The organism is Streptomyces sp. GbtcB7 (assembly GCF_019091445.1).
Taxonomy (GTDB): domain Bacteria; phylum Actinomycetota; class Actinomycetes; order Streptomycetales; family Streptomycetaceae; genus Streptomyces; species Streptomyces mirabilis.
Genome location: NZ_JAGXJM010000023.1, coordinates 57,672 through 113,585 on the forward strand (window position 1 = coordinate 57,672; position 55,914 = coordinate 113,585).

51 protein-coding genes and 3 pseudogenes (1 of these 54 cut by a window edge) are annotated in these 55,914 nt (G+C 70.1%); 31 read left to right on the top strand and 23 right to left on the bottom strand.

Translation table 11 applies throughout. The annotated features are described in order from the left end of the window. Nucleotides 1-72 precede the first annotated feature (72 nt). Entirely contained in the window at nucleotides 73-684 is a 612-nt protein-coding gene (locus KVT44_RS32865; RefSeq protein ID WP_099925310.1) for a hypothetical protein, read from the bottom strand. A gap of 1,352 nt (nucleotides 685-2,036) precedes the next feature. On the opposite strand from KVT44_RS32865, the gene KVT44_RS32870 reads away from it, so the two are divergent. From KVT44_RS32870 to KVT44_RS32920, 11 genes are all read left to right on the top strand, one after another. Next, nucleotides 2,037-2,924 (top strand): helix-turn-helix transcriptional regulator, encoded by an 888-nt coding sequence (locus KVT44_RS32870; RefSeq protein WP_217570863.1) that lies wholly within the window; start codon nucleotides 2,037-2,039, stop codon nucleotides 2,922-2,924. 270 nt (nucleotides 2,925-3,194) lie between these two features. Beyond that, nucleotides 3,195-3,524, top strand: a complete 330-nt coding sequence (locus tag KVT44_RS32875; RefSeq protein WP_217570865.1) for a carboxymuconolactone decarboxylase family protein — start codon at nucleotides 3,195-3,197, stop codon at nucleotides 3,522-3,524. A 31-nt stretch (nucleotides 3,525-3,555) separates the two neighbouring features. Beyond that, complete coding sequence (locus tag KVT44_RS32880) at nucleotides 3,556-4,398, top strand: SDR family oxidoreductase (RefSeq protein WP_217570867.1); 843 nt, start codon at nucleotides 3,556-3,558, stop codon at nucleotides 4,396-4,398. A gap of 86 nt (nucleotides 4,399-4,484) precedes the next feature. Then, a complete protein-coding gene (locus tag KVT44_RS32885) occupies nucleotides 4,485-5,465 on the top strand; it encodes an aldo/keto reductase (RefSeq protein WP_217570869.1) in 981 nt (326 codons plus the stop codon). Between the two features lie 86 nt (nucleotides 5,466-5,551). After that, a complete protein-coding gene (locus KVT44_RS32890) occupies nucleotides 5,552-6,325 on the top strand; it encodes an SDR family NAD(P)-dependent oxidoreductase (protein ID WP_217570871.1) in 774 nt (257 codons plus the stop codon). 13 nt (nucleotides 6,326-6,338) lie between these two features. Further along, on the top strand, nucleotides 6,339-6,656 hold the full coding sequence (locus KVT44_RS32895; RefSeq protein WP_217570873.1) for a putative quinol monooxygenase: 318 nt from the start codon (nucleotides 6,339-6,341) through the stop codon (nucleotides 6,654-6,656). A gap of 36 nt (nucleotides 6,657-6,692) precedes the next feature. Further along, entirely contained in the window at nucleotides 6,693-7,481 is a 789-nt protein-coding gene (locus KVT44_RS32900; protein ID WP_217570875.1) for an SDR family NAD(P)-dependent oxidoreductase, read from the top strand. 60 nt (nucleotides 7,482-7,541) lie between these two features. After that, nucleotides 7,542-8,426, top strand: a complete 885-nt coding sequence (locus tag KVT44_RS32905; protein WP_217570877.1) for an aldo/keto reductase — start codon at nucleotides 7,542-7,544, stop codon at nucleotides 8,424-8,426. Between the two features lie 54 nt (nucleotides 8,427-8,480). Then, complete coding sequence (locus tag KVT44_RS32910) at nucleotides 8,481-9,482, top strand: SMP-30/gluconolactonase/LRE family protein (RefSeq protein ID WP_217570879.1); 1,002 nt, start codon at nucleotides 8,481-8,483, stop codon at nucleotides 9,480-9,482. Nucleotides 9,483-9,681: 199 nt separating this feature from the next. Beyond that, entirely contained in the window at nucleotides 9,682-9,879 is a 198-nt protein-coding gene (locus tag KVT44_RS32915; RefSeq protein WP_217570880.1) for an FAD-dependent monooxygenase, read from the top strand. 68 nt (nucleotides 9,880-9,947) lie between these two features. Then, nucleotides 9,948-10,508: a hypothetical protein gene (locus KVT44_RS32920; RefSeq protein ID WP_217570882.1), complete on the top strand. Its 561-nt coding sequence runs from the start codon at nucleotides 9,948-9,950 to the stop codon at nucleotides 10,506-10,508. Between the two features lie 764 nt (nucleotides 10,509-11,272). Here the strand turns inward: KVT44_RS32920 and KVT44_RS32925 are convergent. Then, a complete protein-coding gene (locus tag KVT44_RS32925; protein ID WP_217570884.1) occupies nucleotides 11,273-11,650 on the bottom strand; it encodes a hypothetical protein in 378 nt (125 codons plus the stop codon). Between the two features lie 364 nt (nucleotides 11,651-12,014). Between KVT44_RS32925 and KVT44_RS32930 the strand changes: the two genes are divergently transcribed. Then, complete coding sequence (locus tag KVT44_RS32930) at nucleotides 12,015-12,290, top strand: hypothetical protein (protein ID WP_217570886.1); 276 nt, start codon at nucleotides 12,015-12,017, stop codon at nucleotides 12,288-12,290. A 16-nt stretch (nucleotides 12,291-12,306) separates the two neighbouring features. Here the strand turns inward: KVT44_RS32930 and KVT44_RS32935 are convergent, their stop codons facing one another. Continuing rightward, nucleotides 12,307-13,407: a WD40 repeat domain-containing protein gene (locus KVT44_RS32935; RefSeq protein WP_217570888.1), complete on the bottom strand. Its 1,101-nt coding sequence runs from the start codon at nucleotides 13,405-13,407 to the stop codon at nucleotides 12,307-12,309. A 99-nt stretch (nucleotides 13,408-13,506) separates the two neighbouring features. After that, a complete protein-coding gene (locus tag KVT44_RS32940; protein WP_217570890.1) occupies nucleotides 13,507-14,487 on the bottom strand; it encodes an FAD-dependent oxidoreductase in 981 nt (326 codons plus the stop codon). A 108-nt stretch (nucleotides 14,488-14,595) separates the two neighbouring features. Between KVT44_RS32940 and KVT44_RS32945 the strand changes: the two genes are divergently transcribed. Then, nucleotides 14,596-15,531 carry a LysR family transcriptional regulator gene (locus tag KVT44_RS32945; protein ID WP_254650228.1) on the top strand — a complete coding sequence of 312 codons (936 nt, stop codon included), beginning with the start codon at nucleotides 14,596-14,598 and terminating at the stop codon, nucleotides 15,529-15,531. 436 nt (nucleotides 15,532-15,967) lie between these two features. On the opposite strand, the gene KVT44_RS32950 is transcribed toward KVT44_RS32945, so the two are convergent. The 3 genes from KVT44_RS32950 to KVT44_RS32960 are packed head-to-tail and all read right to left on the bottom strand — an operon-like array spanning nucleotide 15,968 to nucleotide 18,597. Continuing rightward, nucleotides 15,968-16,981: an FAD-dependent monooxygenase gene (locus tag KVT44_RS32950; RefSeq protein ID WP_217570892.1), complete on the bottom strand. Its 1,014-nt coding sequence runs from the start codon at nucleotides 16,979-16,981 to the stop codon at nucleotides 15,968-15,970. Then, nucleotides 16,978-17,511: an isoprenylcysteine carboxyl methyltransferase family protein gene (locus tag KVT44_RS32955; protein ID WP_217571042.1), complete on the bottom strand. Its 534-nt coding sequence runs from the start codon at nucleotides 17,509-17,511 to the stop codon at nucleotides 16,978-16,980. The genes KVT44_RS32950 and KVT44_RS32955 overlap by 4 nt, the downstream gene beginning before the upstream one ends. A 27-nt stretch (nucleotides 17,512-17,538) precedes the next feature. Continuing rightward, a complete protein-coding gene (locus tag KVT44_RS32960; RefSeq protein ID WP_217570893.1) occupies nucleotides 17,539-18,597 on the bottom strand; it encodes a type III polyketide synthase in 1,059 nt (352 codons plus the stop codon). A gap of 148 nt (nucleotides 18,598-18,745) precedes the next feature. Between KVT44_RS32960 and KVT44_RS32965 the strand changes: the two genes are divergently transcribed. From KVT44_RS32965 to KVT44_RS32975, 3 genes are all read left to right on the top strand, one after another. Beyond that, entirely contained in the window at nucleotides 18,746-19,615 is an 870-nt protein-coding gene (locus KVT44_RS32965) for a UbiA family prenyltransferase (protein ID WP_217570895.1), read from the top strand. Between the two features lie 1,172 nt (nucleotides 19,616-20,787). Beyond that, entirely contained in the window at nucleotides 20,788-21,612 is an 825-nt protein-coding gene (locus tag KVT44_RS32970; protein ID WP_217570897.1) for a hypothetical protein, read from the top strand. Between the two features lie 1,125 nt (nucleotides 21,613-22,737). Beyond that, nucleotides 22,738-23,829: an acyl-CoA desaturase gene (locus tag KVT44_RS32975; RefSeq protein WP_217570899.1), complete on the top strand. Its 1,092-nt coding sequence runs from the start codon at nucleotides 22,738-22,740 to the stop codon at nucleotides 23,827-23,829. Between the two features lie 220 nt (nucleotides 23,830-24,049). Here the strand turns inward: KVT44_RS32975 and KVT44_RS32980 are convergent, their stop codons facing one another. Continuing rightward, nucleotides 24,050-25,249 carry a ferredoxin reductase gene (locus KVT44_RS32980; protein ID WP_254650207.1) on the bottom strand — a complete coding sequence of 400 codons (1,200 nt, stop codon included), beginning with the start codon at nucleotides 25,247-25,249 and terminating at the stop codon, nucleotides 24,050-24,052. Nucleotides 25,250-25,795: 546 nt separating this feature from the next. Here KVT44_RS32980 and KVT44_RS32985 point away from each other — a divergent pair. Next, complete coding sequence (locus KVT44_RS32985) at nucleotides 25,796-26,143, top strand: ANTAR domain-containing protein (RefSeq protein ID WP_217570901.1); 348 nt, start codon at nucleotides 25,796-25,798, stop codon at nucleotides 26,141-26,143. A gap of 265 nt (nucleotides 26,144-26,408) precedes the next feature. On the opposite strand, the gene KVT44_RS32990 is transcribed toward KVT44_RS32985, so the two are convergent. Both KVT44_RS32990 and KVT44_RS32995 read right to left on the bottom strand, forming a co-directional pair. Beyond that, nucleotides 26,409-26,600 carry a hypothetical protein gene (locus KVT44_RS32990; protein WP_217570903.1) on the bottom strand — a complete coding sequence of 64 codons (192 nt, stop codon included), beginning with the start codon at nucleotides 26,598-26,600 and terminating at the stop codon, nucleotides 26,409-26,411. 56 nt (nucleotides 26,601-26,656) lie between these two features. Continuing rightward, nucleotides 26,657-27,147, bottom strand: a pseudogene (locus tag KVT44_RS32995) (Asp23/Gls24 family envelope stress response protein). An 817-nt stretch (nucleotides 27,148-27,964) separates the two neighbouring features. Here KVT44_RS32995 and KVT44_RS33000 point away from each other — a divergent pair. Together KVT44_RS33000 and KVT44_RS33005 are read left to right on the top strand one after the other, a co-directional pair. Continuing rightward, a complete protein-coding gene (locus tag KVT44_RS33000; protein WP_099919995.1) occupies nucleotides 27,965-28,171 on the top strand; it encodes a DUF6381 family protein in 207 nt (68 codons plus the stop codon). 257 nt (nucleotides 28,172-28,428) lie between these two features. Next, the gene (locus KVT44_RS33005) at nucleotides 28,429-28,776 is read left to right on the top strand and encodes a PRC-barrel domain-containing protein (protein ID WP_217570905.1); all 348 of its coding nucleotides are present in this window, start codon (nucleotides 28,429-28,431) and stop codon (nucleotides 28,774-28,776) included. 340 nt (nucleotides 28,777-29,116) lie between these two features. On the opposite strand, the gene KVT44_RS33010 is transcribed toward KVT44_RS33005, so the two are convergent. Further along, nucleotides 29,117-29,272: a DUF6131 family protein gene (locus KVT44_RS33010; protein ID WP_099919993.1), complete on the bottom strand. Its 156-nt coding sequence runs from the start codon at nucleotides 29,270-29,272 to the stop codon at nucleotides 29,117-29,119. Nucleotides 29,273-29,510: 238 nt separating this feature from the next. On the opposite strand from KVT44_RS33010, the gene KVT44_RS33015 reads away from it, so the two are divergent. The 3 genes and pseudogenes from KVT44_RS33015 to KVT44_RS33025 all read left to right on the top strand — a co-directional run. Beyond that, nucleotides 29,511-29,957 carry a hypothetical protein gene (locus tag KVT44_RS33015; protein ID WP_217570907.1) on the top strand — a complete coding sequence of 149 codons (447 nt, stop codon included), beginning with the start codon at nucleotides 29,511-29,513 and terminating at the stop codon, nucleotides 29,955-29,957. A 344-nt stretch (nucleotides 29,958-30,301) separates the two neighbouring features. Next, on the top strand, nucleotides 30,302-30,517 hold the full coding sequence (locus KVT44_RS33020) for a hypothetical protein (RefSeq protein ID WP_229889170.1): 216 nt from the start codon (nucleotides 30,302-30,304) through the stop codon (nucleotides 30,515-30,517). 6 nt (nucleotides 30,518-30,523) lie between these two features. Then, nucleotides 30,524-30,646: pseudogene (locus KVT44_RS33025) on the top strand (substrate-binding domain-containing protein); the annotation flags it as partial. A gap of 21 nt (nucleotides 30,647-30,667) precedes the next feature. On the opposite strand, the gene eno reads toward KVT44_RS33025, so the two are convergent. After that, on the bottom strand, nucleotides 30,668-31,951 hold the full coding sequence (eno, locus tag KVT44_RS33030) for a phosphopyruvate hydratase (RefSeq protein WP_217570909.1): 1,284 nt from the start codon (nucleotides 31,949-31,951) through the stop codon (nucleotides 30,668-30,670). A 93-nt stretch (nucleotides 31,952-32,044) separates the two neighbouring features. Here eno and KVT44_RS33035 point away from each other — a divergent pair, with 93 nt between their 5' ends. Beyond that, nucleotides 32,045-32,914 carry a winged helix-turn-helix transcriptional regulator gene (locus KVT44_RS33035; RefSeq protein WP_217570911.1) on the top strand — a complete coding sequence of 290 codons (870 nt, stop codon included), beginning with the start codon at nucleotides 32,045-32,047 and terminating at the stop codon, nucleotides 32,912-32,914. A 73-nt stretch (nucleotides 32,915-32,987) separates the two neighbouring features. Beyond that, nucleotides 32,988-34,088: a pyridoxal 5'-phosphate synthase gene (locus KVT44_RS60650; RefSeq protein WP_308314181.1), complete on the top strand. Its 1,101-nt coding sequence runs from the start codon at nucleotides 32,988-32,990 to the stop codon at nucleotides 34,086-34,088. Nucleotides 34,089-34,239: 151 nt separating this feature from the next. On the opposite strand, the pseudogene KVT44_RS61125 reads toward KVT44_RS60650, so the two are convergent. After that, nucleotides 34,240-34,299: pseudogene (locus KVT44_RS61125) on the bottom strand (hypothetical protein); the annotation flags it as partial. Between KVT44_RS61125 and KVT44_RS33055 the strand changes: the two are divergent. Continuing rightward, the gene (locus KVT44_RS33055; protein ID WP_308314182.1) at nucleotides 34,276-34,920 is read left to right on the top strand and encodes a hypothetical protein; all 645 of its coding nucleotides are present in this window, start codon (nucleotides 34,276-34,278) and stop codon (nucleotides 34,918-34,920) included. The pseudogene KVT44_RS61125 and the gene KVT44_RS33055 overlap by 24 nt on opposite strands. Before the next feature lie 95 nt (nucleotides 34,921-35,015). Here the strand turns inward: KVT44_RS33055 and KVT44_RS33060 are convergent, their stop codons facing one another. Beyond that, complete coding sequence (locus KVT44_RS33060) at nucleotides 35,016-36,176, bottom strand: magnesium and cobalt transport protein CorA (protein WP_217570912.1); 1,161 nt, start codon at nucleotides 36,174-36,176, stop codon at nucleotides 35,016-35,018. A gap of 167 nt (nucleotides 36,177-36,343) precedes the next feature. Between KVT44_RS33060 and KVT44_RS33065 the strand changes: the two genes are divergently transcribed. Continuing rightward, the gene (locus tag KVT44_RS33065; RefSeq protein ID WP_217570914.1) at nucleotides 36,344-37,534 is read left to right on the top strand and encodes a winged helix DNA-binding domain-containing protein; all 1,191 of its coding nucleotides are present in this window, start codon (nucleotides 36,344-36,346) and stop codon (nucleotides 37,532-37,534) included. A gap of 18 nt (nucleotides 37,535-37,552) precedes the next feature. On the opposite strand, the gene KVT44_RS33070 is transcribed toward KVT44_RS33065, so the two are convergent. Continuing rightward, a complete protein-coding gene (locus KVT44_RS33070; protein ID WP_054237120.1) occupies nucleotides 37,553-38,200 on the bottom strand; it encodes a LysE family translocator in 648 nt (215 codons plus the stop codon). 52 nt (nucleotides 38,201-38,252) lie between these two features. Here KVT44_RS33070 and KVT44_RS33075 point away from each other — a divergent pair, with 52 nt between their 5' ends. Then, nucleotides 38,253-39,119 (top strand): LysR family transcriptional regulator, encoded by an 867-nt coding sequence (locus KVT44_RS33075; RefSeq protein WP_217570916.1) that lies wholly within the window; start codon nucleotides 38,253-38,255, stop codon nucleotides 39,117-39,119. A gap of 104 nt (nucleotides 39,120-39,223) precedes the next feature. Continuing rightward, nucleotides 39,224-39,406 (top strand): 4-oxalocrotonate tautomerase DmpI, encoded by a 183-nt coding sequence (gene dmpI, locus KVT44_RS33080; protein WP_099919984.1) that lies wholly within the window; start codon nucleotides 39,224-39,226, stop codon nucleotides 39,404-39,406. 161 nt (nucleotides 39,407-39,567) lie between these two features. Here dmpI and KVT44_RS33085 read toward each other — a convergent pair whose 3' ends face one another. The 3 genes from KVT44_RS33085 to KVT44_RS33095 all read right to left on the bottom strand — a co-directional run bounded on the left by KVT44_RS33085 (nucleotide 39,568) and on the right by KVT44_RS33095 (nucleotide 44,729). Further along, nucleotides 39,568-40,359 carry a trypsin-like serine protease gene (locus tag KVT44_RS33085; RefSeq protein ID WP_099919983.1) on the bottom strand — a complete coding sequence of 264 codons (792 nt, stop codon included), beginning with the start codon at nucleotides 40,357-40,359 and terminating at the stop codon, nucleotides 39,568-39,570. A 442-nt stretch (nucleotides 40,360-40,801) separates the two neighbouring features. After that, on the bottom strand, nucleotides 40,802-43,624 hold the full coding sequence (locus KVT44_RS33090; protein WP_217570918.1) for an AAA family ATPase: 2,823 nt from the start codon (nucleotides 43,622-43,624) through the stop codon (nucleotides 40,802-40,804). 265 nt (nucleotides 43,625-43,889) lie between these two features. Continuing rightward, a complete protein-coding gene (locus KVT44_RS33095) occupies nucleotides 43,890-44,729 on the bottom strand; it encodes a response regulator transcription factor (RefSeq protein ID WP_217570920.1) in 840 nt (279 codons plus the stop codon). A gap of 115 nt (nucleotides 44,730-44,844) precedes the next feature. On the opposite strand from KVT44_RS33095, the gene KVT44_RS33100 reads away from it, so the two are divergent. Next, entirely contained in the window at nucleotides 44,845-46,524 is a 1,680-nt protein-coding gene (locus tag KVT44_RS33100; RefSeq protein ID WP_217570922.1) for an AMP-binding protein, read from the top strand. Then, a complete protein-coding gene (locus KVT44_RS33105) occupies nucleotides 46,521-48,128 on the top strand; it encodes an AMP-binding protein (RefSeq protein WP_217570924.1) in 1,608 nt (535 codons plus the stop codon). Before KVT44_RS33100 ends, KVT44_RS33105 begins: the two co-directional genes overlap by 4 nt. A gap of 21 nt (nucleotides 48,129-48,149) precedes the next feature. Here KVT44_RS33105 and KVT44_RS33110 read toward each other — a convergent pair whose 3' ends face one another. Continuing rightward, nucleotides 48,150-48,974, bottom strand: coding sequence for a hypothetical protein (locus tag KVT44_RS33110; RefSeq protein WP_217571048.1), 825 nt, complete (start codon nucleotides 48,972-48,974; stop codon nucleotides 48,150-48,152). A 280-nt stretch (nucleotides 48,975-49,254) separates the two neighbouring features. Between KVT44_RS33110 and gcl the strand changes: the two genes are divergently transcribed. Then, entirely contained in the window at nucleotides 49,255-51,039 is a 1,785-nt protein-coding gene (gcl, locus tag KVT44_RS33115) for a glyoxylate carboligase (RefSeq protein ID WP_217570926.1), read from the top strand. A gap of 258 nt (nucleotides 51,040-51,297) precedes the next feature. On the opposite strand, the gene KVT44_RS33120 is transcribed toward gcl, so the two are convergent. The 4 genes from KVT44_RS33120 to KVT44_RS33135 all read right to left on the bottom strand — a co-directional run. Further along, nucleotides 51,298-51,534 carry a hypothetical protein gene (locus KVT44_RS33120; protein ID WP_060894364.1) on the bottom strand — a complete coding sequence of 79 codons (237 nt, stop codon included), beginning with the start codon at nucleotides 51,532-51,534 and terminating at the stop codon, nucleotides 51,298-51,300. Nucleotides 51,535-51,859: 325 nt separating this feature from the next. Beyond that, a complete protein-coding gene (locus KVT44_RS33125) occupies nucleotides 51,860-53,317 on the bottom strand; it encodes a catalase (protein ID WP_217570928.1) in 1,458 nt (485 codons plus the stop codon). Nucleotides 53,318-54,122: 805 nt separating this feature from the next. Next, entirely contained in the window at nucleotides 54,123-55,049 is a 927-nt protein-coding gene (locus KVT44_RS33130) for a 2-hydroxy-3-oxopropionate reductase (protein WP_099919977.1), read from the bottom strand. 44 nt (nucleotides 55,050-55,093) lie between these two features. Next, a protein-coding gene (locus tag KVT44_RS33135; RefSeq protein WP_217570930.1) for a TIM barrel protein crosses the window boundary here: on the bottom strand, nucleotides 55,094-55,914 show its 3' portion. It continues 37 nt past the right edge of the window; the window shows 821 of its 858 coding nt (coding positions 38-858); its start codon lies off the right edge, out of view — the gene reads right to left on this strand; the stop codon is at nucleotides 55,094-55,096.

A 55,914-nucleotide genomic window follows, 5' to 3' on the forward strand; every position in this document is an offset into this window, starting at 1 on the left:
GGTATCTGCACGGTCTGGGAAGCGATCGCACCGACGCCGTGATGGGTCGTGGTGTGCGTGATGAGCCCCAGGTCAGTGCAGGTCTACCTGGAAGGCGTGACGGTGGTCGGCGGGGCAGGTGAAGATGCGCAGGTCTCCCCATCGGCCGACGACAACCCCTGTCTCGTCGTCGCTGGCCACGGTGAACAAGAGCGTCATGGCCGTGCCGCAGTCACCGCAGGGAAAGACTGTGGGCTGCGTCAGGTGCCAGGTCGGCCAGCCGCCGAGTTTCCAGCCGGCGAGGCGGGTGATGACGTCACCGCCGTCGCCGGTCTCGCGGACCAGTTCCTCCAGCCGCGGACGGAGTTCCGCAGGCAGCTCCTCGCGGAAAGGGAAGTCGGTCACGTGCTCAGCGGTGATGGCGCAAGCCTGGGGCAGGTAGCCGTCCTCGTCATACCGCGAGGGTGACGGCGGGGTCGTCAATGGGCTGATCACGTCAGCGGCCCGACGCCATCGCACCTCAAGCACAGGGCTGATGTCGGCCTGCTGGGCCGGAGGATCCCAGTGTTCGTTGGGGCACCAAAGGATCTGCAGGAGGTCGATGCCAGCGGGCCACCAGGGTCCCGGCGTGTCGCGCCGGAAGATCTGTACGACCGGCACCATGGCCGTGGCGGGCACGCCGGCGGGGCTGTTCTCGTCGGGCAAGGAGCACTCGGGCCACGGTTCGTCACTCGGCCATAGCAGTGGTCCGCCGATCGAACTGTTCCGGCAGTCCGGCTCTGCCCGCTCGGGATGGAGTATGACCGCGTCGCGCGCGTGGGGAGCGAGTTCCGGAAGCACGGCGAGTATCGCTTCGGCCGTCGGTCTGGGGGTGCGCGTCATCATGCCTTCCGGTCAGCTGGTCGTAGATCGCTCGCAGCGTATAGGCCGGCTGTGACAGCGCCGTGCAAGACGTACGCCCGCTTCTCGTACCTGGTCGCTATGGCCCGGAAGCCCTTGAGCGCCAGGATGGTTCGCTCCGCAGTAGGGGGCGGAGCCTCTGCACGGTGGAAGGGAAATCCGCTGCGGGGAGTTCGAGACCCTTTTTGAAGCTGGCGAGATCGTGCCCCATGCCTTCGGTCGGGCCCCTTCGGGCCTCATTGAGGACGCGTTGGAGAGCGAGGACAGGAACAGACTGACAAGGGCCGAGAAGCACGGACACGGCTTACTGCGTCTGATCTGACGAAACGTCATGGATGAGCGTTGATCGGCAAGGGCCGGCAAGATCGTCAAAGGACTCATAATCCGTCGGCCGTGGGTTCGAGTCCCACCCGCCCCACCATGTCGTGCCTCTGAACTGCGGAAACGTCTCTCTTCAGGTGTTGGATCGTCAACTTCCGTCCAACGGACTGGATCCGCTGCTCGCGAGTTCGGGTCCGAGGCGGTCTGTAGTGCTTGGCGCTCCGCTGACCTGGGCGGATGCATCGACTAGCTGTTGGCGGGAGCCACCGAGGGCGGCGGTCTCATGGCCGGAACGGTGAATTCGGGACGCTGGCAGGACGCTGGGACAGCGAGGGCTCCGAGGACACCGACCTGCTGGGCCTCCCCCGCAGGGGACGAGATGAGTGCCTCGGCGCCCGCAGTGGCCGCCGAGGGTCTGCGTTCCGGTCTCGCGTCTGCATGAGGGTCAGAAGAGTTCGAGAGCGACTGACTGGGCTCGTGCTCGGTAAAGACGACGTCCGGGCGGCGGCCCGTGGGTGTCAAGGAAACGGTCCCAAGAGGAAACGGCCCCGCGACTGCGGGCCGCTCACAGAGGAACTGCGCTAGCTGCGGACCCGATGACCCGATGAGGTCGACATCGATGGGAACTCCGGGTCGGGGACTGTGCAAGACCGGGGAGCGCGCGTCGCTTCCGGCCGAGCGTGCCGCCGCCTCCCTGGGCTGTGGTCGGCGCCCAGCGGAGAGCCCCTCTGACCTGCGGCTTCGTGCAGCTGGAAGAGGGTTGCGTGGGGAGTTAATACTGTGAGGGGTAATGACAGGGTCTCTCAGCCGGTGTGCGGCGAACCTACCCTGGCTTCATGGACAACCGCGCCGAAATCAGTGCGTTTCTGAAGTCTCGCCGTGACAAGATCACGCCCGAGCAGGCCGGTCTGCCCGTGTACGGCCAACGCCGGGTGACCGGGCTCCGCAGGAACGAGGTCGCGACGCTCGCGGGCGTCAGCGTCGAGTACTACACGCGTCTGGAGCGCGGCAATCTCAGCGGTGTCTCCGACAGCGTCCTGGACGCGCTGGCCCAGGCCCTGCGGCTCGACGACACGGAGCGCACGCACCTGTACGACCTGGCCCGAGCGGCGAACACGACGCCCGCCCGTGTGCGGCGCCGGACTGCCCGGCCGGCTGTGCGGCCCAGCGTGCAGCGCATCGTTGACGGGATGCCGGGCATGCCGGCGTTCGTGAAGAACCACCGGTTCGACATTCTGGTCGCCAACCCGCTCGGTCGCGCACTGTTCTCGGAGATGTACGCCGATCCGGTCTGCGGGGCGAACACCGTGCGGTTCGTGTTCCTCAGCCCCGCGGCCAGGCGGTTCTACGTCGACTGGGAACGCATCGCCAAGGGTGCTGTGGGCGCGCTGCGGATCGAGGCGGGCAAGAACCCGTACGACCGGGAGCTGTCGAACCTGATCGGTGAGCTGTCGACCCGCAGCGACGCCTTCCGCGTGATGTGGGGCGCCCACGACGTGCATGTCTTCCATGAGGGGACGAAACGCCTCCGGCACCCGGTCGTCGGCGAGCTGGAGCTCGACTTCGAATCGATGAACCTGCCGGACGGCTCGGGGCTGGTTGTGGCGTTGTACAACGCGGCCCCCGGCTCCGCGGCCGAGGACGCCCTGAAACTGCTGGCGAGCTGGTCCGCCACGGCCGAGGCCGCGGATGTGCACGTCGCCGAGGCGGACTCCGGGACCTGAACCGACCTCCACAGCCCCGCCCTCTCCGGCTGCCGCCAGCAGCAAGGGCGGGGCTTTGACCTGCGCACATGCCGCTGGGGGTCCCTGCCATTACCCCTCACAGCGGAGACTCCCTCACCGTGTCCATTCCCGGTTGCATGGTCAGTACCCCGCTTTGGGGCCGACCGGTCCCCATACGGGACGCCGTCGCGAGCGGGTTCCCCACCGCGGTCCCCGCCCCTGCCGATTACGTTTCGTAACAGATCAAATACGTGTAAAGGATGAAACGCCATGGCTGAAGAACAGACCGCCGCGCAGAAGCTGCTCGGCGGCTTCGCCCCCGAACTGGTCCGGCTCACCGACGACGTCCTCTTCGGCGAGGTGTGGGCGGGTGAGGGCCTGTCCCAGCGGGACCGCAGCCTGATCACCGTCGCCACCCTGGTCGCCCTCTACCGCGCCGACCAGCTCGCCTTCCACCTCCCCAAGGCCCTGGAGAACGGGGTGACGAAGGACGAGCTGGTCGAGGCCATCACCCATATCGCGTTCTACGCCGGCTGGCCCAACGCGATGTCCGCGATCACCCAGCTGAAGAACATCGTCGAGAGCGCCGACGCGAGCTGACTCCGCGCCGACCCGTCTGGAGCAACACCCCATGAGCAAGGTCTTCTTCATCACCGGTGCCGGCCGCGGCCTGGGCGTGGACATCGCCCGGCGGGCCCTGGAATCCGGACACCAGGTGGTCGCCACCGGCCGCCGCCCCGAAGGCGTCGTCAAGGCCCTCGGCGGCGAGCAGAACAATCTCCTCGTCACCTCCGTGGACCTCACCGACCCCGACACCGTCGAGGCCGCCGTGCGCGCGGCCGTGGAGCGGTTCGGCCGGATCGACGTCCTGGTCAACAACGCCGCCAACTTCTTCGCCGGCTACTTCGAGGTGGTCTCCCCGCAGCAGATGCGGGAGCAGATCGAGACCAACGTCTTCGGCCCGATGAACGTCACCCGCGCCGTGCTGCCCGTCATGCGGGAGCGGCGCGCCGGGCACATCATGACGATCTCCTCGCTGGCCGGGTTGGTCGGCCAGGAGTTCTGCGCCGCCTACACCACCTCCAAGTTCGCCGTGGAGGGCTGGATGGAGGCCCTGCGCCTGGACGTGGCCCCCTTCGGGATCCGCACCACGACCGTGGAGCCCGGCTTCTTCCGCACCGAGCTGCTGGTGGACGCCTCCACCACCTGGCCGGAGCGGATCGTCGACGACTACGCCGAGAGCACCGCGGCGCAGATCGAGGGCTGGAAGTCCATGAACGGCCGCCAGGCCGGCGACCCGGCCAAGCTGGCCGCCGCCCTGGTGAAGGTCGCCGAACAGGACGAGCCGCCGGTGCGGTTCGTGGCCGGCGCCGACGCCATCACCGCCGTAGAGGCACAGGCCAAAGAGCTGCTGGCGCAGGTCGGGGCATCACGCGAGCTGGGTTGGGACCTGGCCCACGACGACGCGGCCTGACCGGGCGCCTGGCACACCTCACCCACCATCAGGAACCACACCGGCCAGGGCGTCCTCGCTCGTGGCCACTCGAAAGGAGAACCACCATGAAGAAGCGTGAACTGGGAAACAGCGGGCTCGAAGTGTCGTCGATCGGGCTCGGCTGCATGGGAATGACCTTCGGCTACGGCCCGGCCGCGGACACCGGTGAGGCCATCAAGCTGATCCGGGCCGCCGCCGAGCGCGGCGTGACGCTCTTCGACACCGCGGAGGGGTACGGGGAAGCGAACGAAAGGCTGGTGGGCGAGGCCCTCGCGCCGGTGCGCGACCAAGTCGCCATCGCCACGAAGTTCGGGTTCAAGGACGGCAATCCCGCGGCGGGACTGGACAGCCGGCCGGAACGGATCCGGATCGTCGCCGAGCAGTCCCTCAAGCGCCTGCAGACCGACCGGATCGACCTGTTCTACCAGCACCGGGTGGACCCCGACGTGCCGATCGAAGAGGTCGCGGGCACGGTCCGGGAACTCATCCAGGAAGGCAAGGTCAAGCACTTCGGCCTGTCCGAGGCGGGCCAGGAGATCATCCGCAGGGCCCACGCGGTGCAGCCGGTCACGGCCCTGCAGAGCGAGTACTCCCTGTGGTGGCGTGAGCCCGAGGAGATCATCCTGCCGACCCTGGAGGAACTGGGCATCGGCTTCGTGCCGTTCAGCCCGCTCGGCAAGGGCTTCCTGACCGGCGCGATCAGCCAGGACACGAAGTTCGAGGCCAACGACGTCCGCAACGTGCTGCCGCGCTTCGAGGAAGAGGCGCGTGAGGCCAACCTCGCGCTGATCGCGCTGCTGGGTGAGATCGCGGACGCCAAGCAGGCGACCCGGGCTCAGACCGCCATCGCGTGGCTGCTGGCGCAGAAGCCGTGGATCGTGCCGATCCCGGGCACGACGAAGCTGCACCGTCTCGAAGAGAACATCGGCGCCGACAGCGTGGAACTGACGTCCGAGGACCTCAAGCGCATCGAAGAGGCCGTTGCCCAGGTGCAGATCAAGGGCGAGCGGTACACCGCAGCGCAGCAGAAGACCATCAACCGGTAAGTCACCGGCCTCCATCGGCCCTTTCCTGACGAAGCGTCGTTCGAGGCGCTTCGTCAGGAAGGCCCTGCCCATCAGGAGAACTTCACATGGAATCGCAGGCACTCAAGGGGCGTATCGCCCTGGTCACCGGCGGCACGACCGGACTCGGCTTCGGCGCCGCCAAGCGCCTGATCGAAGAGGGAGCCACTGTCTACATCACGGGCCGGCGCAAGGACGTGCTCGACGCCGCCGCGGAGAAGCTCGGCACGTCCGCCACCGGGATCCGGGCCGACGTCACGAGCAAGAGCGACATGCTGCGCGTAGCCGAAACGATCAAGGCGGCGCACGGCCACCTCGACATACTCTTCGCCAACGCGGGTGGCGGACACGCCACGCCCCTCGACGAGTTGACCGAGGAGCAGATCGACAGCGAGCTCGGCATCAACATCAAGGGCGTCATCCTCACGGTGCAGAGCGTGCTGGACGTCCTGCGCGACGGCGCGTCCGTCGTCCTCAACGCGTCGATCACCGCCGACATGGGGCTGCCCGGGTTCGCCGTCTACGCGTCGGCGAAGGCGGCCGTACGCTCCCTCGCCCGCAGCTGGACGACGGACCTCAAGGACCGGGGGATCCGGGTCAACTCGATCAGCCCCGGGGTGGTGCCCACCGAGGGCTACAGCCACGAACAGAAGCTGAGCGACGAGGACATCGCCGCCTACGTCGAGCGCGTCGCGAAGGAGATTCCGGCGGGCCGCGTGGGGACGGCCGAGGACATCGGCGACGCCCTCGTCTTCCTGGCCTCGGACACCAGCCGCTACATCACGGGCGTCGACCTCGTGGTGGACGGCGGCATGACGCGCGTCTACGCCGGCCAGAACTGACGAAGGAATCCACATGACCACGGTCAAGTCGGCAGAGCGCCACATCATCTGCGAGGTACGCGGCAAGGCGGCCCACCGCGCCAGGGTCGAGGAGCTCCTGCTGGAGCTCGTGAGCCCCGCGCGGGCCGAGGCCGGATGCCTCTACTACGACCTCTACCAGCAGTCGGACGAGCCCGACACCTTCTACATCGTCGACGGCTGGACCTCGGCCGAAGCCGTCGCGGAACACGCCGAGCACCCGAACGTGACGAAGGTCGTCGAGCAGTTGCTCCCGTTGCTCGACGTACCCCTCAAGGTCACCACCAGCAATCGGGTCAGCGACCCGGACTAGCGACTGGTCGGGGTCCGAACCCGTCAGGAAAGACTCATGGCTCGCATCTTCATCACCGGTTCCACCGACGGCCTCGGCCTGATGGCCGCCCAACTGCTCTCCCAGCAGGGCCACACAGTGGCGCTCCACGCACGCAACGACACCCGGGCCCACGACACACGCGCCGCGCTCCCGGACAACGCGGGCGTCGCCGTCGGGGACCTCTCCAGCATCGCCCAGACCCGCGAAGTGGCCGCCCAGGTAAACGACTTGGGCACGTTCGACGCGGTCATCCACAACGCCGGCGTCGGCTACTACGGGCGAGGACGTGTGGAGACCGAGGACGGCCTCTCGGACGTCTTCGCGGTCAACGTGCTGGCGCCCTACCTCCTCACGGCGCTCATCACCCCGCCCCGACGGCTCGTCTACCTCAGCTCCGGCATGCACCACAGCGGCGACACCACCCTGCGGGACCCCCAGTGGGCCACGCGGCCGTGGCAGGGCTCCCAGGCGTACTCGGAGTCGAAGTTCCACCTCACCGCGCTCACGTTCGCCATCGCGAGGAAGTGGCCCGCGGTGCTCTCCAACGCCGTCGACCCGGGCTGGGTCCCCACGAAGATGGGCGGCAGCGGAGCCACTGACGACCTGCGGCTGGCTCCGGTGACCCAGGCATGGCTGGCTGTCAGCGACGACGCCGCGGCACTGGTCACCGGCCGCTACTTCCACCACCAGCAGCCCCGCCCTCCGCACCCGGCGACGCAGTCACCCGAGGTGCAGGACCAGCTGCTGGAGTACTGCGCCGACCTCACCAAGGTCGAACTGCCGACAGCGGTCTCTGCCGACTGACCCGCGACCCCCTCCACACGCGGCCACTGCTGCGTGCGCCCACCCCGATTGGAGCGAACCATGACCGCAACGAACCCACTCATCACCCTGAACAACGGCGTACAGATGCCCGCCCTGGGACTCGGCGTCTACCAGAGCGCCCCCGAGGAGACCACCGACGCGGTCCTGACCGCGCTGCACGACGGCTACCGGCTGATCGACACCGCCGCGGCCTACTTCAACGAGAAGGAGGTCGGCGAGGCGATCGCCCGCTCCGACGTAGACCGCTCCGAGATCTTCGTGACGACCAAGGTGTGGATCAGCGACTACGGCTACGACTCCGCGCTGCGGGCCTTCGACCTGAGTCTGCGCAAGCTGGGCATCGAGCAGCTAGACCTGTGGCTGCTGCACCAGCCGCTGCCGTCCGACTTCGAGAAGACGATCGCGGCGTACAAGGCGGCGGAGAAGCTCCTCGCCGACGGCCGCGTCCGCGCGATCGGCGTGTCGAACCAGACACCCAAGCAGCTCGACGAGCTCATCTCCCGCACCGACATCGTCCCGGCCGTCAACCAGATCCAGGTGCACCCCTACTACACGCAGGGCGAGTGGCGCGCGGCGAACGAAAGCCACGGCATCCTGACCCAGTCGTGGTCGCCCATCGGCGGCTCCTACGTCTACCGAGGTGCCGAGACGAACCCGCTCGAGGACCCCGTCATCACCGCCCTGGCCGACAAATACACGAAGACACCCGCGCAGATCGTGCTGCGCTGGCACCTCGACCACGGCTTCTGCGCGATCCCCAAGTCCGTCAAGGCGCACCGCATCGCCGAGAACCTCGACGTCTTCGACTTCGCCCTGACACCCGACGAGGTGACCGCGATCGATGCCCTCGACACCGGCGTACGCGGCGGGCCCGACCCCGACTCGCTCGACCTGCAGAACGCCGGCTTCCCGATCCCCGACTAGGGACCGTGAAGCACCTTTCCACCAAGCCCAAGAACGAAAGCACGAAAGTACCCAATGATCACGAAAGCCCTGCCCATCAAGAAGCGGTCCGGATTCGCGGCGATCTCAGCAGTAGCGGCCGTCATCGTCTCGGCCCCGTACGCGTCCGCCGCGACCGAGTGTGCGGATGCGCAGCCCGCCGTCAGCCACGTCAGGACCGTGGCCGCATTCGACTTCGCCACCGGCGACGTCCCTGAGAACGTCACCGTCGCCCCGGACAATTCACTGACCGTCTCGATGGTCGGCGCGCCCGCGGGCGAACGTCCGGCGCTGGTGCGGGTCTCGCCGTCCGGGCAGCGCACGGTGCTGGTCACCGGGCAGAAGGGCGACGGAATCACCGGTAACACCCGCGGCCACGACGGCACCATCTACTACAACGTGTGGTCCTCCGACGCCTCCCGCAGCGGAGTGTGGAAGCTGCCGCCCGGCGGCACCCCCCACCGCATCTCGGCGCTGCCCGTCGGAGGGGTCCCCAACGGTCTGGCCATCGATCCGGCCGGGCGCACCTTGTATGTCGCCGACAGCCAGAAGGGCACCGTCTGGGCAGTACCGGTCTCCGGCGGTCCCGCGACCGCCTGGCTGGTCGACCCCTCCCTCGTGATCAAGGCGTCCGCACCCGTGCCGTACGGTGCGAACGGGCTCCGCTTCCACAACGGCGCCGTATGGGTCTCCAACCTCAGCAAGGGCACCCTGCTGCGGATCCCCGTCACCGCCACCGGAGCTCCGGGCCGCATCCACACCGTCACCAGCAGCCTCACCGGCGTCGACGACTTCAACTTCCTCAGCGCCCACTCCAACGTCGTGTTCGCCGCGCTGAACACGCAGAACCAGATCGCGGTCGTCTACCCGAACGGCACCACCAGGACCGTGCTGACCGCCTCCGACGGCCTCGCCTCGCCCACCGCCACCGCAGTGCGCGGCGACCGGCTGTACATCACCGACGGCGGACTGAACGAGCCCCACGACGCGCAACTGCAGACCGGGAAGATCGACCTCGCCGCGCTGCTCTCGCACTGAGCATCCGGCAGTTCCCCGTGATCAGAGCCCTTGGCTTGCAGGGATGCCGACTCGGGGTCCCTGCCGGTACCCCTCACCACCGAGACTCCCACATCCTGTCCGGCCTCGGTTCCATGGTCGGTACCCCACTTCCGTGGGCCCGGCCGCCAAGGGGATGAGCCATGACCGGCAAGAGCCCGCTGATCAAGGAGAGAACAGCATGACCACAGCAACGCGCGACAAGACCCGCTCCGGGAATCCAGACGAATGCGAGGGAGGCACTGCCGTCGTCGTCGGTGCCTCCCTCGCGGGTCTGATGACCGGACTGGCCCTGTCGCACGCCGGAGTCGACGTGACGATGCTGGAGCGATCGGGGCGGTCCCCCGGGCCCGGAGAGGGGCCGCCCTCGGCGGGGTGAGCGAGGGCCTGCTCAGCAGAATCACCGGATCCAGCCACTCGAAGAACGGCTCGGCGCCACTGAGTTCGGTGGCCTCCGGCGTGCAGAGCTGGACGGCTGTCCACGCCCGGCTCCGCGCGGCCGTCGACGCCGACCCCCATATCGAGCTTCGCCCCCACGCGATCGTACGAAGCGTCGGCCAGGACGCGGATTCGGCGTGGGTGATCACCTCGAACCAGCAGACTTTCCGGGGGGATGTCGTGATTGGAGCGGACGGCCACGGAAGCGTCGTGCGTGGCGGCGTCGCACCCGACAAACCCGACGCGACGTTCGCCGGCTACCTGATCTGGCTCGGCCTCACCGATGAGTCCTCGCTCGCGTCCTCGCGCCGCCTGCCACGGGACGTGGACATCCTCAGCGGCGGAGAGGACTATCTCCTCGGCTATCCGCTGCCCGGCCCCGACGGTTCCGTCGCCCCGGGCTCCCGCCAGGCCGGCTGGGCCTGGTACGACGCAAGCCACAATGATCTCCTGCGCGCGACGGGCAGCGTCGTCGGCAACGTCGTACGCCGATCGCTCACCTCCACCGACAAAGACGTAGGGATGCCGACACGGCATACCTCTTCTGACCAGCAAAAACGTCATGGATGAGCATTGATCGGCAAGGGTCGCCAAGACCCGCAAAGGACTCATAATCCGTCGGCCGCAGGTTCGAGTCCCACCCGCCCCACCCTAAACGTGCTCTGACCTGTGGAAACGCTCTTCTCGAGGTGTTGGAGTGTCAACTCCCGCTCAATGGACCGCATCCGCTGCTCGCCAGTTCGGTTCCGGAGTGGTCGGTGGCGGTTGGCGCCGCGGTGACCTGTGTGAATGCGTGGACCCGCTGCTGGCGCGAGCCGCCGCAGGTGGCTGGCCTGACGGTCATGACCGTGAATTCGGGACGCTGGCAGGACGCAGGTACGCGTAGAGGACTGTGAGAGGGCCGATCACGCCCTGCTCCTGCGGGACCACTTGGTGGGTGCGGGGTGGCGGACGCTCGGCAGTGTCATGGTCACCGATCGCTGGTTGTCCCGGCGGCGGTTGAAAGCGCGCAGAGAGCGGCCCGAAGCGCGCCGGGCTCGCCCGGAGATCTTCGGGGGCGATGCCGGTCGGGGCGGGCGCTGTGAACCGGCTCTCTGGCGTCGTGGGTTGCTCCACATGGATGGGTGGTGACCAGGCCGTCGTGAGGCTCGCCGACATCTGACCCCGGCCGCGTCCTCACCAGTTCCGATGGAAACGATCGGGTGATACCACGCTCGCCGCTTGCCCCGAACCGGCCGCGGCTTCGCCGGCAGCGGGAGTCCGGCCCGTTTGCCGGCCGCCCATTCCACGGGCCGATCGTTCGGCGGTCGGTTGCGGAGGGGCTTGTGCCTGTTCTACGGGTGCATCGCGGTGGTGAAGTACCACAGCAGGTAGGCCGCCATGACGAACGTGGTCGGCACGCCGACGAGGAGGCGGATCAGAAGGATCAGGGTCCTGACCCACGGTTGTCTCGGCCCCACGGCGAAGTCAGGTCTGGCAGGGTCGTACGAGACCCCTATCTCCTTGGGCCCCGCCCGTGAGCCGGTGCGGCGGATTATGAGAGCGGTGCCGGCAGTGGCGGTGAACGAGTACACCAGGACCCCTTGAGAGTTGTCGTCCTCCCCGGGCTCGTAACCCACGCATGTGGCGACGGTGGTCACACCGTAGCGGTGCAGCAGCCACCAGGTCACTGTGGCGCGCCACGTGCCGCGGGCGACGGCGCAGCCGAACACAAGCCCCGCGAAGGTTGCCGGCCCACAGCTTGGCGAGGGACCCGTCGCCCGCCAGCGCGGGGAGCAGCAGGCCGACGGCGAACAGGCAGGTGAGCGCGCCACAGACCCACCACTCGTCCGTGGACAGGAACGGTCTGCACGGTGTCCTGGGCATGAATGGGCGCTCCATCGCCTTCACCAGGGCCGCACCGTTGATGCGTCTTTCGGCCTCGTCCCGTTGCGGCACGGCCGCGTTGACGGCGTGTGCGAAAGCCTCCACCGCCTCGGTGCTGCGGGAGCCGATCGCGCAGACCGTTGTCGCGTCGGCTCCGGTGGCCGCCGAGTTCAGCCGGATTTCGGCAGTCGGGCGGTTGCTCCTGGCGACATGGACGGTCTCGATCGCGTCGAGGGGAATGACCAGCCGGATCCCTGCCCGCTCCAGTACAACGGCCTCGCTCTGCAGGTGCGCGCTTCCGCCTCTGCCACGCAACATGGTTCCGGGCGCAGGCTTCGCATCTCTCACAGCCATGACTGGGTCGCCAATGGTCAACTGGGTTATTTTCTAAGGGAGTTGAAGTCAACTTCAGAGGCGCGGCGTCAGGCCGCGAGCGATTGCAGAGCCTGCCCGGACGGCACCCGCGCCGCGCTGAACCGGCTGTGAGCGACCGAAGTCGGGGTCATCGGTTCGGCCACAGCCGCACCGTGCGGTCGAGGCTGCCGGAGGCCAGAGTCCTGCCGTCCGGGCTGAACGCCACCGTTGTCACCTTGTCGGTGTGGCCGGTGAGGGTGTCGATGGGGACGAGGTCGAGTGTGCTCGAGTCCCACAGCCGCACGGTCCTGTCCGCGCTGCCGGTGGCCAGGGTGTCTCCGTCCGGGCTGAACGCCACCGTCGTCACCGCGCCGGTGTGGCCGGTGAGCGTGGCGGTGACGGTGCCTGTCACGTAGTCCCACACCCGCACGATGTTGTCCGCGCTGCCCGTGGCCATGATGTAGCCGACCCGCCCGAACGCGACCGATGTGAAGCCGTGCCGGCGCGGGGCTTCGAGGGTGGCGTCGACGGTCCGAGTGAGCAAGTCCCACAGCCGTACCGGGCTTTCGGTGAGGTCCGTGCTGCCGGTGGCCAGGGTGTCTCCGTCCGGGCTGAACGCCACCGCGTTGACAGCGGCCGTGCCAGGGGCCGTCAGAGCATTGGTGAGGGCGCGGGTGGGCAGGTCCCACAGCCGGGCCACACCGTCGCGGCCGCCGGTGGCCAGGGTCCTGCCGTCCGGGGCGAACGCCAGGTCCAGGGCGGGCTGGGGCTGGGGGAGGGCGATGCTGGTGCGATCCGCCACGTTCCACAGGTACACGGCGAGGGCGCCGGTCATGGCCAGCGTCTTGCCGTCCGGGCTGAAGGCCACCTTTGTCAGGTCTTCGACGTGGTCGGCCCAGGGGGTGGCGGCGGTGCCCTCGGCCACGTCCCACAACCGCAGCGTGCTGCCGGCGCCCCGGACCCCGGACAGCCCGGCCGCCAGCGTCTTTCCGTCCGGGCTGAACGCCACGCTGTCGGCGTGGCCGTCGGGGACGGTGAGCGTCGCCTTGCGGGGGTTGGCGGGGTCATGGGCTCTCGACTCGATCACTGCGAGTGGGAGGGCGACGGCGGTCGCTCCGAGGGCGGCGAGCAGCAGCGTGCGGCGCCGCACCTTGGCGGAGGGCTTCACCGGCGGGCCGCCGGGTTGCGGTTGCGTCCCACCAGCCGCCGTGGTGGAAGTGTTGATCTCCGCGGGTTCGACGGAATCCATCAGCGCACACCCAATCCTCGAGAACGTGAGCAGTACGAACGGGAGCGGTACAGGGGTACGTGTGGGGTCGTACGAAGGGGAGTTGCGAGCGGCAAGGGCTCATCCCGGCCGAACGGCCCCGGCGACAAGGGCGGTTGCGGCGTCCGCGCAGCCCCAGGCGAGGGTGACTCCGGCGCCTCCGTGGCCGTAGTTGTGCACCAGCCGCTGCACCCGGCCGTGAGTGAGCGGGTCGGCCTCCAGGCGGACGCCGCCGTCTCGATAGGGCCGCAGGCCGACCCGGTGGCCGAGGACCGGGACGCCTGCCAGTTCCGGCAGCAGTTCGGTGCAGCGGCGCAGGATCGCGGCGGCGGTGGCCGGGGACGGCGTGGTGTCCCACTCGCCGATCTCGAAGGTGCCGCCGAGGACGATGTCCGTGCTGCGGGGGTGGACGTAGGTGTAGCCGTCGGCGTTGTCCGCGTCGCGCACGGACGTGTGCAGCCCAGGGTTGGCGACGAGGACCAACTGCCCCCGCACCGGCCGCACTTCGGTGTCGCCGCACAGGGAGCGGGCGCCCAGGCCGGAGGCGTTCACCACTGCGGGAGCCCATACGCCCGCCTGTTCCAGGGCGTCGATACGGCGACGGATCAGCGTGCCGCCTGCCGCGGACAAGCTCTGCTGGAGCCAAGGCAGGTAGCGGGACATCTCCACGGACGGAACGGTGAACTCCCAGCCCGCGGTGAAGGGGGCCCGTACTTCGTCCCTTCGCAGGGTGCGGAGGTCGGGGAGGGCCGCGGCCCACCAGGGGGCGTCGTGCGCATCGCCGCGTAGCAGCATCCGGGTGGGACGCATGACCACGCCGGGTACCCCGTTCGCCGCCTGGCGGGCGAACTCGTCGTAGGTGTGGGTGGCCCAGTTCAGTACGCGCGCCTCGAACCGTGTGCGGGTCGGGTACCAGACGGCCGCCGCGACGGAGGACGTCGTCTCGGCCGACGGCTCGGCCGTGACCACAGCGACGCGAGCACCGGCCTGCTGCAGGCGCAGTGCGGTGGTGAGCCCGATGACCCCGGCGCCGACGACGACTGCGTCGAACCTGTCGCCCATGCTTCCCCCTTGATCGCCGAACCGTGTGCTTCCCACTGTCGGCGGGGAGTTGACGACCTGTCCAAGACCAGTCATGTTCAATGCCATAAGAAGTGCTTATAGTTGAGGATGGACTTGCGGCGGCTGCGGTATTTCCTCGTGCTGGCAGAGGAGTTGGACTTCACGCGGGCCGCGCACCGGTTGCACATAGCCCAGCCTGCCCTGAGCCAGCAGATCAGGGCGCTGGAACGGGAAATCGGCGCTCCGCTGCTCGAACGCAACAGCCGGGGCTGCCGGTTGACCGTCGTCGGCGAGGTCGTGGCCCGCGAAGCCGGCGAACTGCTGGTCCGCGTGGCCGCGGCGCAGGAACGGATCCGTGCGGCCGTCGGCGGACGGCAGGGGCAACTGCGCCTGGCCCTCACTCGCTCCGCCCGCGGCGGCCACGTCGACGCGCTCCTCACCGCGTTCCGTACCCTCCATCCAGACGTGGAACTCGTCGTACGGACGGGGTGGACGGCGCACAACATCACCGAGCTGCTGGCCGGGAGGCTGGATGCCGCCTTCGTGCGGCCCCCGCTGGACGATGCGGGCCTGGAGTGCCGGCACATCGCCCGCGAGGAACTCCTCGTGGCTGTCCCCGCTGATCATCCTCTCGCCCGCGAACGCAGGGTCACCCGCGAGCGCATCGCCGCCGAACCCGTGATTCTCTGGCCGCGCGAGAACGCCCCCGGAATGCACGACCTGATCTCCCGGCAGCTGTGGCCCGACGGCGGGCCGCGCATCGTGCGGGAAGAACCCGACGACGAGCAACTCCTCCTCAGCGTCGCCGCGGGCGCCGGCATTGCCCCGGTGCCCGAGGGGCGTGCTCGTGCGCTGCGTATACCAGGGGTGCGGCTCAAGCGCGTGACCGCACCCATGCCCACCGTGGACCTCGCCCTGGCCCACCAGGCGGCAAGCGCCACGCCGGCACTGCGAGGGCTCCTCAGCCTCGTCGACGCCCTGCCCGGACCGTCGGCCGATGGACGTCGGCTACCGCCCGATCGGCAGGTTCATGACCCAGCGTAGACAATTCGACGCCGTGGCCCCTTACCCCCAACAGCCGTAGATGCTTTCGCCCGGCGAAGTGGGGCGGAGCCTCCGTGCGTTGGAAAGGGAATCCGCTGCGCGCGAGTTCGATGCCCGCTCCGAGCTGGCGCGACCGGCTCGGTAACCGTCTGCTGCGGGTCGAGGAGATTTCTGTGGCGATCGCTTGGGTTCGTGGCTGTTGGCGACCGTTGAGAGTGCGTCCGGCGATAGCCGGTTGGCGTCAAGGGAACGGCCCCAAGAGGAAACGGCCCCGAGGGGTTACTCGACCCTCTGGTGTGGTGACCCACCTCCGCTAGCGCAGAGAGAAGCAGCTCAGGGAACTCGGCGACCGCCTCGCCACCCGACCGACCTCCGCTGGCGCGGAGGGCACGTACGGTTGGCTTTGTTCAGTTTCAGGATGAATAGGGTCAGGCCACTACTGCAGTGCGTGGACCGCGGCTGAGAACACCGGGGGCATCCGGGACGCTGCGGGAACGATGAGGCGGGCGGTGCTGGGACGGCTGCTCGCGGCCAGCAGGGCCCCGGTCAGCAGCCGGTGGCGCAGGGTCAGCCGTACCCAGGCGCGCTCGTACGCGTCCGGTCGCCCGGCGGCCAGGCAGCGGACGGCGGCCCCGGCCGTCGCCAGTGCGAGGGCGATGCCCTCGCCGGTGAGGGCATCCAGGTAGCCCGCGGCGTCGCCGACGAGCAGGACACGGTCGGCGACTCTGCGTCGTACCCGCTGGAGCAGTGGTCCGGCGCCGCGTACCTCCGTCGCGGCCGGGCCGCGCAGCGACGCGGTGAGGGCAGGGAAGCCGGCCAGGTGATCGTCGTACCCGCGACGGCTGCGGCTGAGGACCGCGACGCCCACCAGGTCGTCGCCGACCGGTGTCACATAGGCCTCGCCGTGCCGGGCCCAGTGGACCTCCACGAAGTCCGTCCACGGCTCGGCGCGGTAGTGCCGGCGCAGTCCGTAGCGGCCGTGGGGGCGACCTGGCAGTTCCAGCCCCAGGCTGCGGCGCACCGGGGAGTGCAGGCCGTCGGCGGCGATCAGCCAACGAGCCGTGATTCCGGCGGCGGTGACCGTGTCTGCGCTCTGGTGCACCTCGCCGACCTTGCCCGGCAGCATTCGCACGCCGAGGCTGAGAGCGCGCTGGTGCAGTGCGGAGTGCAGCGTTGTACGGCGGATCCCCAGCCCACTCCGGCCGCGGAAAGACGCTTCGGCGCGGGAGGCGCCGTCCACGTAACGGATGCCGCGCAGTTCGCGGCCGGTGACCTCGACGCCCAGTGCCCGCAGAGCGGCGACACCGCCCGGCATGACGCCTTCTCCGCAGGCCTTGTCGACGGGCGCGGTCCGGGGTTCGACGACGACGGCCTCCAGGCCGACGAGCGCGGCGTGGATGGCGGCGGCCAGACCGGCCGGCCCGCCGCCGGCCACCAGTACGTCGATCACGCCGGCGCGGGCGTGGTCGGGGCGGTCGCGGCGGCCAGCGCACGGTTCTCGCAGCGGATGCGCACGGTGAGCAGGGCGGCATTGAGTACCGTGAACACGGCAGCGGTGACCCAGGCGGTGTGCACCAGTGGCAGGGCCACGCCCTCGGCGACGACGGCCAGATAATTCGGATGCCGCAGCAGACGGTAGGGGCCGCTCGTCACCAGCGGCAGGGCAGGTACGACGATCACCCGGGTGTTCCAACGGGGTCCCAGGGTCCCGATGCACCACCACCGCAACGCCTGGGCTCCCGCCAGCACGGCCAGCAAGGGCCAGGCCAGGACGGGTACGAAGGGCCGGTCGGCCAGCCACACCTCGGCCAGGCAGCCGACCAGCAGGCCGGTGTGAAGGGCGACCATCGCCGGGTAGTGGCCCTGCCCGGTCACGATCGCGCCGCGGGCGGTGCTCCACCGCTCGTTGCGGCGGGCGACGACGAGTTCGGCGACGCGCTCGGCGGCGACGGCGGCCACCAGCAGTCCGTACCAGATCATTTGTCTCATGTCCTTCGACGGTCCGCACTACCAGCGCAGCAGGACGAGTTCGCAAGAGAAGCCTGGCCCCATCGCCAGCAGCACACCCGGCGTGCCCGGCGGCGGCCGGCGTTCGGCCAGGGTGTCGCGCAGTACGTGGAGCACCGATGACGAGGACAGGTTGCCCACGTCGGCCAGGTGACGCCAGGTCACATCGAGCGCGTCGTCGGGCAGGTCGAGGGCTTCGGTGACGGCCTGAAGGACCTTGGGGCCGCCCGGGTGGCACACCCAGGCAGTCACGTCCTTCGGCTTCAGGCCGTGGTCGCCGAGGAACCCCTCGACGTCATCGGCGAGGTAGCGGCGTACGACATCGGGGACCCGCGGGTCAAGGACGACCTGGAAGCCGGAGTTCTTGATGTCCCAGCCCATGACGCGCCCGGTGTCCGGATACAGGTGGCTGCGGGTGTCCACGATCGTCGGGCCGATGGTCCCGGCCGGGCGGTCCGCGCCGTGGGCGACGACTGCGGCGGCGCCGTCGCCGAACAGCCCGGTGGCGACCAGGTTGGCCATGGAGGCGTCGTTGCGCTGGAAGGTGAGCGAGCACAGTTCGACGGACAGCAGCACCGCCACGTGGTCGGGGCGGCCCAGCAGGTAGTCGTGCATACGGGCCAGTCCGGCAGCGCCGCCGGCGCAGCCCAGGCCGAACAGGGGCAGTCTTTTGACGTCCGGCCGCAGTCCGAGGCGGCCTGCCAGCCGTGCGTCGATCGAGGGGGCGGCGATGCCGGTGACGGAGGTGAAGATCAGCAGGTCCACGTCGGCGGCGGACAGACCGGCCATGTGCAGTGCGGCTCTCACTGCCTTGGCGCCCAGGTCGGTGGCGGCGGCGATGAAGACGTCGTTGGCGTCGCCGAATCCGTCCAGTTCCTCGTACCGTTCCAGCGGCAGCGTCATGTGGCGCGAGCGGACCTTCGCGCTGCGGTGCAGCCGGTCCAGGACCCGGCGGTCGGTGCCCTCGGGCAGGCAGGTGCGGGCCACCATGTCGGTGATCTCGGACTGGGTGCGACGGTGCGGTGCGAGGGCACCGTGAACGGCGGCGATCCGCGTCATATGGTTCCCGTCCGGCTATCGACTGGGGTGAGTTGCTCTGCACGTGTTCCCCGGAGCCGGGCTTCGACACCATGGATCGCCCGTCCGGCCGTTCGTCCCGGGGCGCGTACTCCAGCCGGGTGGGGCCGGGGCGCCTACGATCGGCCGGGTGGGCACTCCCGAGCAGTCGACGGCCGACGGCGCGGCCGCGAGTCGGGCCGGCCGGCTGGGTGGCCTGGCCGGGTCGTGCCACCCCGGGCCTGTCGTGACGGTCACCGCCTTGATGGCCGCGCTGGCCGCGACCGCCGGCCAGGGCGCCGCGCGTTGTGTCCTGACCGCAGCCGCAGTTCTGACCGGACAGTTGTCCGTCGGCTGGTGCAACGACGCGTTCGACGCGCGCCGGGACATCGCCGTCGGCCGCCGTGGCAAACCCGTCGTCGACGGCGCGGTCGGTGTGACGGAGGTGTGGGTGGCCGCGTATGCCGCGCTGGCGCTGTGCGTGCCGTTGTCGTTCGCCTGTGGCCTGTGGGCGGGCGCCGTCCACCTGGCCGGAGTGGCGGCGGCGTGGGCGTACGACCTGCGGATCAAGGCGACAGCATGGTCCTGGGCGCCGTACGCGGTGGGTTTCGCCGCGCTCCCGGCGTTCGTGGCGCTGGGGCTCCCGGGGCAGCCGTGGCCGACCTGGTGGGTTGTCACCGCCGGGGCACTACTGGGGGTCGGTGCCCATCTGGGCGATGTACTGCCGGATATCCGCGGGGATCTGGCGACGGGCGTACGGGGATTTCCACACCGGCTGGGCCCGGACGGCGCGCGGCTGCTGCTGCCGGTGCCGCTGGTGACCGCGTCCGCGGTTCTGGCGCTGGGGCCCGCCGGAGGCCCCGGCAGATGGGGAGTGGCGGCGCTCGCGGTGGCCGGCCTGGTCGCGGTGGCGGGGACCGTGCTGGGACGCCGCCGGCAGCGGGCGGCGTTCGCGGCAGCCGTTGCCGTGGCGGTGGTGGACGTGGCGTTGCTGCTGCTGCGCGGCACCGGGATCGCCTGACCGTTCCGCCTCGCCGACCGGCTCACACCGGACGAAACCCGCGATCGGAAGCGGGAGTTCCCCGATCCCTGCCGCGGTTGCCGTCAGCTCGCGAGTGCTGTTCCCAGTCGTGACCACGTCGCGGTTCGTCTGACCCGCCGGTGCCCGTACCGAGCAGGACCAGGGTGGCGATGTCGGCGAAGCCCAGTGCGTCGGCCTGCTCCTCCGGGTCCAGCCTGCCCGGCGATGTGGCATGCATGTCCAGGATTCCGGCGCTGACCACACCGATCTGCAGGGGGAAACGCGAAGACCGCGCTCGCTCCGGCTTCCGCGGCGGCGAACACGGGTCGGCGGGACGGTGCCCCGCGCGTGAGCGCCGAACGGGCGGCGGCTCTGCAATAGGTGCGCCCAGGTGTTGTGCCCAGCGGCAGGTCGAGTCCCGGCGACCGGCCTGCCACGCTGCCCACCGACGCGGTCAGCGAATCGGCTTCGTCGTCATGCCGGTGACGTGAGCGCCGCCTCTGACAAGGGACCGGCGCCTGCCGGACGTCGGTATCGGCGAGTGCCATGTGCGGCTGACAGACCACCGGCTGCGGTCACTGATCGCAGATGAAACACCGTCAGCTGGGCAGTCGTCCCGCTGTACCGTTCGTACCGCTGAAGGAGCCTCACATGCCTCTGCGCTTCCACAGGTCCATCCGGATCTTCCCGGGGCGCGCCTGAACATCAACAAGGGCTGGCTGTCCATCAACAGCAGCGGGAACCACTCGCATCACACCGTCAACACGCGCGGGCAGCGGACCGAGGCGGTCAACCTGTCCGGTCCGTTCTCTTGGCGACGCACTTCCCGCCGGGGAGACTGCCCGTCCCGCCTGTGGGGCCTTGTCCAATCCTCCGCAGGCGGGACCGACGCACGCTCGTGGTTACTGCACAACTTGTGCCTGGGCCGACGCGCATCGACCCTCTCTCGTCCGGCGCGAACAGCTCCATCCGCGGAGGGTGCTTCCACACGACCGCGAAACGCTCCCGCCGATCTCCATCAAGCTCGCCTCAGCCCCACCGTGAGCGGGACAAGTCCGGCCATCACGCGGTGGCCGGCGAGTTGTTGCTCGGCTTGGTTCGGGCTGTCCGCCATCACGCCGATGGTCACGGTGCCGATGGCTGTCGGGCTCCAGAACTATCAAGGGATATTGATGGAGAATCGCAGAGAAGAAGAGCGGGCGCCCAAGCGCAAAGTGTTCGACCTGACTCTTGTGCAGGTAGTGGCGAGCGCACTCGCGACTGTGGTGGGCGCGGTGCTGGCATCCCTGCTGGGGGTGACCGGGACGATCATCGGCGCCGCCGTGATCAGTACCAGCGCGACCACCGGCGCAGCGGTCTTCCAGCATGCTTTCCGACGGACGGGCGAGGGGATCCGTAGCCGGGTGCCGCCCGTAGGAGTGCTGAGGACGCCGGGTGAGGAGCGGGCGGAACACCGCGCGGACGCCCGGGCGGCGTTCGGTTCACCGGTGGACGCCACGGCTGTTGACGCGGTGCCGTCCGTCGGGCCCGGTGGCCCAGGTGGTGAGCACGGCGGGACGATGGCGGCCTCCGCGCCCTCCGCCGGTGAGTCGGTCACCACCTATCGGGGTGGCTCCCTTCGGAGGTCCATCGGCTGGAAGAAGTACGCCCTGGCCACGGGCCTGGTGTTCGCCCTGGCGATGGTCACGGTGACCGCGGTGGAACTGATCATGGGCAAGCCGGTAGCGGCCGTGGTCAAGAATGAGCCGGGCAGGGGAACCTCGGTGGGCGGTGGCACGGCCGGTACCCCCGGTCCCGCCGACAGCCGGACACCCACCCCGGGTGCGTCCAGTGGCGCGGCGCCGCAGACGGGCAGCTCTGCCTCGCCGGACGCGAGCGCGGCGCCGGACACCAGTTCTGCTCCCAGCTCCAGTCCCAGCTCCAGTCCCAGGGATTCGGCGTCGTCCGCGCCGTCCAGCGGTGGTGCCGTGAGCAGTTCCGACGCCACCGCTGATTGAGCAGTGACGAGCCGGTCCGGCCCTCGGCGGGCGGCCTCGTCGGCGAACAGAGCCCGAAGGCCCGGCCTGACATGCGCCAGCCTGGTCAGCCATTCCATGAAGAGCACCCGTTCTCTGCGTACCCACGGCCGAGAAGGGAGGGATCCCGGCCCATCGTTCTGCCGGTCCCCGCCAAGCACGGAAGAAACGTTGAGCGCCGAGCCGATCGCCCAGCTCTACGAACAGGGACGCGACCATCACATCGGGGAGTGGCCAACGCTGGAACAGCAGATGGCGACATGGGTTGCCGGCATGGACTCCCCTGACAGGCCGGACGCAGCGGTACACGCATTGGCGCAGCTCGCCGACCCGCAACAGGGTTGCTTCACATCGTCGGCCTGTCAGGATGGCCGACTCGGCGGATGGTGTTGAGTAACGCTGATGCGCTGCACGTTGCAGGCACCCTCCTCCGCAGCAACGTGCGCAAGGTCAGGCGAGAGGACCAGTGCACGATCGTGCGATTGCCGGTCGAGCGGCACGACGACGACCTGGTCGACCCCTCTCCCTCCGGAGGTCGGCCGCAGGCGCACTGTTCGCTCGGCCGGGGCGGCATTAGGCTGCTTGGTGACGCCCGAGCCCCCGGCAACAGCTCAGTTGCTCTGTCCCGGGGAGGCGCGTGGTGCACGCAGGTCTCGACAGCGCCTTTGTGATCCTCCGTTTGGCGAGAGCGGACTTGACCGCTGGAAAACGTCGGCGCTGTCTCGACGGCGACGACGCGCCTGGCCCAGTTCGATGGCAGGGCATCGAACAAACCGTGACGTGGCCCTTCCGCCAGTCGGCGACTGACCGTGGTGAGCGTCGGCCGGAGTCCGTTGACCAACGCCAGGCGCAATCTTGCGAACCGGCTCCACACAGAGCATCTCCGCCTGCCGCCGCCTCCCGCAGGCGAGTCGGCGGGTGTGATGACGCCGTACAGCTGCCGCCACGGCATCTGTATCGGGCTGCCTCACCCCACGGGCGTACAGGCGCGTACGGGACCTGCATGCCGGCGAACTACACGACTTGGTCGGCCAGCTGACCCAGACCTGCGTCTCGGCGGCGTCCGGACCGCCGACCCTAGACGCCCAGCCCTGCAAGGAGTCCCCTGTGACTGCTACTGCTACTGCTACTGCTCTCGCGCTCACCGAAGCTACCCTCGCCGAGGAGTTCGGCGAGGAACTCGACCGAATCCGCTCCGAGGTCATCGCCACCCGCGGCGCCGACGACGCCCGTTACATCCGTGCCGTGATCGCCACCCAGCGCGGTCTGGAAGCGGGAGGCCGGATCGCGCTCGCCATCTCACTGTTCCCGCCCGCCTGGGCGGCGGGCACCGCCATGCTCTCCCTCGCCAAGATCCTGGAGAACATGGAGCTGGGCCACAACATCCTGCACGGTCAGTGGGACTGGATGGGCGACCCGGCCATCCACTCCACGACCTGGGAGTGGGATTTCCTCACGCCCGCCGCGGCCTGGAAGCACACCCACAACCATCTGCACCACACCTGGACCAATGTCGTGGACCGCGACCGCGACCTCGGATACGTCGTCTTCCGGATGAGCGCCGACCAGAGCTGGAGCCCGCGCCATCTCGCCCAGCCGCTCTACAACTTCCTGCTCGCGCCGCTCTTCGAGTGGGGCATCGCGCTGTACGACCTGGAACCCGATGTCGTCGCCGCCGGCGGCAAGCCGTGGCGTTCCTTCCTGGACGACGTGAGCGGGTTTCTCGCCAAGGCCGCCCGTCAGCTCGCCAAGGACTATGTGATCTTCCCGTTGCTCGCGGGCCCGTCCGCGCTGCCCTGTCTGCTCGGGAACCTCACCGCCAACACGGTACGCAACCTGTGGACCCACACCATCATCTTCTGCGGCCATTTCCCCGGCGACGTCCAGACCTTCACCGAGCAGCACATCGAGGGCGAGACCCGCGGCGAGTGGTACCAGCGCCAGATCCAGGGCTCCGCCAATATCGAGGGCGGCCCCCTCTTCCACGTCCTCAGTGGCAATCTCGGCCATCAGATCGAGCACCACGCCTTCCCGGATCTGCCCAGCAACCGCTACGCCGAGATCGCCGCGCAGGTGCGCGAACTCTGCGAGAGGTACGGCATCCCGTACGTCACCGGCCCGTTGTGGCGGCAGTACCGCTCCACCTGGGGCCGCATTCTGCGCTTCGCTGTTCCTGTTGGTGGACTTGCCGCGAAGTAAGGCTGAGCCGTGTGCGGAGAATCCGGGACAGGTCGTGTGCGGCGCAGGGTGCTGGGAGGGGGCGAACCGGCGACTTCGATCTCGGGACTCTCCCCTTGGCGGGTGCCCGCGCCCCGTCGGCTGAATTCGGACGGCCGCGCGAAGAGGTTCTGACGTGTGCCCGACGGGGAACGCAGGCCAGGCGGGCGGCAGCAGCGACGCGGCCAGGGTGAGGAGGGGCCTAGAGAGCGAGGGTGAGCGGGCCTGCCGCACCATTGACGCAGGTCTGGATCAACTCGCCCGGTTCACCGTGCAATTCGCCGGTTCGCAGATCGCGGACGCGGCCGTGGACCAGCGGGACGAGGCAGCCGAAGCAGATCCCCCGGCGGCACCCGTACGGCATCGCCACACCCGCCGCCTCCCCGGTCTCCAGCAGGGGCACGGACGCGGACGCGTCGGCCTCGATGCCGCTGTGCTCGAACCGGACCCGGCCGCCCGGCACGTCGGTGTCCGCAGACGGTGTGGGCGTCGGCCGGAATCGCTCCACACGCAGCCGTTCGTCGACCCCGGCCGCGGCCCAGTGGCGCTGCAGTGCGTCCAGCAGCCCGTCCGGACCGCAGGCCCAGGTCTCGCGGTCGTACCAGTCCGGGCAGAGCACACTCATGTGCTCCGGGACCAGCCGGCCAGCCGCACGGGTGTACCGCGCCTCGACGCTCAGCCAGGGCAGCCGGGCCGCCAGGTCGGCCAGTTCGGCGCGGAAGAGGAACTCGTCCGGGCCGGGTGCGCTGTGCAGGAGTACGACGTCGGGGGCGGGCCCGGGGAAGCGGCGGCGCGCGAGGGTGCGCAGCATCCCCGCCACCGGGGTGATGCCGCCGCCCGCCGTCACCATCAGGATCCGCGGCGGCAGCGGATCCTCCGGCAGCGTGAACTCGCCCTGCGCGGGGCCGAGTCGGAGCACCGTACTGGGATGCGTCCGGTACACCAGGTGCGGGGAGACCCGGCCGTCGGGATCCTCCTTGACCGTGATCGTCAACGTCCGGCCCGGTGCCTCGGGGGGTGAGGTGATCGAGTACGTACGCCAGTGCCGTACGCCGTCGATCTCCACCCCCACCGGCAGGTACTGACCGGCCCGGTGCCCCGCCCAGCCGCGCCCGGGACGGATCTCCAGCGTGGCGGCCCCGGCGCACTCCGGCCGCACGGCGACCACCCGGCCTGCAGGATGGCGGGCGGACAGCAGCGGGTCGATCAGGCCGAGGTAGTCGTCCGGCGCGAGGGGAGTCGCGAGAGGGCTCACGAGGGCGCCGGCAAGTCGGCCCGCCGTGGCCAGTGCACGGCCGCCGCCCCGGTCGGCGAGACGGGCGAGAGCGGCGAAGACGTCGGCGGTCGTTCCGGAGACGGCCGACGGCATCGACGGGAGGGCCAGTGTGCGCAGAACCGGCATGGTCAGGAACCCCTCTCACCACAGGGCACACACGCGGGGGCCGAGCACGTCGGGTACGTCGGCCCCTGGGCGGCGTGCCGCAGTCGGCGTCCCGCCAGAGAACCACAACGACACCGCCCGCGGCGGACGCGGAACCAGTTTCCGCCAGGCCACGCGTCCCTCCCGCCTCCCGCGCCGCACGACACGGGCGAGCCCGCCCGGCCACGCGGGGGAACCTCGGAAGCAAGGCGTACGAATACCGCGCCCGTCCGGCGCACAATGGCCGAATCGCGTCTGACTGCACGTCGTGCCAGTGCACGTATCGGCGCACATGCGGCCGCCAGTCGGCTGCGGCTTGCCGCGCGGGACGAGCCCCAGGGACCCCGCCGCGCTCGCCGCCTCCGCGAGGGAGGAGACGGTGAAGGCGTTGGTGAAAGCGTTGGTGAAGCCGCCGACGGAGCCGTGCTCGATGCCCGAGGAGGTGCGGAGCCCGTTGCTGAAGATGATCAGCACGTAGCCGGTACAGCGAGTGTTTCAGAACGAGGACTGCGCTGTGAGGTACGCACCATGCACCAGGTGACCACGCCCCGCGAAGAACAGCCGATGGTGACGGCTGTGGCTTTGGCGGGGGACGCGGCGTTGGCTGTCGAGGTGCTCGAATTGCGGGCCCAAAATGAGCAGTTGAGCCGGGCGCTGAAGAGTCGCGCCGTGATCGACCAGGCACGCGGCATGGTGATGGCCCTGGCACCGTGTTCCAGTGAGAGGGCCTGGGACCTGCTGGTGGACGTGTCGCAGCACTGCAACGTCAAACTCCGGAACGTGGCCGCGGCCCTGGTCGCCACGACGCAGGACGAGCCGCTCCCGGAGCAGATACAGCGAGAGCTGCCCGGGGCGCTGCGGCGCCTGCGCCGGTGACGGCTCGCGCGTTCACGGGGGCGGCACCGGGGGCTGTGGTCTCAACGGGGGGTTCGCGTTCAGGTGCGGGCCGCACCGATACCGTCGCGTGCGGCTTGGCATGGCATGGCAGGGAAGGATGAGACGGGCGGACACACTGAATCCGCCCAGTGACTCACGAGCCGCCTGGGAGGCGATCTTCGCAACGACCCGATCGGCGAGATGGGGTGGCACCGCGTCCGCCTACCGGCACCGCCTTGGCTGCGGCCTCTGCCTGCGTCACACGTCACCGTCGCCGGTCGACGCGCTCGCGGGATCGGAAGAAGCCGCCGAGCTCCAGGTCACCGTCCACGAACCGCCCGGCGATGAATCCGACAGCGCCCAATGCCGCCACCAGGAGAAAAGCCCCGAACCGGCCGAAGTACCCGGCGAAACCGAGCGCCATCCCGGCACCCAAGCCCACCACGGCCATGCTCATCGTGCCCTCCTTCTTGTACCGCCGGTCGGCTACCGCAGCCTTGTACCGCCGATCGGCTACCGCAGCCGTGACAGCTCTTCCTCTTCTTCCTCTTCATCGGGAAGCTTCACATCGCTGACCGCGATGTTGACCTCGACAACCTCCAGGCCCGCCGTCCACTCGACGGCGGAGATCACGCTCTCCCGCACGGCACCCGCCACATCCGTGATCGAGACGCCATAGTCGACAACGATCTCCAGATCGACAGCCGTCTGGGATTCGCCGACACTTCGACCTTGACCCCGCGCGAGACGGACTTGGTGGTGCCGGGCACGCGTTCCCGCGCGGCACCGAAGGCCCGGGACATTCCGCTGCCCAAAGCATGGACACCGACCACATCACGGGCCGCCATCCCGGCGATCTTCTCGACCACATCATCGGCGATGGTCGTCCCTCCCCGGGTGCCGTGCTCGCCGCCGCGCTTCGCGCCGACGTTCTTCCTGGAGGTGTCCCCAGTGAACTCGGTGCCGGAGGTCTCGGGCCGGTTCTGCTGTCCGGTGTCGGTCATGGCCGGTCGTCCCTTCCTGAGGGAGGAGCCTGCCGTCCGAATTTTCACATCAGATCTGTTTCACCGGCGATGCTGCAGCCGTAGGGCAGCCGCAGGGCGGGCGCGGGGCCCGACCTGCTGAACGGGAGGCGCGAGCGGCCGGATCTGGCTGGTTTCGGAAGTCTGGAAACGGCGCAGCACGGAACAGGGGTGGCAGCCGATGGGCGACAGCCGAGGACCATCGCGCCCTCGACCAGGGTTTCGTCGATGACCCACAGAAGTCGGTCCTCGCCGCAGACGGCTCGTCGCCGAGGATCTGCGCCTGGCCCTGCGTCAATATTCTTCTTCGACCGCCTACTCGGCACCTGACCACCGGCCCGGCCCTCACGGCCCGTCCGGCCGGTCACTGTGGGCGCCTCGGCAAGGCGCATCATGACCGGATTCTCGCTACCGGGGTGCAGAGTCGCCCGCTTCGCGCTCTCCCGGTGGGCTCTCTTCGCGCGCTCGGTGGTGCAGTGTTGTCCCAAGGGGTCGTCGATGACCAGGTGCGCCCGGCCGCCGGGGCGGCGATCGTACCGACCGTTTCCGGGGCGACGGATGATGAACCCGCAGACGTGATCATCGCGTGAGCTGCCCTCAGCGGGCCCGGCGTCTTCGTCGGTTCGCCCATCCCGGGCGCATGGGAACAGAAGGCGGTCGTCATGCGACCGTTCCAAGACCCGTCTCCAGGGGCGACGGGCCTGCGGTGATAGCGCACGGTGACGGTTCGGGATGCGGGGGTGATCGGGTGCTGATTGGCTGATGGAGCCCGATCTTCCCGACAGCCCAAGGAGTGACCATGAGCGCCGCAGGCGAATCCGGCAACCGAGCACAGCAGATGCGTGAGAAGGCCCAGAAGCTGACCGAAGCCGCGGAGCGCGCGACCGACCCGCAGGAGCGTCAGAAGCTCCAAGAGCAGGTCCGGGGCCTGCAGGAGCAGATCAAGCAGCAGGGCCAGCCTGGTGAGAGCCGGTCCAAGGGTACTGGCGGTGGGCGGAACCAGTAGCCCCCTGAGTGCGGCACAGCCACTCGATGGCAGATGGCCTCCAACCCGGTCCGGGACTGGCTGGAGGCCATCTGCCATCAGTTTCTGTCGCACGGGCAAGAAGTAGGGCCAGGGCAGCACCTCCCGCACTTCCGTCCCAGTCGTGACAACGGAAGTCGTTACACTCCCAACCTCCCCGCACCCGGCTACAGAAATGGATTCGCCGACGAATCGGCGCACTCTTCTCTTCGCGTCACGCAAAAGAAGGGAATTCTGTTGTGAGTGAAAACATTTGGGGCTACCACCCAGCGTCGGGACATCAGACGGGAACCGATCTGATCGGCTTCAAGGTCGAGGCGACCGATGGCAGCATCGGCAAGATCGACAAGCACTCCGACGGCGTCGGCGCCGCCTACCTCGTCGTCGACACCGGGGTTTGGATCTTTGGCAAGCACGTACTTCTCCCGGCCGGGACCATCACGCGCATCGACACTGCTGAGGAGAAGGTCTACGTCGACCGCACCAAGGACGAGATCAAGGACGCACCCGAGTTCGACAAGGACAGGCACACGGGCGACCCCCGCTACCTTGAGCAGTTCGGCAAGTACTACGGCCAGCACATGTGACCCTCATTCACTTTGTTCGGTACGGGTCCCGCCGGTGGTTGGTTACTAGCCAGATCAGATGGCCCACCGGCGCCACCCGGTTTTCGTTCGCCGGATGGTGCGACCGTCGGGCCGGTGTGCGTCAAGTTCATCTGCGAGAACACGTTGGTGAGTATCAGGGGCGAACCGCAACTCGCCGGCTGCCGAGAGTGGCTCCTTCACTGGAACGGCCACCGTGCTGCGGCTCTGGCGCACGCAAGCGGCCTTCCCCAGCCAGGGCGACCTGGCAGGGGAACGAGGAACGCTCCCACGCGTCGGGTCGTGCGAGGAACGGATCGGGGCGATCCCCAGGTTCAGTCGTCTACCAGTAGTGCCGTCGTCCACGAACCGCGTGCCCCAGCGATCCGAGGATCCACAGGATGATCCCAATGGCGACCAGGATGATCCCGATGGTCCACAGGATGGCGATCTTGGCCACGAAAGCGATGACGAGCAGGATGACTCCGAGGATGATCATGATGTCCTCCGATCTCGCGGAGTGATCCACTTGCCAGCAGGTCCCCTGTCCGCCTTCAGCGCAAACCCACACCTGAATGCCCGGAATTCGGCACGGGTCACGGCCGAGCGGCATCTCGGTCGGCCGACGGTCTCCAGCGAATGGGTTACCAGTCCCGGGGAGCCTGCCGTCCCTGTCACCGTGGCTTTGTGGACGGTGCGGTTCTACTGTAGGAGCAGGTAAATCCTTGGAGCGCGTCATGATCGTCATCCTCGGACTCGTCATCTTGATCGCCGCGGTGGTCGTCGGCCTGACCGGTGTTCTCACCAACAGCGCCAGCGGGCATGAACTCACCGGCGGATTCTCGGTATTCGGCCACCAGATGACCGGCTCCACCGGCACGCTGTTTCTGTACGGCATCATCGTTGGAGCGGCGGCCCTGCTCGGGCTGATCTTGCTCTTGACCGGTATACGAGGCCGCGCACCTCACCGCGGCAGCGTCTCGCGCCGCGGACTGAAGCAGTCGCGCCGCGAGACTGCCTCTGCCGGGAGGGGCCGCGACGACCTGGTCGGCCAACGCGAGCCATTCCGCGCGGACAACGCGAACGCGCGGGGGAACGACTCACCCCCCGGTGATCGCACCCCCGCCCCGGACGACGGTCGTCGGAGCAAACTGCACTTGTTCGGGCACCGCGCAGAACGCTGACCGGCTCAGCGCCACGGATACCCCTCCCACCGAAGCCCAGCAGACAACTCACTCCACGGCCTTCGGCCTGCAGGCGCCAGCGACCAACTCAAGGGCAACATCAAGCAGGCTGGGGCAAAGATCAAGGACGCCTTCAAACACTGACCACACCCCCGTCAACCCGACCAGGGTCACGTTGAAGCGCGTCGGTGAGCGCTGCGCCAGTTCATGGACGCGCGCAGCGCGGCCGGCGCAGAGGTGTTCCGGGCCTGGGCCAAAGCCACCGGGGTGACACCGCGCATCGACGTCGTCCTCGCACACGGACTGAGTGAGCGGACGGCGAAACAAGAGCCTCCCCAAGCCGGATGCAGCAGCATGTCGCGTGGCGCTGGGCGCTCGGTGCGGCCCCCAAGCGCTCCATCGCCTTCGAGGACTCGGCCACGGGCATCTCCTCGGCGCGCGCTGCCGGGCTGTATGTCGCGGTCGTACCGTCCCTTCCGGGAGCCATCCTCGACCACGACTGGCTGGGCACCAGCCTGGCCGCTCCCGAACTGCTGGACTGGGCCCGGGAGTTGGGCTGACCGGGCGACTACCCGAACACCCTCCTGAAGAACGCGCCCAACGCCGTTGCCGCCAAGGCGTTCATCGCGCTCGTGCGGTCCGCCGAGGGCCAGAAGGTGCTGTCCGCGGCCGGGTTCCTCAAGCCGTGACGACTGCTGCGGCGGTTGGTGTCAGCGGCGCAGTCCCAGGGCGTCACGCCCCGCGTAGCGCGCCTGGGTGCCCAGGTCCTCCTCGATGCGGATGAGTTGGTTGTACTTGGCGGTGCGGTCGGCGCGGGAGAGCGAGCCGGTCTTGATCTGGCCGCAGCCGGTGGCGACGGCGAGGTCGGCGATGGTGGTGTCCTCGGTCTCGCCCGAGCGGTGGGACATGACGACCGTGTAGCCGGCGCGATGGGCCGTCGCGACGGTGGCCAGGGTCTCGGTGAGGGTGCCGATCTGATTGGCCTTCACCAGGATCGAGTTGGCGATGCCGTCCCGGATTCCGGCGCTCAGCAGTGTCTCGTTGGTGCAGAAGACGTCGTCGCCGGTGAGTTGGCAGCGGTCGCCGAGCCGGGTGGTCAGCGCGCGCCAGCCGTCGTGGTCGTCCTCGGCCATCGGGTCCTCGATGGACGCGACGGGGTAGCGGTCGACGAGCGTGGCGAGGTAGTCGGCGTGTTCGGCGGGGGTCCGGCGGATGCCCTCGCCCGTGTAGTCGTAGACGCCGTCGCGGTAGAACTCGGAGGTGGCGGGGTCCATGACGAGGGTGATGTCGGTGCCGGGCTTGTAGCCGGTCTGCTCGATGGCGCGTACGACGAAGTCGAGGGCTTCGTCGGCGGTGCGCAGGTCGGGTGCAAAGCCGCCTTCGTCGCCGACGTTCACGCTGTGGCCGGCGGCGAGCAGGTTGTCGCGCAGGGTGTGGAAGACCTCCGAGCCCATGCGGACGGCCTCGACGAAGGTGGCCGCGCCGATGGGGGCGATCATGAACTCCTGGAAGTCCAGTGGATTGTCGGCGTGGGCGCCGCCGTTGACGATGTTCATCATCGGTACCGGCAGCATGCGGGCGTCGACTCCGCCGATGTAGCGGTACAGCGGCAGCCGGTGGGCACGGGCGGCGGCCTTGGCGGTGGCCAGGGAGACGCCGAGCAGGGCGTTGGCGCCGAGGCGCGACTTGGTGTCTGTACCGTCCAGTTCGATCATGGTGTGGTCGACGGTCGCCTGATCCTCGGCGTCGAGTCCGGTCACGGCGTCCGCGATGCTCTCGTTCACGGCGTCAACGGCCCGCCGTACGCCCTTGCCGTGGAACCGGGTCGGGTCGCCGTCCCGCAGTTCGACCGCCTCCCGGGCGCCGGTGGAGGCGCCTGACGGCACGGCTGCGCGGCCGAGCGAGCCGTCCTTGAGTTCCACGTCCACCTCGACGGTCGGATTGCCCCGACTGTCGATGATCTCCCGTGCGACGACCCGGCTGATGGCGGTCACGGTGCAGCTCCTCACGCTGGGCCCGCGTAGCGGCAGGCAGTAAGTTCCATCAAGAAACAAAGTGAGTCCCGAAAGGGAACTTACTATGGGTGCATGAGGATGCACAACGCCGACGCGACCTGCGGCATCGCCCAGGCCGCCATGGTCCTGGGGGACTGGTGGAACGTTCTTGTACTGCGGGAAGTTGCTCGCGGACACGTCCGCTTCGACGCGCTGGCTGCCGAGATCGGCCTGTCCCGCAAGGTCCTCACCGAGCGCCTCGGCCGGCTCGTCGCTCACGGTGTCCTGCACCGCAGCCTCTACCAGCGGCGTCCGGTGCGATACGAGTACCTGCTCACGGATGCCGGGGTGGCGCTGCTACCGCTGCTCGTCGCTATGCAGGACTGGGGTGACCGGTGGGTGCTGGGAGACGGAAGCGTCACCGCAACGGCGGCAGCGGACGGCGCCGAGCACGCCCGGGTGCACGCCCTGGCCGGCACCCGCCTGCCTGACGGCCTCGAACTGCCCGGCACGCAGGGCGCCGACCTCCCGCTGGTCTCGCCGGCCTCCGCCGCGACCGTGCTCTTCACCTATCCCGGCACGGGAGTCGAATGGGGTGAGCCGCCGATCCCCGGAGCTGTCGGCTGCACGCTGGAGAACCGACTCTTCCGAGACGCCTGGCCCGACTTCCGGCGGGCGGGGGTGGATCTACGCGGAGCGAGCACCCAACTCCCGCACGAACAAGCGGAGTTCGCCCGCGCCGAGGAGGTCCCGTACCCCCTCCTCTCTGACGCCGCCCACCAGCTGGCAGCTGCCCTGCGACTGCCGATGTTCCGTGGCGCAGGCCGACTGTGCCACAAACGCCTGATCCTGATCGTCGACGCCGAGCGGACCGTACGGCACACGCTGTTCCCGGTCCTCGACATCCCCCACGCGGTCGCCGAGAGCCTGCGGCTGGCCGCGGATTGCGCCCGGACAGCGTGAGCGCCTGCCGAGTCCGCTCGCCCAGTGAAGCCTGATGAAAGAGGCACCCAGTGAAGGAGACCGCACCCCGCGAATGATCCGACCGTGCCCCGCTCAGACCGTCCACCACCTTTTCTCCTATGGCACCCTGCAACTGCCCGAGGTCCAGATCTCCCAGTTCGGCCGCCTGCTCGACGCCAGCTCGGACGCCCTGCCGGGCCACCGCATGACGACCATCCAGATCACCGATCCCGCCGTGATCAAGGCCAGCGGCACCGACCGTCATCCACTGGTCGTCGTCTCACCGGACCCGGAGGACGCCGTCGAGGGGCAGGTTTTCGCGATCAGCGACGCCGAATTGGCCGCGGCGGACGCCTACGAGGTCGACGACTACGCCCGCGTCAGGGTGACCCTGCGCTCGGGAATCCGTGCATGGGTCTATCTGGAGGGCACGAACGGAGCGCCCGGCGTCACGGATGCCCCCGCTTCCGGCGAGCGTGGCGGCGCGGTGGGCGTGGACGACGGTGCCGGGGAGCCCGTGAGTGTGCGGGAGTGGCTGCGGAGTCTGGAGGTGTTCGCTGGACCGCTGGCGGACTTCGATCCCGCCGGTGCCCCGGCCGATCCCGTCGAGCTGCTCCTCGGCTGGCTGCGGGAGGCGGTCGCCGCGGGTGTGCCCGACGCGCACGCCATGACCCTGTCGACGATCGGTGAGGACGGCGGCCCGGACGCCCGAGTTCTCATCCTCAAGAACGTGGACGGCGACGGCTGGCAGTTCGCCCTCCACGCCCACAGCCCCAAGGGCCGCCAGCTGGCCGACCGGCCCCGCGCGGCACTCACCTTCTACTGGCTCCTTCAGGGCCGCCAGGTACGGGTGCGGGGTACTGTCGAGCCCGCGTCTCCCGAGCAGAGTGCCGCCGACCTGCTCGCGCGTGCGCCCTCCGCCCGGGCCGAGGTGCTGCTGGGCCGCCAGAGCGAGCCCCTGGAAAGCTCGGAAGAGCGCGACCGGGCCTTCCGTGCGGCGCTTGCCCGCATCGAGTCGGACCCCGCTCTGGTCAGTCCGGAGTGGACGCTCTGCACCCTCGTTCCGGTCGAGATCGAGTTCTGGCAGGCGGACAAGGGCCGCCTCCACAACCGGCTGCGTTACGAACGCCCCGATCGCCACAGCGTTTGGGAACGCCACATGCTGTGGCCGTAACTCCGCAGGCTGAGAGGAAGGCCGCGCACCAGTCGCAGTCGCGGCCCCCTGCACGGATGCCCCGGTATGCGGGTGACGGACCCTCAGAGCCCCAGGACGAGCTCGGCGCTACGGGCTCGCCGGCGAGGACGGGGGTGAGGCAGGCACCGCACATGCCCTGTTCGCAGGAGAGCTCGACGTTGACGCCGTGGGCGGTGAGGACCTCGGCGATGGTCTGATCGGCCGGTACGGGGTAGCTGTCGCCGGTGCTGGCGACGCGGACGCGGAACTCGCCGTCGGTTGTCGGGTCGGGTTCGCGGGCCCTCCGTCGGTCGCAGCGGCCCTGGCCCAGTACTTCATGGAGTACCCCGCAGTCGAGGTGGAGCTGCCGTGGGGCGGTCCGGAGCCCGATCGGGAGACGAAGAAGTTCCCGCTCGTCATCACCACGACGTACGGCAACGCCCTTCGCGCGAACATCTTCAACGTCGAGGTGTGGAAGCCGGCCCTGGCCGCCGCCGGTGTCATCCCCCTGCGGAAGCAGGACGAGCGGTGGAAGGCTTCCCGCAAGGACGGCTTCCGCGTGCTCCGGCATACCTACGCCTCGGTCATCCTCGAAGCCGGCGAGTCCGTCGTCACCCTGGCCCGCTGGCTCGGCCACTCGAGCCCGACCATCACCCTGGACCACTACGCCCACTTCATGCCTGAGGCCGGCGGCAAGGGGCGCGGGGCCATCGACGCCTTGCTCGGCCAACCCGCCGCGGTCGCCAGCGCTCCCAGATTGCGCCACAGCGGCGTGGCTCTCGCAGGTCAACGCCCGCGATCGCAAGAGTCCGCGGGATCGGAACGCTGCTGATTCTCCCCAGATTCTCCCCAGCGGCCTCAGATGCCCCGTCGGCGTCTGCGATCGAGGCCGCACCTCCTCAGAGCGGCGCCTCCTGCGGCGATTACTCAGAGCCAGTCTTTCCGCTTGAAGATGACGTACAGACTGGTACATACGACCGCCATCAGGATGATCGCGAAGGGGTACCCGAGTACCCAGTGCAACTCCGGCATGCGGTCGAAGTTCATGCCGTAGATCGTGCCGACCAGGGTCGGGGCGAACAGGATGGCCGCCCAGGACGAGATCTTCTTGATCTCCTCGTTCTGTTCGAAGCCCGCCTCCGCCAGTGCGCGCATCTCGGCGTTCTGTTGTTGGGTGACGAGGGTGGCGTTGACGGTGAGGATGTCGGTGAGGGCCTGGCGGAAGCCGTCGACGCGTTCGCTGGTGTGGGTGACGTGGTCGGCGACGTCGCGGAGGTAGCGCTGGAGTTCCTCTTCGGTGCCGTACTTGGCGAAACCCGCCATCAGGCCGTGCAGCATGCCGACCAGCGGGCGGGTGGCGCGCTGGAACTCGACCATTTCGCGGGAGAGTTCGTAGATGCGGCGGGACACCTCGGGGTCGCCACGGAAGACCTCGGTCTCGATCTCGTCGATGTCGTTCTGGACGCCGGCGACGACGGGGACGTAGCCGTCGACCACGGAGTCGAGGATCGCGTAGAGGACGGCCTCGGGGCCGAGTTTCAGCAGCTCCGGGGTGTCCTCCATGCGGCGGCGCACCGCCGACAGGTCCGGCGCCGCGCCGTGCCGGACGGTGATCACGAAGTCGGGGCCCACGAAGACGTGCAGTTCGCCGAAATAGACCTCCTCGGCCGCGTCCAGATAGCGGGCCGCGCTCAGGACGACGAAGAGCGTGTCGCCGTAGCGCTCCAGCTTCGGACGCTGGTGTGCCTCCATCGCGTCCTCGACGGCGAGTGGATGCAGGTCGAACTCGGCCGCCAGGGAGAGGAGTTCGGCCTCCGTGGGGCGGGCCAGGCCGATCCATGCCATGCCGGACGGCTGGTCGCGCAGCTCTCGGAAGGTGTCGGCGAGGGAGGCGGGGGTCGAGACCCGTACGCCGTCGCGGTACAGGGCCGCCTGTACGACGCTGTCGGCGCCGGCGGGTTCCGGCTCCGGCGCGTCGGCGCGCGGCGCCGGGGGTGTCACGCCGGTCGCGGCCGGCGGGTTCAGGGCGCGTCGCCAGACGGGCTTTCTGCCGTTCTTGGCGGTCGGGCGGGGGCGTCGCTCGGACATTGCGGCTGCCTCCCAAGTCGCTGGTACGTCGCTGTGATCACGGAGAAGGATATACGGGTCAAATGTCGCGGGCGGGCAGTGGGCGTACCGTCCGGGCGGGCGTGCCCGTGGAGGGCCTCACGGCTTGCGGACAGAAGGTGTCCGCAAGCCCCGCTAGCGTGCACAGCATGACGACGAAGGCGAAAGCGAATGCGGCGACGAAGACGAGCGGCGTGGACGGGAGTAGGAAGGTTGGCGGGGGTGGGAACCGGGGCGGCGGCGCCCACCCCGCATCCGTACTCGACCCCCGCGCCCTCAACCGCGCGACCCTCGCCCGCCAGCTCCTCCTGCGCCGCTCCGCCGGTCGTGGCGTCACCGACGCCGTCCGGCACCTCGTGGGTCTTCAGGCGCAGAACGTGAAACCGCCGTACTACGCCCTCGCCGCCCGACTGGAAGGGTTCCGGCCCGAGGAGCTGTCGACGGCCATGGAGGACCGTGCCGTCGTCCGCATCGTGACCCTGCGCTCCACCATTCACACCCACACCGCCGACGACGCCCTCACCCTGCGACCGCTCGTGCAGGGCGCCCGCGACCGGGAGCTGAACAACTTCCGCAAGGGGCTCGCGGGTGTCGACCTGGACCGGCTCGCCGTGATCGCTCGAGAGCTGGTGGAGGCCGAGCCGCGCACGATGAAACAGCTGCGTGCGGAACTGCTCGTCCACTGGCCGGACGCCGACCCCTTCGCGCTCTCGGTCGCCGCCCGTTGCCGGCTGCCGCTCGTCCAGGTCACCCCGCGCGGACTGTGGGGCCGCAGCGGCCAGGTCGCGCTGACCACCGCCGAACACTGGCTGGGCCGTCCCACCGAGCCGTCCCCGGGCCCCGACGCGGCCGTCCTGCGCTACCTCGCCGCGTTCGGGCCCGCCTCCGTGAAGGACATGCAGACCTGGGCGGGACTGACCCGGCTGCGCGAGGCCTTCGAACGCCTCCGCCCGCGACTGCTCACCTTCCGTGGCGAGAACGGCGTCGAACTCTTCGACCTCCCCGACGCGCCCCGCCCCGACGCCGACACTCCGGCCCCGCCGCGTTTCCTGCCCGAGTTCGACAACCTGCTCCTCGCGCACGCCGACCGCTCCCGGGTGGTGCCCGCCGGTCTCAAAGGGCGTAGCTGGGCGGGCAACCAGGCGTACTGCACGCTGCTCGTCGACGGCTTCCTGGCGGGCTTGTGGCGACAGGAGGGGGACGTGCTCACCATCGAACCCTTCGGCAGGCTCACGAAGGTCCAGCGGGAGGAGGTGGTGGCGGAGGCCGAGGGGCTGCTCCGGACGCTGTCCGGCGCGTCGGCGTCGTACGACATCCGCTTCGGGACCGTGGCGGCGTAAGCCACGTAACCGGAGGACTCAGTCCGCGCGACCCGTCACCGCCACCGTCACCCCGAGCCCGATCAGGGTGCAGCCGCCCGCGCCCCCGATCAGCGACAGCCGACGGTCCGAGCCGGCGAACCAGGAGCGGGCCGCCGACGCCGTCAGCCCCCACAGGGTGTCGGTGACCAGCCCGATGGAGATCGGGATCAGACCGAGCACCAGCATCTGCACCGGCACCCGCCCCGCCGAGTGGTCCACGAACTGCGGCAGCACCGCCGCGAAGAAGACCAGCCCCTTGGGGTTGGTGAGGCCGACGAGGGCACCGTCCAGGACGGTCCGCAGATCGCCGCGCGCCGCGGCAGCGGGCTCCTGCCGCAACGCCGAGGCCTTCATCTCCTTGCGATGCCGGAACGCCCGCACCCCCAGCAGGACCAGATACGCGGCACCCGCCAGCTTCACCACCAGGAAGACGGTCAGCGAGCGCTCCACCAGCGAGCCGATCCCGAAGGCGACCGCGGCCACCAGCAGATACGAGCCGACGACATTGCCCAGCGCGGTCATCACCGCCGTGCGCCGGCCGTGCGCGAGCGCCCGCCCGATCACGAACAGCACACTCGGCCCAGGAATCACGATCACCAGCAGCGACATCGCCGCGAACGCCAGGAACCGGTCCGTGGACACCATGTCCATCACCCCCAACCGCCGCCATTCAAACAGGGGCCCTACAGTCCCGGACATGGAACTGCGGCAACTCGTCTACTTCGTCACGGTCGCCGAGGAACTGCACTTCGGGCGGGCGGCGGAGCGTCTGCACATCGTGCAGTCGGCCGTCAGCCAGCAGGTACGGCGGCTGGAGCGGGAGCTGGGCGCCGAGCTGTTCGACCGTTCACCGCGGCACGTACGGCTGACGGGGGCGGGGGAGCGGCTGCTGCCCGAGGCGCGGGCGGTGCTCGCCGCCGTGGACCGGGCCCGCGCAGCGGTCGCCGCGGCCGAGGTGCTGCGCCTGGGCACCAGTACCGGACTCGGCGCTCACCTGGACCGGGTGCTCGCGGGCTTCGCCGGGCGGAAGCCCGCGGTCCAGGTCGAGCTGGTCTCGCTTCCCGCGGAGGAGCGGCTCGCGCGGGTCCTGGACGGTCGCCTCGACGCCGCGTTCGTACGGGGCGCGGAGCCCGTGCCGGGCGTACGCGTGCTGCCGCTGTGGCCCGATCCGCTGGTGGCCGCGCTGCCCGCCGGGCACCCCTTGGCCGCCCGCGACGGGATCGACCTCGCCGAACTGGCCCCACTCCCGCTGAGCATCACCGCGCGCCGGACCAACCCCGCCCTGGTCGACCTGGTCGTCGGGGCCTGTCACGACGCCGGCTTCGAACCTCTGCCCGGACCGGTGAGCGGTTCCCTGCAGGACACCCTCGCCAGCATCGGGACCCGGCCGCTGTGGACGGTCGTCTACGCCTCGCACGCCCGCGTCCTGCACAGCCCCCGGGTCGCCTTCGTACCCTTCCGGGCACCGGGACTCGCGCTGACCACGGGACTCGCCGTGCACGGCGCGACGCCGACGCCTCACCTGGACGCCCTGCTCGCGGCCTGCGGCGATCACGAGAACTGATCGCTGCGGTCGGGGTCCGCTTCTTGGTCGACGAGTCCCCGCGCGATGAACTGAACCCGTAGCCGGAAAGCGGCCGGAGCCGCCCCAGGAGAGGGAGTTCAGCCATGCCCATCGTCACCATCCAGCAGGGTCCGCGCGACGTCGAGCTCAAGCGGGACCTCGTCAAACGCGTCACCGACGCCTTCGTCGACGCGTACAAGATCCCCGCCGAGAGCGTGCACGTCTGGATCCACGAGGTGCCGGCGGACAGTTGGGGCAGCGCGGGGAAGCTGACCGCCGACAAGTAGAGGGGAAGAGCGGGGAAGAGCGGGGGAGGAATGGATAGGGGGCGTTGCGGGCCGCTCGTGGAGGCCCGCAACGCCCCCTGGCTTTCACCTGAGGGGTGCTCAGGAGTCTGGGGAGCCCGTCGGCCGCCGGTGACTGACGAACGGTCACCGGCGACTGGTGGCTACGAGTTGATCTGCGTCTTCACCAGGTTCGAGAAGGTCGTCAGGCGGGTGTAGACGCCCGGGTAGCCGGCCTCGGCGCAGCCGTTGCCCCAGGAGGTGATGCCCGCGAGGACGCCGCCGATGAGCAGCGGGCCGCCGCTGTCGCCCTGGCAGGTGTCGGTACCGCCGTTGGTGTAACCGGCGCAGACCATGTCGCTGGCCACGAATTCGGAGCCGTAGGAGCCGGCGCAGCTGGAGTTGGACACGATCGGGACGGTCGCGGTGCGCAGCTGGTTGGAGGAGCTGCCGCTCTCCGAGGTGGTGCCCCAGCCGATGATGCGGGCGGTGGCGCCGGTGGCGTACACGCCGGTGTCCGTGGAGGCGACGTACGACGCCGGGGTGTACGACATCGACGTCGACAGGGTCAGTACGGCCACGTCGTCGCCGTTGGTGGCATCGGTGTAGTCGGGGTTGATCCAGATCTTGCTGACCTTGCTGACGGTGCCGTTGGTGCCGTTGAGGTACGTTCTGCCGCCGACGACGCGGACGCTGCTCGTGGTCTCGCCGACCATGCAGTGGGCGGCGGTGACCACCTTGTTGGCCGCGACCAGGGTGCCACCGCAGAACTGGTTCTGCGAGGCGTCCGTGATCTGCATCATGAACGGGTACGCGGTGGTGGTCGTCGTCGTGCCGCCGACGATCGGCTGGGGGGCGGCGACGGCGCCGGGTGCGCCGAGGAGAGCGGTCGCGGCGGCGGCAGCGGTGGCCACACAGAGAGCGGCGGTCTTCTTGGCACGGTTGAGCCCGAACATGGATCTCCTCAGAAGTTGCCGGTGGGGGGACGCGCGGGTGTGGGGGGTGAGGCACGACGTCTGTGGGCTGACGCCGTGTGCCCGAGCGAGCGGCACGACGCTCACGCTAGAAGGCGGAACGTTCCGCATCCAAGAGGGGAACCCCCTAGGCGAGTTGCGGGAGGGAAAACCCTTGCTCGAGAGACACGGGGTTTAGCCGCCGGACCTTCGCCTGCGGGCCGGTGGGGGTTGCCCGCGCAGTTCCCCGCCCCCCCTCCGGGGCGCGGGGGACTGCGCCGTCTTTTTGGGGGTGCGGGGGGCCCGCCCCCGGGGGGGGGGGGGGGGGGGGGGGGGGAGGATCACCCCCCCGGGGGCGGGGGGGCCGGGGGCGCCGGGGGGTCGGGGGCGGGGGCGCGGGGCGCCCCCCCCCCCGTGGGACGGGACGGGTGAGGGCGGGGAAGATTCACCCGCTCCGGCGCCCCGCAGCCAGCCGAACGATGTCCACCCGCGACCGTATCCCCAGCTTCCGGTACACCCGCGTCAGCGTCGCCTCGACGGTCTTCACGCTGATGAACAGCCGCGCGGCTATCTCCCGGTTGGTGGCGCCCTCCATGACCAGCGCCGCGACCTGACGCTCCGTCGCGGCGAGGCTGTCGAGCGCGGCGGGAGCGAGCGGCGTCGTGGCCGAGGCCACCGTCGGCCCGGCCGCACTCGCGGACTCCACCTGCCGCAGCCACGGCAACGCCCGGCAGCGGCGGAACAGCCGCGTCGCCTCGTCGTAGGAGGTCGGCCCCGGCCGGTGGGTGCGCAGCCCGGCGAGGGCGTACGCCGCCCGGGCCTCCTCCAGGCCGTAGCCCAGCTTGCCCAGCCGGTCCTGAGCGGCCGTCAGCTGACGTACCGCGGGCCCCTGTTCACCGCGCGCGGCCCGCACCAGCGCCTCCGCCCGGTCGAGCACGGCCAGCACGCTCTCGCGCCCGAGCCGCAGCGCCTGCGCCCGCGTGGCGTCGATGACGTCCTGCGCCTCGACCGGCTCACCGATCCGCACCAGCGCCTCGGCGAGGTCGCCGTGCCAGCGTCCCCGGGCCGGGTCCGTGACCCCGAGCCGTTCCTCCAGCTCCCGTACCCGCCGCAGGGACTGCACGACCGCGAGTGAGTCCCCGGCCACCAGCTGGGCGTGCCCGAGGGCGCCCAGGGCTCGCGAGAGGTAGACCAGGTCGCCGTCCTCCTCGGCGCGGTCCACGGCCTCCCGGGCCAGCGCCAGCGCCCGGTCGACGTCGCCGCCCGCGGCCTCGGCGAGCGAGGTGAACATGGCGGTGGCCGCCTCGCCGATTCCCGTGTCGCGGGCCAGCCGCAGGCTCTCCCGGGCCAGGTCGAGCGCCCGCCCGCAGTGCCCGGAGCGCAGCTCGGTCTCGGCGAGCCCACGCAGGAAGTGCACCTCGCTCTCGACCATCCCGCGCCGCCGCACCTCGCGCAGCAGGGCGGTGATCGTGGTGCGGGCCTCGGCGAGCTGGTCGCCCATGATCAGCCAGCGGAAGCGGGCGGCGCCGGCGCCGTTGTGGTCGCACGCCACCCGGGGGTCCTGCGGTTCGCGCATCGCCCGCTGGATGGTGGCGGGTGCGCCCGGGTGGCCCATCAGGGTCTCCATCTGGGCCTGGAAGCCGAGCGCGAGGAGTTCGGTGGGCCGGTCCCCGGCGCGGGCGGCGAGCTGGGCGGCGATCGCGGCCTCCTCGCGACCCTTGGCCATCTCGCCCTCCACCAGCAGGGCCCGCCAGGCGAGTTGGTAGCGCACGAGCGCGAGCAGCCGGGGATCCTCGCCCGCGTCGGCGAGGGCCTGCGGGAAGACCGCGTCGACCTCGGCCATGGCCTGCCCCGCCGCGTCGATGACGACCATCCAGGCGCGGACGCGATCCGCAGGCGCCGTGACCCGGCGGAGCGCGTCGCGGGCGATGTCCCGCGCGAGGTCCGACTCCCCGGCGGTCAGCGCGTCCTCGGCGGCCTGCAACCGCCGCTCGTCCGGGCCGGGAACGGTCTCCGGTGGAGTGTGCCGGGCCGCGAGCAGCCCGAGCCCGGCCGCGACCGAGGGCGCGCCCCGGTCCCTGGCCACGGCCGCCGCCTCCCCGAGCCGGGCGGCGACCTGCGGATCGGTACCGGTGGTGGCCAGGGCGAGGTGCCGGGCCCGTTCGATGGGGTCGGAGGCGGCCGTGGAGAGCGCGGCGTGGGCGGCGCGGCGTTCCTGGGCGCTCGCCTCCGCGTACAGGGCGGCCGAGATCATCGGGTGCGCGAACCGGATGCCCGGTGTCTCGCGCTCGGTCGCCAGCAGTCCGAGCGAGGCGGCGTGCGCGGTCTCGGCCTCGGCGTTCTCGCGCCCGGCCGCGTGCAGCAGCGTCAGCGTGGGGCGGGCGCCCGCGCTCGCGACGAGCAGGGTGTGGCGGGCCTCGGCCGAGAGCATCTCCAGACGGCTGAGGACGAGCGCGCGCAACGAGGTCGGCACGGGCAGTGGTTCGCCGGGGCTCGGCCGGGCGGGATTCTCGGCGAGCGCGCGGCCGAGTTCCAGCGCGAAGAGCGGGTTGCCGCCGCTGGTGCGGTGGATGTCGCGGACGGTCGTGCGGGGCAGCCCGGTGTAGCCGCGGTGGCCGAGGAGTTCGGCGACCTGCGCGCGGGAGAGCGGGTTGAGCCGCACGGCCAGGGTGTCCGGCGGGGACGCGCGTAGATGGCGGTCGTGCTGTTGGTCCCGTGGCTCGGTGTCGGTGCGCACCGCGGACAGCATTCGTACGGGCATCTCGCCGAGCCTGCGAGCGGCGAAGCCGAGCAGTTCGGCGCTGGCCGGATCCAGCCACTGGAGGTCGTCGGCGACGATCAGGACCGGGCCCTGGGCGGCCAGCGCGCGCAGCACGGAGAGGACCGCGAGGCGCAGGGCGAGGCCGTCGCGTTGCAGGGTCGATTCTCCGCGGCCGGTGAGGGCCGATTCGAGGGCGGTGCGCTGTGGGGCGGGCAGCCGGTCGGAGACCTGGTCCACCACCAGGCCGAGGAGGTCGGCCAGGGCGAGGAAGGGCAGATGGGATTCGGACTCGGTCGCCGAGCAGCGCAACACGGTGTGTGCCGATTCGGCGCATTCCGCGGCCAGCGCACGCAGAACGGTGGACTTTCCTATTCCCGCGGGGCCGTGCACCAGCACGCTGCCTCCGTCGGAGAGCTGCTCGCGCGCGCCCGCGAAGAGCTCCTCCCGGCCGATGACCAGGTCGGGGCGGGGTCTCGCAGGCTCCTTGAAGTCCCCTCGCACGGTCACCGCTCCCCTCGCATGTCGTGTCCGAGCCAATATTAGGCAACGACTCTTTGAATTTCGGAGTCTCGGGGTGGTGAGGGAAATAACAAGAGTGTTGGCATAACGTATTTCAGGGCGGCGCCGTCTGAATGAAGAACGCCAGACGGGGGCCGCGGAGTGGCCGGTGAGGGGGGCCGCGGAGCGGGCATAAGGGGCGGGTGGGTCGGAAACCGTCGCGGAGCGACGGGGAAGAGGCCGCGGAGCGGCCAAAGCCGAGGTAGCCGGAAAGCTACGGCAGCGATCCGGCGCGCCGCGCGGCGACCACCGCCTCCCACCGGGTGTGCGCACCGAGCTTCCGCATGGCCGAGCGCAGATACCCCTTGACCGTCTCCGGCCGCAGCCCCAACCGCTCGGCGGCAAGCCCGTTGGTGGCTCCCGCCGCGACGCAGGCGAGAACGTCCACCTCGCGCGGGGCGAGGTCGACGCGAGGCGTCCGGGCGTCGGACGCCGCCGCACCCGCCAGCCGCCCGCACACGTCGAGCAGTTCGGCCCGCAGCGCCGGGTCGACGATGCGCGGCGCCAGTGCCCGCAGCGCCCCGTGCGCCTCGCGGACCTCTTCCCACGCGGGGCTCCCGACCGCCGGTTCGGGCTCCCGGGCGACGGTCAGCAGCCCCTGCGCCTCGTCCCGTACGACCAGCGCCTGCTCCACGTCCCGGGCCGCCGCCACCGCCGCGCCGAGCGTGCGGTCACCCAGGGGCTGGGCCGTGCGCAGGGCGCCGTACAACACCCCGCGCACCCGGCGGCGTACGACGACGGGTACGGCGATCACGGAGCACAGGCCCTCCGTGGCGACCGCCACGTCGTACTCGTGGCTGATCTGCCGGGAGGCGGAGTAGTCCGTCACCGCGCAGGGCCGGGCCAGCGCGACCGCCTTGCCGCCCAGGCCGTTGCCCGAGGACACGGCGAGGGCGCTGAGCGCGGGCGTCGCCGTACCGCTGAGTTCGCTGATACGTACCTGGGCGCGACCGGGTTCGACGAGGCCGCCGAAGGCGACCGGCAGCCCCGTGGCGCGCCGCAGTCGTACCAGCGCACCACGCATCTCCACCGCCTCGGCCGTGTCTGCTGCCACGTGTTCGCCCCTTCGTCGCGGCGTACCCCCGTTCGGGGGTGGTGAGACCTCCATCACGGAATACACGATGCTAGGGCCTTTGTCGAAGGCGGCTGTGCGGCAATGAGGAGGACACATGACGGTGACGAACGGTGCGACGGACGAGTTCCGCGCCGCTCGGGACTTCCTGCTGGAGCACCGTGCGGACTACGCCACGGCGTACGAGGGCTTCGACTGGCCCCGCCCGGAGTCCTTCAACTGGGCGCTCGACTGGTTCGACGTCATCGCACAGGGCAACGACCGCACCGCCCTGCACATCGTCGAGGAGGACGGCGAGCGCGCCGAGTTCTCCTTCGCCGCCCTCTCCGAGCGTTCGAACCGGGTGGCCAACTGGCTGCGCGCGCGGGGCGTACGCGCCGAGGACCGCGTGCTGGTCATGCTCGGCAACCAGGTCGAGCTGTGGGAGACGGCCCTCGCCGCGATGAAGCTGCGCGCCGTCGTCATCCCCGCGACCACCCTGCTGGGCCCCGCCGACCTGCGCGACCGGGTCGAGCGCGGCCGCGTCCGGCATGTGATCGCGCGCGCCGAGGAGGCGGCGAAGTTCGACGAAGTGCCCGGCCGCCAGACCCGGATCACGGTGGGTGGAGCGCGGCCCGGCTGGCAGTCGTACGAGGAGGCGTACGCCGCCGACGCGAGCTTCGAGCCCGAGGGGGTCACCCACTCGGACGACCCCCTGATGCTCTACTTCACCTCCGGCACCACCGCCCGCCCCAAGCTCGTCGAACACACCCACGCCTCCTACCCGATCGGTCATCTGTCGACGATGTACTGGATCGGGCTCAAGCCCGGCGACGTGCATCTGAACATCTCCTCGCCCGGCTGGGCCAAGCACGCCTGGTCCAACCTCTTCGCGCCCTGGAACGCGGAGGCGACCGTCTTCATCCACAACTACACGCGCTTCGACCCGGGCCGGCTGATGGCGGAGATGGACCGGGCGGGCGTCACCACCTTCTGCGCCCCGCCCACGGTCTGGCGGATGCTCATCCAGGCCGACCTGACGCAGCTGCGCACCCCGCCACGCGAGGCCGTCGCCGCCGGTGAGCCGCTGAACCCGGAGGTCATCGAGCAGGTGCGGCGCGCCTGGGGCGTCACCATCCGGGACGGCTTCGGGCAGACCGAGACGGCCGTCCAGGTCTCCAACAGCCCTCGGCAGCAGCTCAAGACGGGCTCCATGGGACGGCCCAGTCCCGGCTTCCGCGTCGAACTCCTCGACCCGGTCACGGGTGCGCCCGGGGCGGTGGAGGGGGAGATCGCGCTCGATCTGTCCGCGCGACCGGTGGGCGTGATGACCGGCTACCACGGCGACGCCGACCGTACGGCGGAGGCGATGGCGGGCGGCTACTACCGCACCGGTGACATCGGCGCCCGGGACGAGGACGGATACATCACCTACGTCGGCCGCGCCGACGACGTGTTCAAGGCCTCCGACTACAAGATCTCGCCCTTCGAGCTGGAGAGCGCCCTGCTGGAGCACGAGGCGGTGGCGGAGGCGGCCGTCGTCCCGGCCCCCGACGAACTGCGGCTCGCCGTTCCGAAGGCGTACATCGTCCTCGCCACGGGCCACGAACCGGGCCCCGACCTGGCGAAGGTGCTCTTCGAACACTCGCGGACGGTCCTCGCGCCGTACAAGCGCATCCGCCGTCTGGAGTTCGGCGCACTTCCCAAGACCATCTCCGGCAAGATCCGCCGGATCGAGCTGCGCGAGGCCACGGCCGCCGGCTCGGACGCCGAGTACCGCGAGGAGGACTTCCGGTGAGCGCACTCTCCTACGCGCACGGGACCAGTGCGACGACCCTGCTCGGCGACACCATCGGGGCCAACCTGGACCGGGCGGTCGCGGCCTGGCCGGACCGGGAGGCGCTCGTCGACGTGCCGTCCGGGCGGCGCTGGACGTACGCCCAGTTCTCCGCGGACGTCGACGAGTTGGCGTACGCGCTGCTGGCCACCGGCATCGCCAGGGGCGACCGGGTGGGTATCTGGGCGGTCAACTGCCCGGAGTGGGTGCTCGTCCAGTACGCCACCGCCCGCGTCGGCGCGGTCATGGTGAACATCAACCCGGCCTACCGCACCCACGAGGTCGAGTACGTCCTCCAGCAGGCCGGCATCTCGCTGCTCTTCGCCTCCCTCAGCCACAAGACCAGCGACTACCGGGCGATGGTCGAGCAAGTGCGCGGCAGATGCCCGCAGTTGCGGGAGACCGTCTACATCGGTGACCCGAGCTGGGACGCCCTGATCGGGCGCGGGACCCCGGATCTCTACGAGGAACTCTGGATCCGCAAGAGCGAGTTGTCCTGCGACGACCCCATCAACATCCAGTACACCTCGGGCACGACGGGCTTCCCCAAGGGGGCGACCCTCTCCCACCACAACATCCTCAACAACGGCTATTTCGTGGGCGAGTCGATCGCCTACAGCGAGCAGGACCGGATCTGTATCCCCGTGCCCTTCTACCACTGCTTCGGCATGGTGATGGGAAACCTCGCCGCGACCTCGCACGGCGCCTGCATGGTTATCCCCGCGCCCTCCTTCGATCCGGCGGCGACACTCCGCGCGGTCCAGGACGAGCGCTGCACCTCGCTGTACGGCGTACCGACCATGTTCATCGCGGAGTTGAACCTCCCCGGCTTCGCGACGTACGACCTGTCCTCGCTGCGCACCGGCATCATGGCGGGCTCGCCGTGCCCGGTCGAGGTGATGAAGCGGGTGGTCGCCGAGATGCACATGGCGGAGGTCTCCATCTGCTACGGCATGACCGAGACCTCGCCCGTGTCCCTGCAGACCCGTAGGGACGACGACCTGGAGCACCGCACCGGCACCGTCGGCCGGGTGCTCCCGCACCTGGAGGTGAAGGTCGTCGACCCGGCGGACGGGGTGACGCAGCCCCGCGGCACCGCCGGAGAGCTGTGCACCCGCGGCTACAGCGTGATGCTCGGCTACTGGAACGAGCCCGAGAAGACCGCCGAGGCCGTCGACACGGGGCGCTGGATGCACACGGGCGACCTCGCCGTGATGCGTGAGGACGGGTACGTCGAGATCGTCGGCCGCATCAAGGACATGATCATCCGCGGCGGCGAGAACATCTACCCGCGCGAGATCGAGGAGTTCCTCTACGCCCATCCGAAGATCGCCGACGTCCAGGTGGTCGGGGTGCCCCACGAGCGCTACGGCGAGGAGGTGCTCGCCTGCGTCATCCCGCTGGACCCGGCCGACCCCCTGACGCTGGAGGAACTGCGCGCCTTCTGCGAGGGACGGTTGGCCCACTACAAGATCCCCAGCCGCCTGCAGGTCCTGGAGTCCTTCCCGATGACGGTGTCGGGGAAGGTCCGCAAGATAGAACTGCGGCAGACGTACGCCGAATAGGGCGCTCACCGCTGCCGGGGTTCAGGCCCCGGTGGCGAGGAGTTCGTCGGCGTGGGTGTTCACCGGCTGGGGGGTGCCCGTGAGGTCGAGCACGAAGAGGGGGATCCCGAGGGCGTCGGCGCGGCGGCGGGCGTCGTCCGCGTACCCGGCCAGGGAGAAGTAGACGCATCCCGTGGACTCCGACATGGCCGTCAGCCACAGGCACTCCACGTCGCGCAGTGTGGCCGGGCGGACGGTGGGGTCCACCTGCGCCAGCATGCCGCGGGCGGCGAGTCCGATGCCCGTGGGCGGGCGCTGGTCCGCCCTGCGGATGTCGCGGTAGCCGAGCCACCGCAGATACAGCGTGGCCGCCGTGACGGCGTCCCGGGCGGTGCGGATGGTCACCGGCTGGAACACCGGGCGCGGTGTCGGGGTGGTGCGGGGCAGTGGCAGGTGGTCGGGGATGAGGGGGCTTCCCGGCGTGGTGGCTGCCGTACCGGGGGGTGGTGGCTCGGGGGTGTGCGGTGCCGCCTCGGGTTCCGGTTCCGTCTCCAGGTCCGCGGGGCCGCCGGTGCCCGGCACGACCTCCGCGCGCAGGGGGCGCCGTACCCCCCGTACCGGAATCCGCAGCATGACTCCGCAGGGGCAGCCCAGTTCCGGATGGGGCCATTGGTCCGCGCGCCCGCAGGTGTCGCAGGGGACCGTGACCCAGTCCTCGTCCCAGGTGCGGTGGGTGACCGGCGCGGGATCGGCGAGGCGGTCGAGCGGGGGCGTGACGGGGGCGCCGCACACGCACGGGTAGGACGGCGCGGCAAAGAGATGCTCGCGACGGCAGGCCGGACACCGCACCGGCACGCTCTCGGCCATGGCCCACTCCAGGACGTCACGTCGGGACAGCGTGTCCATCGTCCTCCAGGCGGGGGGCCCGCGGCAGCGAAACGCTCCGACAGCCCCCGCCCTTCCCTCCTGCGGATCCAGCCGGGTGCGCACCCTTGACGCTCTTCGGCACGCCACCTACATTATTTCCAGATAGTAGAAGTTAATTTCCGCAATGTGGAATCACCGCGCTGCGGAATCACCAGGAATCACCAGCTCTCCGAGGGGCGCGACGGGAGCGCGAATCCGACAGCCGAAGCAGGAGTACTCCATGGCTCGTATGACCGCTGCCCGCGCGGCAGTCGAGATCCTCAAGCGCGAGGGCGTCAGCGACGCGTTCGGCGTCCCGGGCGCGGCGATCAACCCCTTCTACGCGGCCCTCAAGGCCGCCGGGGGGATCAGTCACACCCTCGCCCGCCATGTCGAGGGCGCCTCGCACATGGCGGAGGGCTACACCCGCACCCACCCGGGCAACATCGGCGTCTGCATCGGTACGTCGGGACCCGCGGGCACCGACATGATCACAGGCCTCTACTCCGCGATCGGCGACTCGATCCCGATCCTGTGCGTCACGGGCCAGGCGCCGACCGCCGTGATCCACAAAGAGGACTTCCAGGCCGTCGACATCGCCTCGATCGCGAAGCCGGTGACCAAGATGGCGGTCACCGTGCTGGAGGCGGCCCAGGTTCCCGGCGTCTTCCAGCAGGCCTTCCATCTCATGCGCTCCGGCCGTCCGGGCCCGGTCCTCATCGACCTGCCCGTCGACGTCCAGCTCACCGAGATCGAGTTCGACCCGGAGACGTACGAGCCGCTCCAGGCGTACAAGCCCGCCGCCACCCGCGCCCAGGTCGAGAAGGCGATCGGGCTGCTGAACGAGTCCGAGCGGCCCCTGATCGTCGCCGGCGGCGGTGTCATCAACGCCGACGCCTGCGAACTCCTCGTGGAATTCGCCGAGTTGACGGGCATCCCGGTCGTCCCCACCCTGATGGGCTGGGGCGTCCTGCCCGACGACCACGAGCTGAACGCCGGCATGGTGGGCCTGCAGACCTCGCACCGCTACGGCAACGCGACCTTCCTGGAGTCCGACTTCGTCCTGGGCATCGGCAACCGCTGGGCCAACCGCCACACCGGCAAGCTGGACGTCTACACCGCGGGCCGCACCTTCGTCCACGTCGACATCGAGCCCACCCAGATCGGCAAGATCTTCGCCCCGGACTACGGCATCGCCTCCGACGCGAGGGCCGCGCTCGAACTGTTCGTTCAGGTGGCGAAGGAACTCAGGGCCGAGGGCCGGCTGCCGGACCGCTCCGCGTGGGCCGCCTCCGCCCAGGAGCGCAAGGCGACCCTCCAGCGCCGCACGCACTTCGACGACATCCCGATCAAGCCGCAGCGCGTCTACGAGGAGATGAACAAGGCCTTCGGCCCGGAGACCCGGTACGTCTCCACCATCGGCCTCTCGCAGATCGCCGGCGCCCAGATGCTGCACGTCTACCGGCCCCGGCACTGGATCAACTGCGGCCAGGCGGGACCGCTCGGCTGGACGATCCCGGCCGCGCTGGGCGTAGCCAAGGCCGACCCGGAGGCCTTCGTCGTCGCCCTCTCCGGCGACTACGACTTCCAGTTCATGATCGAGGAACTGGCCGTCGGCGCCCAGCACCGGATCCCGTACGTCCACGTCCTGGTCAACAACGCCTACCTGGGCCTGATCCGCCAGGCGCAGCGGGCCTTCGACATCGACTTCCAGGTCAAGCTGGAGTTCGAGAACATCAACTCGCCCGAGCTCGGCGTCTACGGCGTCGACCACGTCAAGGTCGTCGAGGGCCTCGGCTGCAAGGCGATCCGCGTCACCGACCCGGCCGAGCTGGGTGCCGCCTTCGAGCAGGCCAAGAAGCTCGCCGCCGAGTACCGGGTGCCGGTCGTCGTCGAGGCGATCCTGGAGCGCGTCACCAACATCTCGATGTCCACGACGAACGACATCGGCAACGTCGTGGAGTTCGAGGAGATCGCGACCGAGCCGGGCCACGCGCCCACGTCCATCAGGACGCTGAAGGTCTGACGTACGCGTTCCTCGCGTAGCGGTCGCGTACGTACCAGGGGCGGTTCACCGTTTGGGTGAGCCGCCCCTCGTGTTGTTCCCCCGTGTTCCCCCGTACCCCCGTCACGAGGCCCGCCGCCCCCGTGCCGGCGGGCCTCGTGTGCCGAGAATGTGCCCATCACCGGGGTGAGTTGAAGCCCCTGGAGTCGTGTTCAGAGCTTGATTTGAGGGTTGCGTAGCCGGCGTACGTCCACTGGAGTACGTGTCCGGGGCGTGTTCTCAGTCCTCCGGGAGTTCGAGCTCCTCGAACCCCGGCCAGTGGTCGGGGCCGCCGCCCTGCCAGTCGATGATGTCGCTCTTGTCGACCTCGATCTCGTCCAGGTCGACCTCGGCCCGCCGCAGGATCTCGATGACGTCGTCGAGGTGATAGGCGACACCGAGCGTCTCGTCCCCCGTGGTGACCCGTCGCGAGCCGTCCAGTGCCGGGGCGTGCACGACGATGCTGGGATAGTCCATGCTTTCAGGCTGCTGCGCTCCGGCCGACTCCGCACCCCGGGAGCACGTCGGGAGCACGCCGAGGCGCCGGGTACGGAGTCCGTACCCGGCGCCTCGCTCGGTGTGTGACGGGGACCGCGGCGGCCGCGACGGAACCGGGGCCGGCCTTCCCTCAGGTCGAGAAGGGGGTCCCGGGACCTTCACCACCGCACTGGCTCACATCCGCCGCGGTCCTCGTCGTGCCCGCGTGTCACCGGCGACCACCCCTCATCCGGGTCGCTCGGGTCCTCGCGGGCCGCGCGTCACCGGGCCGACCTCCCGTCTGGCCCGGTGACGCGGTCAGGGGTCAGTCCTCGCGCAGGGCGTGGACCGCTTCCGCCACGCGCCGGCCGTACTCCGGGTCGGCGGCGTGGAAGTGGGCGAGGTTCTTCTCGACGACGTCGTCGCGGGAGACCTGCGCGAGGCCGCCGGCGATGTTGGCGATCAGCCGGGACCGCTCCTCGGCCGACATCAGGCGGTAGAGCTCGCCGGCCTGGAAGAAGTCGTCGTCCTTGGTGTGGAGGGGAGCCTCGTGGGCGCCGGTCCAGCCGGCGACGGCCAGCGGGGCCGACAGCGGGCGGCCGGTCTCGGCCGGGCCGCCGTAGGAGTTCGGCTCGTAGTTCTTGGCGGCGCGGCCCTGCGCGTTGGATGCCATGAAGCCGTCGCGGCCGTAGTTGTCCGCGGTCGTGGCCTTCGGCGCGTTCACCGCGAGCTGGGTGTGGTTGACGCCGAGGCGGTAGCGGTGGGCGTCCGCGTAGGCGAACAGCCGGCCCTGGAGCATCTTGTCGGGGGAGGGGCCGATGCCCGGAACGAAGTTGTTCGGGGAGAACGCGGCCTGCTCGACCTCGGCGAAGACGTTGTCGGGGTTGCGGTCCAGGACCAGTCGGCCCACGCGCTGGAGCGGGAAGTCCTTGTGCGGCCATACCTTGGTGAGGTCGAAGGGGTTGAAGCGGTAGTCCGCCGCGTCGGCCGCGGGCATGATCTGGACGTGGAGGGTCCAGGACGGGCGTACGCCCCGCTCGATGGCCTGCAGGAGGTCCGTCTGGTGGGAGTTCGGGTCCTTGCCCGCGATCTCCTGCGCCTGCTCGGTGGAGAGGCTGCGGACGCCCTGGTTCGTCTTGAAGTGGTACTTGACGAAGAAGGCCTCACCCTCGGCGTTCGTCCACTGGTAGGTGTGTGAGCCGTAGCCGTTCATGTGCCGGTACGAGGCGGGGATGCCGCGGTCGCCCATCAGCCAGGTCACCTGGTGCGTGGCCTCGGGGGCGTGCGCCCAGAAGTCCCAGACGTTGTCCGGCTCCTGCTTGCCCGTGAACGGGTCGCGCTTCTGGGAGTGGATGAAGTCGGGGAACTTGAGCGGGTCCTTGGTGAAGAAGACGGGGGTGTTGTTCCCGACGAGGTCGTAATTCCCCTCCTCCGTGTAGAACTTGACCGCGAAGCCGCGCGGGTCGCGGACCGCGTCCGCGCCGCCCAGGTTGTCGGCCACGGTGGAGAAGCGCAGGAAGACCTCGGTGCGCTTGCCGACCGTGTTCAGGAAGTCGGCGTGGGTGAAGCCGGTGACGTCGTCCGTGACCTCGAAGTGGCCGTACGCGCCGGAGCCGCGGGCGTGCACCACGCGCTCCGGGATGCGCTCGCGGTTGAACCTGGCGAGCTTCTCCAGGAGGTGCTGGTCCTGGAGGAGGAGCGGGCCGCCTGCGCCGGCGGTGGCTGAGTTCTGGTTGTCGGCGACCGGAGCACCGGACTCGGTCGTAAGCACACGCTTCGACATCGTGGACCTTCCATGCGAGGGGCAGCGGAAACCGACTTCCGCTTTGTGGAGCCTAGGTTTGGGGCGTTCCGAACGTCAACAGTTTGTTGAAGTGGGTTAGGTTCCGGGTGGCGCCACCGCTTGGGCGCGACAGGACAGGTGTCAGCGACGACACCACCCGGAAGTCTCAGAACCACCCCGAGGCCGTCGGGGCTGCGCCCGGCATAGCGAGCCGCACCGACGCATCGGGCCGCGCCCGACGTACGGGCTGCGCCCACTGTGTCCGGGCTGTGCCCGTCGTGTCGGGCTGCGCCCGAGGTGCCAGGGCCGTGCCCGCTGTACCGGGGCTGCGCCCGACGCCGTCAGGCTGCGCCCGGTGTGCCGGGGCTGCTCCTGTCGTGTCGGGCTGCGCCCGAGATATCGGGGCCGCGCCCGGTGGGGCGCGTTTGCGCCCGACGCCGCGAGGCTGTGCCCGACGTACAGGCTGCGCCCGAGGTGCCGGCGCCGTGCCCGGTGTGCCGGGGCTGCGCCTGGCGTGTCGGGCTGCGCCCGGGATATCGGGGCCGCGCCCGACGTACGGGCCTCGCCCGCCGTGTCGGGGTTGTGCCCCTCGTGCCGGGGTGGTGCTTGACGCATCAGGACGCGCCCGAGGTGTCAGAGCTTCGCCCCACGTGTCTCAGGTCTGCGGCCGACGCATCCGACCGCGCCCGAGGCGCCAGGGCCGCGTCCGAGGAGTCAGGGCCGCGCCCGAGGTGCCACGGTCGCGTCCGAGGAAAGCAGGGTCGCGTCCGAGGGGTCGGGGGCGTGTCTGGCGTGGCGGGGCTTGTCAGAGTTGTGCGCCCGAGAGGCGTTCCACGGAGCGGAGGAGGGCCGAGTGGTCGAGGCCGCCGTCGCCCTGGGCGCGCAGGGAGGCGACGAGTTGGGCGACCACGGCGCCCACCGGCAGCGCGGCGCCGACCGTGCGGGCGGCGTCCGTGACGATGCCCATGTCCTTGTGGTGCAGGTCGATGCGGAAGCCCGGCTTGAAGTCGCGGTTCAGGAAGTTGTCCTTCTTCCGCGTCAGTACGGTGGAGCCGGCGAGCCCGCCGCCCAGGACGTCGAGCGCGGCCTTCAGGTCCACGCCGGACTTCTCCAGGAAGACCACGGCCTCGGCGCACGCCTGGATGTTCACGGCGACGATCAGCTGGTTCGCGGCCTTCACGGTCTGGCCGGAGCCGTGCGGACCGCAGAGCACGATGGTCTTGCCGAGGGCCTCGAAGAGCGGCTCGGCCTCGTCGAAGTCGGCCTGCTCGCCGCCGACCATGATCGACAGCACGGCCTCGATCGCCCCGGCCTCGCCGCCGGACACGGGAGCGTCCAGAACCCGGATCCCCTTCGCGGCGGCCGCCTTCGCGAGGTCCACGGAGGTCTGCGGGGTGATCGACGACATGTCGATCAGCAGTGCGCCGGACCTCGCGTTCTCCAGGATGCCGTCGGGGCCGTACGCGATGGCCTCGACCTGCGGGGAGGCGGGCACCATCGTGATCACCACGTCGGCGTCCCGCACGGCCTCGGCGATCGAACCGGCGGCCGTACCGCCCGCGGCGGCGAGGCGCTCCAGCTTGTCCTGCTCCAGCGTGAACCCGGTGACGTCGTACCCGGCCTTGACCAGGTTCTCCGACATGGGGGAGCCCATGATGCCGAGACCGATCCAGGCGACCGCCGGACGGGCCGGGCGGTTCGGGCGGGAAGAATCTGCAAGAGTGCTGCTCATGAGGGTGCCTCTCTGACTGCTGTGATACGTCGATGAGTTGCCGCTCAGCGGGCGGCTCGGGCCTCGGCCGGCAGCCAGTCGAAGGCCGCCGCGCTCGGACGGTCGCCCGGCTTGTACTCCAGGCCGACCCAGCCCTCGTAACCGGCCTTCCTCAGCCGGCCGAGCAGGTCTTCCAGGGGCAGGGTCCCGGTGCCCGGGGCGCCGCGCCCGGGGTTGTCGGCGATCTGCACGTGGCCGGTCTTCGCGGCGTACCGCTCGATCACCGACGGCAGGTCTTCGCCGTTCATGGACAGGTGGTACAGGTCCATGAGGAACCTGGCGTTGCCGAGGCCCGTCGCCTCGTTGACCCTGTCGACGACGGCGACTCCCGCCGGGGCGCTCACCAGGGGATAGAGCGGCGACTCGGGCTGGTTGAGGGTCTCGATCAGGAGGATCGCGCCGATCCGGTCGGCGGCCCGTGCCGCGAGGACCAGGTTCTCCAGCGCGAGCGCGTCCTGCTCGGCCGCCTCCACTCCCTCGACACGGTTGCCGTACAGCGCGTTGAGGGCCTTGCAGCCCAGCGACCGCGCGAAGTCGGCCGCCACGTCGATGTTGGCGCGGAACCGCTCCGACTCGGCGCCGGGGATCGACAGCGCGCCCCGGTCGGGGCCGGGCAGCTGTCCGGCGTAGAAGTTCAGCCCCGTCAGCTGGACGCCCGCGTCCTCGATCGCCTTCTTCAAGGCGTCGAGTTCGGACCGCTCCGGGGTGGGGGAGTCGACCCAGGGCCACCACAGCTCGACCGCGGTGAAGCCCGCCGCGGCGGCGGCCGCGGGGCGCTCCAGGAGCGGGAGTTCAGTGAAGAGGATCGACAGGTTGACGTTGAAGC

Excerpts from the sequence above, each read along its gene's own strand:
- KVT44_RS32870 (WP_217570863.1), top strand. The coding sequence starts at position 2,037 with ATGGACAACCGCGCCGAAATCAGTGCGTTTCTGAAGTCTCGCCGTGAC.
- KVT44_RS32875 (WP_217570865.1), top strand. The coding sequence starts at position 3,195 with ATGGCTGAAGAACAGACCGCCGCGCAGAAGCTGCTCGGCGGCTTCGCC.
- KVT44_RS32880 (WP_217570867.1), top strand. The coding sequence starts at position 3,556 with ATGAGCAAGGTCTTCTTCATCACCGGTGCCGGCCGCGGCCTGGGCGTG.
- KVT44_RS32885 (WP_217570869.1), top strand. The coding sequence starts at position 4,485 with ATGAAGAAGCGTGAACTGGGAAACAGCGGGCTCGAAGTGTCGTCGATC.
- KVT44_RS32890 (WP_217570871.1), top strand. The coding sequence starts at position 5,552 with ATGGAATCGCAGGCACTCAAGGGGCGTATCGCCCTGGTCACCGGCGGC.
- KVT44_RS32895 (WP_217570873.1), top strand. The coding sequence starts at position 6,339 with ATGACCACGGTCAAGTCGGCAGAGCGCCACATCATCTGCGAGGTACGC.
- KVT44_RS32900 (WP_217570875.1), top strand. The coding sequence starts at position 6,693 with ATGGCTCGCATCTTCATCACCGGTTCCACCGACGGCCTCGGCCTGATG.
- KVT44_RS32905 (WP_217570877.1), top strand. The coding sequence starts at position 7,542 with ATGACCGCAACGAACCCACTCATCACCCTGAACAACGGCGTACAGATG.
- KVT44_RS32910 (WP_217570879.1), top strand. The coding sequence starts at position 8,481 with ATGATCACGAAAGCCCTGCCCATCAAGAAGCGGTCCGGATTCGCGGCG.
- KVT44_RS32915 (WP_217570880.1), top strand. The coding sequence starts at position 9,682 with ATGACCACAGCAACGCGCGACAAGACCCGCTCCGGGAATCCAGACGAA.
- KVT44_RS32930 (WP_217570886.1), top strand. The coding sequence starts at position 12,015 with ATGGACGGTCTCGATCGCGTCGAGGGGAATGACCAGCCGGATCCCTGC.
- KVT44_RS32935 (WP_217570888.1), bottom strand. The coding sequence starts at position 13,407 with ATGGATTCCGTCGAACCCGCGGAGATCAACACTTCCACCACGGCGGCT.
- KVT44_RS32940 (WP_217570890.1), bottom strand. The coding sequence starts at position 14,487 with ATGGGCGACAGGTTCGACGCAGTCGTCGTCGGCGCCGGGGTCATCGGG.
- KVT44_RS32945 (WP_254650228.1), top strand. The coding sequence starts at position 14,596 with ATGGACTTGCGGCGGCTGCGGTATTTCCTCGTGCTGGCAGAGGAGTTG.
- KVT44_RS32955 (WP_217571042.1), bottom strand. The coding sequence starts at position 17,511 with ATGATCTGGTACGGACTGCTGGTGGCCGCCGTCGCCGCCGAGCGCGTC.
- KVT44_RS32960 (WP_217570893.1), bottom strand. The coding sequence starts at position 18,597 with ATGACGCGGATCGCCGCCGTTCACGGTGCCCTCGCACCGCACCGTCGC.
- KVT44_RS32970 (WP_217570897.1), top strand. The coding sequence starts at position 20,788 with ATGGAGAATCGCAGAGAAGAAGAGCGGGCGCCCAAGCGCAAAGTGTTC.
- KVT44_RS32980 (WP_254650207.1), bottom strand. The coding sequence starts at position 25,249 with ATGCCGGTTCTGCGCACACTGGCCCTCCCGTCGATGCCGTCGGCCGTC.
- KVT44_RS32985 (WP_217570901.1), top strand. The coding sequence starts at position 25,796 with ATGCACCAGGTGACCACGCCCCGCGAAGAACAGCCGATGGTGACGGCT.
- KVT44_RS32990 (WP_217570903.1), bottom strand. The coding sequence starts at position 26,600 with ATGAGCATGGCCGTGGTGGGCTTGGGTGCCGGGATGGCGCTCGGTTTC.
- KVT44_RS33000 (WP_099919995.1), top strand. The coding sequence starts at position 27,965 with ATGAGCGCCGCAGGCGAATCCGGCAACCGAGCACAGCAGATGCGTGAG.
- KVT44_RS33010 (WP_099919993.1), bottom strand. The coding sequence starts at position 29,272 with ATGATCATCCTCGGAGTCATCCTGCTCGTCATCGCTTTCGTGGCCAAG.
- KVT44_RS33015 (WP_217570907.1), top strand. The coding sequence starts at position 29,511 with ATGATCGTCATCCTCGGACTCGTCATCTTGATCGCCGCGGTGGTCGTC.
- KVT44_RS33020 (WP_229889170.1), top strand. The coding sequence starts at position 30,302 with ATGCAGCAGCATGTCGCGTGGCGCTGGGCGCTCGGTGCGGCCCCCAAG.
- KVT44_RS33035 (WP_217570911.1), top strand. The coding sequence starts at position 32,045 with ATGAGGATGCACAACGCCGACGCGACCTGCGGCATCGCCCAGGCCGCC.
- KVT44_RS60650 (WP_308314181.1), top strand. The coding sequence starts at position 32,988 with ATGATCCGACCGTGCCCCGCTCAGACCGTCCACCACCTTTTCTCCTAT.
- KVT44_RS33060 (WP_217570912.1), bottom strand. The coding sequence starts at position 36,176 with ATGTCCGAGCGACGCCCCCGCCCGACCGCCAAGAACGGCAGAAAGCCC.
- KVT44_RS33065 (WP_217570914.1), top strand. The coding sequence starts at position 36,344 with ATGACGACGAAGGCGAAAGCGAATGCGGCGACGAAGACGAGCGGCGTG.
- KVT44_RS33070 (WP_054237120.1), bottom strand. The coding sequence starts at position 38,200 with ATGGTGTCCACGGACCGGTTCCTGGCGTTCGCGGCGATGTCGCTGCTG.
- KVT44_RS33075 (WP_217570916.1), top strand. The coding sequence starts at position 38,253 with ATGGAACTGCGGCAACTCGTCTACTTCGTCACGGTCGCCGAGGAACTG.
- dmpI (WP_099919984.1), top strand. The coding sequence starts at position 39,224 with ATGCCCATCGTCACCATCCAGCAGGGTCCGCGCGACGTCGAGCTCAAG.
- KVT44_RS33085 (WP_099919983.1), bottom strand. The coding sequence starts at position 40,359 with ATGTTCGGGCTCAACCGTGCCAAGAAGACCGCCGCTCTCTGTGTGGCC.
- KVT44_RS33100 (WP_217570922.1), top strand. The coding sequence starts at position 44,845 with ATGACGGTGACGAACGGTGCGACGGACGAGTTCCGCGCCGCTCGGGAC.
- KVT44_RS33110 (WP_217571048.1), bottom strand. The coding sequence starts at position 48,974 with ATGGCCGAGAGCGTGCCGGTGCGGTGTCCGGCCTGCCGTCGCGAGCAT.
- gcl (WP_217570926.1), top strand. The coding sequence starts at position 49,255 with ATGGCTCGTATGACCGCTGCCCGCGCGGCAGTCGAGATCCTCAAGCGC.
- KVT44_RS33120 (WP_060894364.1), bottom strand. The coding sequence starts at position 51,534 with ATGGACTATCCCAGCATCGTCGTGCACGCCCCGGCACTGGACGGCTCG.
- KVT44_RS33125 (WP_217570928.1), bottom strand. The coding sequence starts at position 53,317 with ATGTCGAAGCGTGTGCTTACGACCGAGTCCGGTGCTCCGGTCGCCGAC.
- KVT44_RS33130 (WP_099919977.1), bottom strand. The coding sequence starts at position 55,049 with ATGAGCAGCACTCTTGCAGATTCTTCCCGCCCGAACCGCCCGGCCCGT.